The 57671-nt window shown below is 41.8% G+C and carries 47 protein-coding genes (1 of these 47 running past the window's edge); 12 read left to right on the top strand and 35 right to left on the bottom strand.

Features of this window, described 5'->3' with window-relative positions; genetic code table 11:
* Nucleotides 1-992, bottom strand: the beginning of a protein-coding gene (gene hrpA / locus A3774_RS05335) for an ATP-dependent RNA helicase HrpA (RefSeq protein WP_082792362.1). 3034 nt of this gene lie to the left of the window's left edge; only the first 992 of its 4026 coding nucleotides appear in the window; it begins with the start codon at nucleotides 990-992; its stop codon lies off the left edge, out of view.
* A gap of 192 nt (nucleotides 993-1184) precedes the next feature.
* Here hrpA and hpaR point away from each other — a divergent pair, with 192 nt between their 5' ends.
* Nucleotides 1185-1607, top strand: a complete 423-nt coding sequence (hpaR, locus tag A3774_RS05330; protein ID WP_067864276.1) for a homoprotocatechuate degradation operon regulator HpaR — start codon at nucleotides 1185-1187, stop codon at nucleotides 1605-1607.
* A gap of 87 nt (nucleotides 1608-1694) precedes the next feature.
* Nucleotides 1695-2402, top strand: a complete 708-nt coding sequence (locus tag A3774_RS05325; RefSeq protein WP_067864541.1) for a pseudouridine synthase — start codon at nucleotides 1695-1697, stop codon at nucleotides 2400-2402.
* Between the two features lie 24 nt (nucleotides 2403-2426).
* On the opposite strand, the gene A3774_RS05320 is transcribed toward A3774_RS05325, so the two are convergent.
* From A3774_RS05320 to A3774_RS05295, 6 genes are all read right to left on the bottom strand, one after another.
* A complete protein-coding gene (locus A3774_RS05320; RefSeq protein ID WP_067864273.1) occupies nucleotides 2427-3635 on the bottom strand; it encodes a multidrug effflux MFS transporter in 1209 nt (402 codons plus the stop codon).
* A 193-nt stretch (nucleotides 3636-3828) separates the two neighbouring features.
* A complete protein-coding gene (locus A3774_RS05315) occupies nucleotides 3829-5514 on the bottom strand; it encodes an AMP-binding protein (RefSeq protein WP_231867944.1) in 1686 nt (561 codons plus the stop codon).
* Between the two features lie 30 nt (nucleotides 5515-5544).
* Nucleotides 5545-6312 (bottom strand): class II glutamine amidotransferase, encoded by a 768-nt coding sequence (locus tag A3774_RS05310; protein ID WP_067864270.1) that lies wholly within the window; start codon nucleotides 6310-6312, stop codon nucleotides 5545-5547.
* 37 nt (nucleotides 6313-6349) lie between these two features.
* The gene (locus A3774_RS05305; RefSeq protein ID WP_067864535.1) at nucleotides 6350-6715 is read right to left on the bottom strand and encodes a bactofilin family protein; all 366 of its coding nucleotides are present in this window, start codon (nucleotides 6713-6715) and stop codon (nucleotides 6350-6352) included.
* 29 nt (nucleotides 6716-6744) lie between these two features.
* Nucleotides 6745-7698 (bottom strand): M23 family metallopeptidase, encoded by a 954-nt coding sequence (locus A3774_RS05300; RefSeq protein ID WP_067864267.1) that lies wholly within the window; start codon nucleotides 7696-7698, stop codon nucleotides 6745-6747.
* Nucleotides 7699-7865: 167 nt separating this feature from the next.
* Nucleotides 7866-8654, bottom strand: a complete 789-nt coding sequence (locus A3774_RS05295; RefSeq protein ID WP_067864264.1) for a TIGR00266 family protein — start codon at nucleotides 8652-8654, stop codon at nucleotides 7866-7868.
* Between the two features lie 476 nt (nucleotides 8655-9130).
* Between A3774_RS05295 and bktB the strand changes: the two genes are divergently transcribed.
* A complete protein-coding gene (gene bktB / locus A3774_RS05290; protein ID WP_067864261.1) occupies nucleotides 9131-10315 on the top strand; it encodes a beta-ketothiolase BktB in 1185 nt (394 codons plus the stop codon).
* Between the two features lie 92 nt (nucleotides 10316-10407).
* On the opposite strand, the gene ppnN is transcribed toward bktB, so the two are convergent.
* Both ppnN and cobB read right to left on the bottom strand, forming a co-directional pair.
* On the bottom strand, nucleotides 10408-11799 hold the full coding sequence (ppnN, locus tag A3774_RS05285; protein WP_067864259.1) for a nucleotide 5'-monophosphate nucleosidase PpnN: 1392 nt from the start codon (nucleotides 11797-11799) through the stop codon (nucleotides 10408-10410).
* Nucleotides 11800-12028: 229 nt separating this feature from the next.
* Entirely contained in the window at nucleotides 12029-12739 is a 711-nt protein-coding gene (cobB, locus tag A3774_RS05280; RefSeq protein WP_067864256.1) for a Sir2 family NAD+-dependent deacetylase, read from the bottom strand.
* 291 nt (nucleotides 12740-13030) lie between these two features.
* Here cobB and A3774_RS05275 point away from each other — a divergent pair, with 291 nt between their 5' ends.
* From A3774_RS05275 to A3774_RS05265, 3 genes are all read left to right on the top strand, one after another.
* Entirely contained in the window at nucleotides 13031-14425 is a 1395-nt protein-coding gene (locus tag A3774_RS05275; RefSeq protein ID WP_067864253.1) for a PhoH family protein, read from the top strand.
* Between the two features lie 168 nt (nucleotides 14426-14593).
* Nucleotides 14594-14884, top strand: a complete 291-nt coding sequence (yidD, locus tag A3774_RS05270; RefSeq protein ID WP_067864248.1) for a membrane protein insertion efficiency factor YidD — start codon at nucleotides 14594-14596, stop codon at nucleotides 14882-14884.
* 143 nt (nucleotides 14885-15027) lie between these two features.
* Nucleotides 15028-17226 carry a sodium:solute symporter family protein gene (locus A3774_RS05265; RefSeq protein WP_067864245.1) on the top strand — a complete coding sequence of 733 codons (2199 nt, stop codon included), beginning with the start codon at nucleotides 15028-15030 and terminating at the stop codon, nucleotides 17224-17226.
* An 85-nt stretch (nucleotides 17227-17311) separates the two neighbouring features.
* Here the strand turns inward: A3774_RS05265 and A3774_RS05260 are convergent, their stop codons facing one another.
* Nucleotides 17312-18118 (bottom strand): mechanosensitive ion channel family protein, encoded by an 807-nt coding sequence (locus A3774_RS05260; RefSeq protein ID WP_067864242.1) that lies wholly within the window; start codon nucleotides 18116-18118, stop codon nucleotides 17312-17314.
* A 254-nt stretch (nucleotides 18119-18372) separates the two neighbouring features.
* Between A3774_RS05260 and A3774_RS05255 the strand changes: the two genes are divergently transcribed.
* The 3 genes from A3774_RS05255 (at nucleotide 18373) to A3774_RS16580 (ending at nucleotide 20067) form a co-directional block, all read left to right on the top strand.
* Nucleotides 18373-18942, top strand: a complete 570-nt coding sequence (locus tag A3774_RS05255; RefSeq protein WP_067864532.1) for a TIGR04211 family SH3 domain-containing protein — start codon at nucleotides 18373-18375, stop codon at nucleotides 18940-18942.
* A gap of 533 nt (nucleotides 18943-19475) precedes the next feature.
* Nucleotides 19476-19718, top strand: coding sequence for a GrxA family glutaredoxin (locus A3774_RS05250; RefSeq protein WP_067864239.1), 243 nt, complete (start codon nucleotides 19476-19478; stop codon nucleotides 19716-19718).
* A gap of 199 nt (nucleotides 19719-19917) precedes the next feature.
* Nucleotides 19918-20067, top strand: coding sequence for a hypothetical protein (locus tag A3774_RS16580; protein ID WP_156473660.1), 150 nt, complete (start codon nucleotides 19918-19920; stop codon nucleotides 20065-20067).
* A 91-nt stretch (nucleotides 20068-20158) separates the two neighbouring features.
* Here A3774_RS16580 and recD read toward each other — a convergent pair whose 3' ends face one another.
* The 10 genes from recD to ttcA form a co-directional block, all read right to left on the bottom strand.
* Nucleotides 20159-22006 (bottom strand): exodeoxyribonuclease V subunit alpha, encoded by a 1848-nt coding sequence (recD, locus tag A3774_RS05245; protein WP_067864238.1) that lies wholly within the window; start codon nucleotides 22004-22006, stop codon nucleotides 20159-20161.
* Complete coding sequence (recB, locus tag A3774_RS05240) at nucleotides 22003-25563, bottom strand: exodeoxyribonuclease V subunit beta (RefSeq protein WP_067864235.1); 3561 nt, start codon at nucleotides 25561-25563, stop codon at nucleotides 22003-22005. The genes recD and recB overlap by 4 nt, the downstream gene beginning before the upstream one ends.
* The gene (recC, locus tag A3774_RS05235; protein WP_067864233.1) at nucleotides 25556-28855 is read right to left on the bottom strand and encodes an exodeoxyribonuclease V subunit gamma; all 3300 of its coding nucleotides are present in this window, start codon (nucleotides 28853-28855) and stop codon (nucleotides 25556-25558) included. The genes recB and recC overlap by 8 nt, the downstream gene beginning before the upstream one ends.
* 218 nt (nucleotides 28856-29073) lie before the next feature.
* Nucleotides 29074-29286, bottom strand: a complete 213-nt coding sequence (locus tag A3774_RS05230) for a hypothetical protein (protein ID WP_067864230.1) — start codon at nucleotides 29284-29286, stop codon at nucleotides 29074-29076.
* A gap of 47 nt (nucleotides 29287-29333) precedes the next feature.
* Complete coding sequence (locus tag A3774_RS05225; RefSeq protein WP_067864226.1) at nucleotides 29334-30374, bottom strand: sensor domain-containing diguanylate cyclase; 1041 nt, start codon at nucleotides 30372-30374, stop codon at nucleotides 29334-29336.
* A gap of 270 nt (nucleotides 30375-30644) precedes the next feature.
* Complete coding sequence (locus tag A3774_RS05220; RefSeq protein WP_067864223.1) at nucleotides 30645-31430, bottom strand: class II glutamine amidotransferase; 786 nt, start codon at nucleotides 31428-31430, stop codon at nucleotides 30645-30647.
* Between the two features lie 7 nt (nucleotides 31431-31437).
* Entirely contained in the window at nucleotides 31438-32607 is a 1170-nt protein-coding gene (locus tag A3774_RS05215) for an MFS transporter (protein WP_067864220.1), read from the bottom strand.
* Complete coding sequence (locus A3774_RS16500) at nucleotides 32607-33035, bottom strand: helix-turn-helix domain-containing protein (RefSeq protein ID WP_067864217.1); 429 nt, start codon at nucleotides 33033-33035, stop codon at nucleotides 32607-32609. Before A3774_RS16500 ends, A3774_RS05215 begins: the two co-directional genes overlap by 1 nt.
* Nucleotides 33013-33588, bottom strand: a complete 576-nt coding sequence (locus A3774_RS16495) for an AraC family transcriptional regulator (RefSeq protein ID WP_067864214.1) — start codon at nucleotides 33586-33588, stop codon at nucleotides 33013-33015. Before A3774_RS16495 ends, A3774_RS16500 begins: the two co-directional genes overlap by 23 nt.
* 131 nt (nucleotides 33589-33719) lie before the next feature.
* Nucleotides 33720-34685 (bottom strand): tRNA 2-thiocytidine(32) synthetase TtcA, encoded by a 966-nt coding sequence (gene ttcA / locus A3774_RS05200; protein WP_067864210.1) that lies wholly within the window; start codon nucleotides 34683-34685, stop codon nucleotides 33720-33722.
* Between the two features lie 173 nt (nucleotides 34686-34858).
* On the opposite strand from ttcA, the gene A3774_RS05195 reads away from it, so the two are divergent.
* Nucleotides 34859-35344, top strand: a complete 486-nt coding sequence (locus A3774_RS05195; RefSeq protein WP_067864207.1) for a DUF302 domain-containing protein — start codon at nucleotides 34859-34861, stop codon at nucleotides 35342-35344.
* A 34-nt stretch (nucleotides 35345-35378) separates the two neighbouring features.
* On the opposite strand, the gene A3774_RS05190 is transcribed toward A3774_RS05195, so the two are convergent.
* Genes A3774_RS05190 through recQ form a run of 3 tightly spaced genes read right to left on the bottom strand, consistent with a single transcriptional unit; the run spans nucleotide 35379 to nucleotide 38733 of the window.
* A complete protein-coding gene (locus tag A3774_RS05190; protein WP_067864204.1) occupies nucleotides 35379-36161 on the bottom strand; it encodes a hypothetical protein in 783 nt (260 codons plus the stop codon).
* A 32-nt stretch (nucleotides 36162-36193) separates the two neighbouring features.
* Entirely contained in the window at nucleotides 36194-36613 is a 420-nt protein-coding gene (locus A3774_RS05185; RefSeq protein ID WP_067864202.1) for a YqaA family protein, read from the bottom strand.
* Nucleotides 36610-38733 (bottom strand): DNA helicase RecQ, encoded by a 2124-nt coding sequence (gene recQ, locus A3774_RS05180; RefSeq protein ID WP_067864199.1) that lies wholly within the window; start codon nucleotides 38731-38733, stop codon nucleotides 36610-36612. The genes A3774_RS05185 and recQ overlap by 4 nt, the downstream gene beginning before the upstream one ends.
* A 126-nt stretch (nucleotides 38734-38859) precedes the next feature.
* On the opposite strand from recQ, the gene A3774_RS05175 reads away from it, so the two are divergent.
* The gene (locus A3774_RS05175) at nucleotides 38860-39444 is read left to right on the top strand and encodes a YecA/YgfB family protein (RefSeq protein ID WP_067864196.1); all 585 of its coding nucleotides are present in this window, start codon (nucleotides 38860-38862) and stop codon (nucleotides 39442-39444) included.
* Between the two features lie 49 nt (nucleotides 39445-39493).
* Here the strand turns inward: A3774_RS05175 and A3774_RS05170 are convergent, their stop codons facing one another.
* The 8 genes from A3774_RS05170 to A3774_RS05135 all read right to left on the bottom strand — a co-directional run bounded on the left by A3774_RS05170 (nucleotide 39494) and on the right by A3774_RS05135 (nucleotide 46153).
* Complete coding sequence (locus tag A3774_RS05170) at nucleotides 39494-40012, bottom strand: RNA methyltransferase (protein WP_067864193.1); 519 nt, start codon at nucleotides 40010-40012, stop codon at nucleotides 39494-39496.
* 192 nt (nucleotides 40013-40204) lie between these two features.
* On the bottom strand, nucleotides 40205-40663 hold the full coding sequence (locus A3774_RS05165) for an outer membrane lipoprotein (protein ID WP_067864190.1): 459 nt from the start codon (nucleotides 40661-40663) through the stop codon (nucleotides 40205-40207).
* A gap of 16 nt (nucleotides 40664-40679) precedes the next feature.
* Nucleotides 40680-41795: a phospholipase D-like domain-containing protein gene (locus A3774_RS05160; RefSeq protein WP_067864187.1), complete on the bottom strand. Its 1116-nt coding sequence runs from the start codon at nucleotides 41793-41795 to the stop codon at nucleotides 40680-40682.
* Nucleotides 41796-41815: 20 nt separating this feature from the next.
* Complete coding sequence (locus A3774_RS05155; RefSeq protein WP_231867943.1) at nucleotides 41816-43594, bottom strand: ABC transporter ATP-binding protein; 1779 nt, start codon at nucleotides 43592-43594, stop codon at nucleotides 41816-41818.
* A 114-nt stretch (nucleotides 43595-43708) separates the two neighbouring features.
* Nucleotides 43709-43945, bottom strand: a complete 237-nt coding sequence (locus A3774_RS05150; protein WP_067864184.1) for a YdcH family protein — start codon at nucleotides 43943-43945, stop codon at nucleotides 43709-43711.
* Nucleotides 43946-44084: 139 nt separating this feature from the next.
* Nucleotides 44085-44402 carry a BolA family protein gene (locus tag A3774_RS05145; protein ID WP_067864181.1) on the bottom strand — a complete coding sequence of 106 codons (318 nt, stop codon included), beginning with the start codon at nucleotides 44400-44402 and terminating at the stop codon, nucleotides 44085-44087.
* Nucleotides 44399-45751 (bottom strand): DUF3422 family protein, encoded by a 1353-nt coding sequence (locus A3774_RS05140; RefSeq protein ID WP_067864178.1) that lies wholly within the window; start codon nucleotides 45749-45751, stop codon nucleotides 44399-44401. Before A3774_RS05140 ends, A3774_RS05145 begins: the two co-directional genes overlap by 4 nt.
* Before the next feature lie 36 nt (nucleotides 45752-45787).
* Nucleotides 45788-46153 (bottom strand): hypothetical protein, encoded by a 366-nt coding sequence (locus A3774_RS05135; RefSeq protein ID WP_067864175.1) that lies wholly within the window; start codon nucleotides 46151-46153, stop codon nucleotides 45788-45790.
* Nucleotides 46154-46336: 183 nt separating this feature from the next.
* Between A3774_RS05135 and A3774_RS05130 the strand changes: the two genes are divergently transcribed.
* Nucleotides 46337-47008, top strand: a complete 672-nt coding sequence (locus A3774_RS05130) for a hypothetical protein (RefSeq protein WP_067864172.1) — start codon at nucleotides 46337-46339, stop codon at nucleotides 47006-47008.
* Between the two features lie 73 nt (nucleotides 47009-47081).
* On the opposite strand, the gene A3774_RS05125 is transcribed toward A3774_RS05130, so the two are convergent.
* The 4 genes from A3774_RS05125 to A3774_RS05110 form a co-directional block, all read right to left on the bottom strand.
* Nucleotides 47082-50513, bottom strand: coding sequence for an SbcC/MukB-like Walker B domain-containing protein (locus tag A3774_RS05125; protein ID WP_067864169.1), 3432 nt, complete (start codon nucleotides 50511-50513; stop codon nucleotides 47082-47084).
* The gene (locus tag A3774_RS05120; RefSeq protein WP_067864166.1) at nucleotides 50510-51256 is read right to left on the bottom strand and encodes a DUF4194 domain-containing protein; all 747 of its coding nucleotides are present in this window, start codon (nucleotides 51254-51256) and stop codon (nucleotides 50510-50512) included. Before A3774_RS05120 ends, A3774_RS05125 begins: the two co-directional genes overlap by 4 nt.
* Nucleotides 51246-52679 carry a Wadjet anti-phage system protein JetA family protein gene (locus A3774_RS05115; protein WP_067864163.1) on the bottom strand — a complete coding sequence of 478 codons (1434 nt, stop codon included), beginning with the start codon at nucleotides 52677-52679 and terminating at the stop codon, nucleotides 51246-51248. Before A3774_RS05115 ends, A3774_RS05120 begins: the two co-directional genes overlap by 11 nt.
* A 186-nt stretch (nucleotides 52680-52865) precedes the next feature.
* The coding region (locus A3774_RS05110; protein ID WP_067864160.1) for an Ig-like domain-containing protein at nucleotides 52866-57671 on the bottom strand (4806 nt) is incomplete at its 5' end.

Here is a 57671-nt window from a genome sequence, read left to right as displayed (position 1 = left end):
ATATCTCTTTCGCCAGGCAGGAAGATCAAAATATCGCCTTGTGGCCCCTTCCCCTGTTTTCTCTCCATATGTAAGAGTTCTTCAACAGCTGCCAAAATCCCCTGCTGCATATCCACTGTCTTTTCATCATCTGCAGAATAATCATGCAAAGGGCGATAAAGCATCTCAACGGGATAAGTTCGACCTGAAACTTCAATAATAGGTGCATTATTAAAGTGTTTTGAGAACCGTTCAAGGTCAATTGTTGCGGAGGTAATAATCAACTTAAGATCAGGACGTCTAGGCAATATACGTTTGATATACCCTAAAAGGAAATCAATATTTAGGCTTCGCTCATGAGCTTCATCAATTATCAGTACTTCATATTTCTCAAGAAAACGGTCATGCTTAGTTTCCGCAAGCAATATACCGTCCGTCATCAGCTTCACTTGAGTCGAGTCGTTCACCTGCTCATGAAAACGAACCTGATAGCCAACTCTCTCACCCAGCGTCGTATTCAGCTCTTCAGCTATTCGAGTCGCAACCGTTCTAGCAGCAAGCCGACGCGGCTGCGTATGACCAATCAGCCCTTTACAGCCTAAACCTAATTCAAGACATATTTTAGGGAGTTGAGTGGTTTTTCCAGAACCGGTTTCACCAGCAAGAACAATCACTTGGTTATTTAAAATCGCTTCAGCTATCTCTTCTCTACGGGCACTAATAGGCAGATCAGAGTATTGAATATCTTGGTTTAAGCCTTTTTTCAATTCAACCTGTCGACAAGACACATCTATTGCATCAGACAAAGCAAGTAAGGCTTCCTGATTCGCCCCCTCGCGTCGAGTTCGATCTAATCGTCGCTTTAAACGGTAACGATCAGCAATACGGCAATCAGGTAAGCGAGCAGATAACAGCTCAATAGAGAGGGTCAAAACACGTACATCCAAAGCATAAATTAAAGTAAGGTATTCTACCTTATGAGGGTAACAGCACCAACTGATACAGCACGGCATAACCGCTATAACCACCTAATACAAGCAATCACACCTTGGTTTACGGCCTATTTCTATCTTTAAATACCCAAAAGTGCTAAGTAAACGCCAAAGAAAATCCTCCCAATAAACTAAGTATTATGGCTAATTTTCTTGAACAGTTTCTATTAAGCCGCAAAAATACAATCCAATTATGATTAAAGAGGATAATTCATGCGTAAATTTGAAGACTCATTACCACTTCAACTCCTTAAAGCGCGTGAAGCCAGTATGCTTTTTTTCCGCCCATTGCTAAATGAGTACTCCTTGACAGAACAGCAATGGCGCGTATTACGCGCACTTCATGAATACAAAGAGATGGAATCAAAAGAACTAGCAACAAGCTGCTGCCTTTTAAGTCCCAGCCTTACAGGTATTCTCACACGCCTCCAGCAACAAGGTTATATAACCCGAAGAAAGTCAACCGAAGACCAGCGTATAACGCTTATTAGTTTAACAAGTAAAGCCAATGAATTAATTCAACATTTAAGCCCTGAGATTGAAGCTAGGTATAAAGCTTTTACTAACCGCCTAGGTGAAAAGAAGCTTGAACAATTAATGGATATCATCAAAGAACTTTCTAAAATCGAGCCATAGCGCTTAGCTTCTAGCTATAAAAGCACCAATGCAACTCTTTTGAAAATGCACGCCCCCCTATTAACTATTGATCAAAAAAAATTACAAATGGAATCAAAAAAGGCGCGATTAGATCGATTTATCTCAATCAAAACAGGCATTAACCGCCGTGATGTTAAGCAGCTGCTTGCGCAAAAGAGAGTATTTATAAATGGCCAACCAGCCACAACAGCCAATCAAGTTATCGATCAATTCACGCAAATTGAGTGTGATGGAAAGAGCCTTCAGAACAATAAACCAATTTACATAATGATGAACAAGCCTGTAGGAGTTATCAGCGCTACCAAAGATGATCAACACAAAACAGTTCTAGACCTATTGCAACCCCTGTACCCCAATGTCCATATTGCAGGCAGACTAGATCTAAATTCGTCGGGCTTACTACTACTAACCAATCATGGCGAATGGTCACGCAATCTAACATCACCTAATAAAAAAGTTAACAAAGTCTATAAAGTGACATTAGAAAAACCTTTAACTAAAGAGTACGCCGAGGTTTTTGCTAAAGGTATGTTTTTTCCTTACGAGAATATAACAACCTTACCTGCCCAGCTTGAAATCATCTCTGAGCATGTCGCTGAAGTCACTTTAAAGGAAGGCCGCTATCATCAAATCAAGCGGATGTTTGGGCGATTTAGAAATCCTGTATTGAAATTACATAGAGTATCAATAGGTGCACTAGCACTCGACGAGAGCTTAAAGCCTGGAGAGAGTCGAGAGCTAACCGTGCAAGAAGTACAATCCTTAAATCATTAGCCCCAGCACATCTCTTCAATACTCTTAAATGGCTCGCCTACTGGCCCAATAAGTAAATAACAACGACAATCCAGGCAGTAAGATAAAACCAACGATAATTGGCACCAAGGTTCCATTAAAAGCTTGACCAACAACCACACCAGCAACAACGGCTATTAATGTAGAAACCCCGCCAATCACGCCCGAAGCTAAACCCGCAATATGTCCAAAAGGCTCCATAGATAAAGCATTAAGATTACCAAACAACAAACCGATTCCCATTAAGACCACCAGAAAATACCCCATTACGAACCATAAGGGTGGTACAGGGCTTAACCAATATGTACTTATAAGCACAGCAATTGAAATAATCAATGTGGCAACTTGAGTTCCCATAACTAGCTGCCTCAATCCAAAGCGCATAACTAATTTAGAATTAATAAAACTAGCCACACCAATTCCTGTGGCCAAAACAGCAAAATAAAGAGGGAATTTAGCCCCTAAATGATATAAATCCTGCAAAATCTGCTGAATAGAACTTAAAAAGCCAAGGAACGCACCAAAACCAAGTCCAGAAGCTATAACATACGCCATCGCCACCCGATTAGTGACTACTTCACAACAACCACTCACTATACTTTTAACCGAAAATTGACTTCGTTGATCTAAAGGCAAGCTTTCAGGTAAACGGAGCGCAAACCAAATTAAAATAAAAACAGCTGCAAAAAAAAGAAAAGCAAACATCATTCGCCAATTAGATACCAATAATATACCTTGCCCTATAATCGGAGCGATAACCGGTACAAGAATAAAAACAGTCATAATCAATGACATCACACGGGCCATCTCAGAGCCATGACTTTTATCTCGAACAATAGCAATAGTTACAATGCGAGGGCCCGCAGCGCCTAAGCCTTGTAACAATCGGCCTACCAACATCATGCTCATATTGACAGCAAAAAGAGAGATAAGCGTGCCTAAAATAAAAATTGCAAAACCCAGATAAATTGATGGTTTTCGTCCAATCACATCAGCTAACGGGCCGTAGATAAGGTGCCCTATCGCCACCCCAATAAAAATCGTGCTGACTATCAATTGTGTATCATTATCTCTCTGAACACCTAGATCCTGACCTATTTGAAATAAAGCAGGCAGCATCAAATCAATGGACATAGCCACAAAGCAGGTTACAAACGCCATTAATGCAACAAATTCAGTAAAACCTATCTCTGCTCTGGTCTGCGATATTTTCATTCAACCAATACTCTCAAGCCCATGCTTAAACATAAGAAAATAATTAACATGTAAACAATTTATTGATAACGATTTTAGCATAACCCAAGCTGATTAAATTCAGTTTACTCACAACACTTGAGATTTACGTGTTCGCTACAATGTGATTTTTTTTAAAGAAAAAGAAGATGGAAACTGTACTGCCACAGTGTAACTACAAATATTTGCGGAGTTTTTGCATCCCTGCCAACTCCTCATCTAGTAACGCCCGTCGTATAACTTTGCCAACATTTGACTTAGGCAGATGGGTTCTAAACTCCACCAAACGTGGAACTTTATAAGAAGTTAACCTTTCTCGACAATAATCACGTACTTGTTTAACAGTGAGGCGTCTATTTTGAGTCACGATAAATAGCTTTATCACTTCCCCAAATTGCTCATCAGGGAGGCCTATAACCGCACATTCCACTACATCTACGTGACTAGAGATAATATTTTCCAATTCATTTGGGTAAACAGGAAAGCCGGAAATGTGAATAATATCTTTTTTACGATCGACTATCTGGAGCGACTTATCTTCCATAATACGCGCCATATCCCCCGTAGCTAACCAGCCAGCCTCATCAGGGATATTCGAACCATCTCGCCAATAACCTGACATAACCTGAGGGCCTCGAACATAAAGTTCACCGATCTCTCCTGCACACAACTCCTCCCCCTGCTCACCAACAATTCTCACCTCAGTCAGCGGTAGTGGTTGACCAACAGAACCAAACTGAGCACCTTGTACATAACTAACGGCGATTACGGGAGAGGCTTCAGTTAAGCCATAACCTTGATAGATTGGACAGCCCGTTAAGGATTCCCACTCATCGCTCACAGAACGAGTAAGTGCCATACCTCCAGATAAGGTCAATTTCAACCGAGTCATATCTAACTGTCCAAACATAGGGTGTCTGCACAGAGATATAAATAAGGTATTAAGGCCAGAAAAAATGGTGAAATCCCAGCGCCCAAGCTCATTCACAAAACCACTGGTATCTCTAGGGTTCGTAATTAGAACGACTTGAGCACCCATAAAAGGCATAACAAGACAGTTCAACGTAAAACCATAGATGTGATACACCGGCAACGGTGCAATGGCTACCTCTTCGCCTATCCTTAAACTTTCCGGAAGACGGCTTTTAAGCTGAAGTACATTCGCAATCAAGTTACGATGACTTAAGGCGACACCTTTAGGCTCTCCGGTTGTTCCCACTGTATATTGTATAGCAGCAAGGTCATCTGGCTTTTGCTCAACTGCCTCCAAAGTACTCCGTGCTCCTTTAGCCAAAGCATCCCTAAACAATATAGCTTTAGGTACTTTGTATTTAGGAACGATTTTACGAACATATTTTGCAATAAAGTTAAGTAGTACTCGTCGACTAAATGGATGCAAGTCTGCCAACTCAGTTACCAGCACCGTTTTAACTAATGTATTTGGGACAACCTCTTCAATCATATGGGCGTTATTGGCGAGAATAACAACCGCCTTAACACCTGCATGATTAAATTGCTTAATGGTTTCTGACGCAGTGTATAAGGGGTTCGTATTAACAATCACCAAGCCGGCGCGTAAAGCCGCTAAAATACAGACTGGATATTGTAAAATATTGGGTAGTTGGATCGCGATACGATCGCCTGGTTTTAGCTCAGTGTTATTTTGTAAGTAGGAGGCTAGATGTTGTGCGGCCTCATCAAGCTCGGCATAGGTCAGCGTTGACCCCATATTTGAAAAAGCAGATTTATAGGCAAAGTCTTTACAAGCTCGATCCCAAAGCACTGTCAGATTAGGATAGCTCTTAATCTCCTGCTCAATTTCTTGCTCAATACTCAGCAGAGAATCTTGCTTTTCGACCACCTAAAACCTCCTCGAAAAGTGAAGTGATTACTACTGTACTAATCCCTTAACAAAAGTCACTAATTCGCCAGGCTCCAGAGCGACCCACTCTTCATTCGCCGTTAATGGAACTGTTGCTATCACAGTAACAATATCGCCAGGTTTTGTTTCTTGCACAAAATCTACTGTCACATCACAATCAGTTAAGCTGGCTTCACCAAAAGGCGCCTTACGCGTAATCCAAGACAGTTTGCTACCGCAGAATGCAAACAGGTGTGTTGACTCGGTTAATAACATATTAAAAACCCCCAACTCACGCAATCTCTCGCAACAAGTATGAATAAACGCAGAAACCTCATTAAAATCATAAGGCTGTTTGGGAAAGCGCTTTCTTAGTTCACCAAGAAGCCAGCAAAAAGCGTATTCGCTATCCGTCATCCCTACAGGATGGTAGTAAGATAAAGGAAGCGAAAAAAGCGATTTATCAAGCTGACCATTATGAGCAAACGTCCAAGTAAACCCCCAAAGTTCGCGTTGGAAGGGATGGGTATTCTCTAAACAAATATTCCCCACATTCGCTTGACGAATATGACTAATCACCACATGGCTTTTTATAGGGTGCTCTTTAATTAAGTTAGCTATTTTTGAATCCACGCTGGGATTAGGATCATGAAAGCAACGTACGCCTTTACCTTCATAAAAAGCGATACCCCACCCATCTTTATGCGGCCCAGTACCTCCTCCCCGCTGCATCAATCCAGCAAACGAAAAGCAGATATCTGTAGGAACATTGGCGCTCATACCTAATAATTCACACATATAAAGCTATTCCAGCAAACCTATATTAAAGAACAACTCAGGAATCCGGTTTGTTATCTAAAACCACTTTATCAGGCAAGGAATCAATCGCATCCATACCCGTTTCTATTTTTTTACTGTCATCAGTTAACGCAGTTACTTCTTTAAGGCGGCGTTCTCCTAAAAAACATCCCTGCGGATGAATCGACATCTGCTTACTTTCAACCGTCGCACGCACCTGACCACTTGAATCTATATGAAGGTCATCACAGATGACTTCACCTTCAAGTAATCCACAAACATCAACTGCACGTGCCTTAATTAAACCGCGCACATGACCTGTTTTACCAATTGAAATATTATCTAACGAGCTAACATTACCTTCAAAAATGCCATCAATATGCATTTTTCCAATAATGCTCATATCGCCGCAAAACTTATTCCCTTCAGCAATTATTGTAATAGCTGACTGTGTTGATTTAGCGGATACATTTCTTTTAAGGATGCCCATTTAACGCCCTTAACCTTTGTAAACAAAGAGTCAAAATTTGTTATATTCCAAGAGAGAAAGGGTTCAGGGTCTATAGCTGTAAACAAGTGCCTTATCTCATAATGTAAATGAGGCCCAGTTGTCATACCTGTATTGCCACTATTCCCTATCAGTTGTCCCTTACTGACAAACTCTCCACTTTTTACTTTAATTGCATCCAGATGCGCAAAGTACGTTTTAAAACCAAAATTGTGTTGCAATATTATCAGTTTACCAAAACCGCTACGTTTATTATAACCAGCATATTCTACAACTCCGTCAGCGGTTGCATAAATTGGCGTGCCCCTATTCGCTTTAAAATCGATCCCTTGGTGAACAACCCGTTTATTTCTAACCGGATGCATACGCGGCCCAAACTTATCCGATATACGAATGGCCTGTATAGGCACACCGTTAGGAATACTATGCAAAAAGAATAACCGTTTATTAGCCTCTATCGTTAATTGCTCAGCTCTCAACGGGTCAATAGTCGTTTGATGCTCCACCCCTAGTAGATCCTCCAGCCCATAAAGCGAACTATCTAAAGTAGAGTTTAATTCACCTATACGAATGTTTTCTTCTTCTAGCTTATCTCTCTCATGCTTAAGAGAGCTTAACGATAAACTTAAATTCTTTAGTTCATCAATATATAACTGTTGGGAGCCCACCATAATTTCATAACTTTCACTTAGCTCTTGATGATCCTCTTCAAGATCGGCTAAGTTATCAGTTTTAACAACAAGCAAAGCATTAGAAACGAAAAAGCTGGCCGCAGACAATATAATAAAAATGAACAATAGGTATTTGGCCACTTGGCTAATCGTATATTGGCGTGACCCATAAACGGTTGTCAGCGTTATAACCAGCTTATTTCTCAAGTTAATACCTGTAACTATTCGTCTTTTTTACAAAGAACTAATCGACAATAATCAAAGCAAACAAATATACCGATTTTCATACTATTGTCATAGTATTATAGGGGATTAATCCGCTTCCCCTATTTCAATAATCACTAAACAAGCCAACTCCAAGGAATGGAAAGCGCTTATTTACCATCCAGCATTCGACCTAAACCACCTAAAACGGACCCCTCTCCTTTATCAGAACCACCCGATGATGGTGCAGATGCAATCAAGCGATCAGCCAACCGTGAGAAGGGTAAACTTTGCACCCAAACAGACCCAGTACCTCTGAGTGTAGCCAACCACAGACCCTCACCACCAAAGATCATAGATTTAAGCCCTTTCACCATCTCGATGTCATATTCAATTCCATCGGTAAAACCAACTAAACACCCCGTATCAACACGCAACACCCCGTTATTCAGTTCCTTTCTAACGACAGTGCCCCCGGCTTGGACAAACGCCATGCCATCCCCTTCGAGCTTTTGTAAAACAAACCCTTCACCACCAAAAAAGCCCGCACCAATTTTTTTAGAGAAAGCAATTTCAACCTTAGTTCCTAAGGCCGCACAGAGAAATGCATCTTTCTGGCAGGTGATTTGATCACCGTAATCCGCTAAATTAAGCGCAACAATACTACCTGGATAAGGTGCTGCAAAAGCCACTCGACGTTTACCCAAGCCTTCATTACCGAAATGAGTCATAAATACAGACTCACCCATAACCATACGTTTACCCGCTGAGAATAATTTCCCCATCAACCCTTGATCCGGTTCAGAGCCATCACCCATCTTCGTTTCGAACGTGATGTCCTCCTCCATATAATTCATCATACCCGCCTCGGCAATCACCTTTTCACCGGGATCTAGCTCCACTTCAACAACCTGAAGCGCTTCACCTATAATTTCATAATCAACTTCATGACAACGCATTTCTCGCTCCTTTCCAGGTATTCTTTTATAAATATAGTGGGCCTTGTAAATTTGATCTAAATAAAAAAACAACGCCGTTACAATCGATGGACAGTAAACCAATATTCCCACTTAAAGGGCAAGACCCATTTAACTTTTACCCTCTTCACTATTTATCCATAGGCTAAAAGTCAAAAGAGTTATTGGGCTTTTTTTCTACACCTATTTCCTAACGGAACCTTAGCAACAAAAAAATATCATTCGAGCACTCCTCCAAAAGCATTTCACTAAAAACAAAAAATCGCGCTTAGGTCTTAGACATCAGTCTAAAAAAGACTCAAATGTAAAACCAATGTCTTATGCCAAGGCTTGCTTTTGTATATCTACCCACCAGATTGCGGTGCTATGGTGAAGATAGAAAGTTTCTTGGTAGCGGTAATCTAATAATGAAGCAAGCGACTTTCTCTCCTCAACTAAAATAAATAAGGCATATAAAAATGACCCAAAGAGAGATCGTGGTACTGAGTGGTGTGCGTACAGCTATTGGTAGTTACGGCGGAAGCTTAAAAGATATCCCACCCTGCCAAATGGCCGCAGAATGTGTTGCAGAAGCCGTCAAGCGTGCCGGCATAGCGCCCGAAGATATTGGCCACAGCGTGTTTGGTAATGTGGTGCATACTGAACGTAGAGACATGTATTTAGGCCGCGTAGCGGCTGTGAATGGAGGGCTTCCACACGAAACCCCTTCACTCACGTTAAACCGTTTATGTGGCAGTGGCTTACAAGCAATTATTACGGCAGCTCAACAGATAGAATTAGGCGTTTGTGATGCTGCGGTAGCTGGCGGTTCAGAATCCATGAGTAGAGCTCAATATTGGATGCCCTCTGCGCGCTTTGGTCTTCGTATGGGTGATGGGCAAATACTTGATGCTATGGTTGGTGCACTTACCTGCCCATTTGACGATAATCACATGGGAATTACAGCTGAAAATGTTGCTGAAAAATGGGGAATCAGCCGTGAAGATCAAGATGATTTAGCGGTACTCAGTCACAATAGAGCTGAAGCTGCGATAAAAGCAGGCACCTTTAAAGAGCAAATCCTACCGATCAATGTCAAAGTTAAGCGCGAAATGGTGCCTTTCGATACAGATGAGCACACACGCCATGGCTGCACTTTAGCTGATATGCAGAAGCTTCGTCCTGCCTTCAAAAAAGAGGGGTCAGTCACGGCAGGCAATGCCTCTGGCCTTAATGATGCTGCCGCCGCCGTTACGCTTATGGCGGCTGACGTTGCTAAAGCAAAAGGGCTAAAGCCTATGGCTAAACTTGTCGGCTACGCTTTTGCTGGTGTCGAACCTAAATATATGGGCATAGGCCCAATCCCTGCGGTTAGAAAGCTACTCACAGATGCTAATCTAGATGTTTCGGATATTGATGTTTGGGAAGTCAACGAAGCCTTCGCCGCGCAAGCACTCGCCGTATGTCGCGATTTAGATTTACCAACAGATAAAGTCAATATCAATGGATCCGGTATCTCTTTGGGCCACCCTATAGGCGCCACAGGTGCAATTATTACCGTAAAAGCTCTCTATGAGCTGCAGCGTTCAGGTGGCCGTTATGCTGTAGCCACTATGTGTATCGGTGGCGGCCAAGGGATTGCTGCTTTATTTGAAAGACCTTAATGATCAACTAATTAACTAGTTATTTATACATACTAAAAGCCGGATAAATATCCGGCTTTTTTATATCTAAAATATATATCCTACCCTGACTCTCAAACCGCAACGGCTTCAGATTCTGGGCGTAAACGGTAACAGGGTTGATACTCTTGATAGTTGATTTTCATTCGTCGTTGAGCAACAAATGATTCTAGTAATTGATCCAAAGGAGCCATAATCGCTTCCTCACCACATATTTCAAACGGTCCATTTTCCTCAATAGCACGAATCCCCGGCTCTTTAACATTACCTGCAACAACACCAGACAGGGCCCGACGTAAGTTAGCTGCCAATTCAAAGTCTGGCTGATCTTTCATCAGTTTTAATCCCGCCATATTTTCATGGGTTGGCTCAAATGGCTGCTGAAAACTTTCTGGAATATATAACTGCCAGTTATAGTGGAACGACTCACTGGTTGCTTTTCTATAACGAGTCACTTGCTCCAAGCCTTCTCTCATGACCTCTGCAACATCATGGGGATCATCAATAATAATTTGATAGCGTTTACTTGCCTCATCACCTAAGGTCGCCTTAATAAAAGCATCCACTGTAGCAAAATAATCTTCACTACCTTCCGGCCCCGTTAGTACTAATGGGAAAGGCAAATTATGGTTTTTTTCATGTAATAAAATACCTAAAATATAGAGAATCTCTTCTGCCGTTCCTGCACCGCCGGGAAATACAACAATCCCATGCCCTAAACGTACAAATGCCTCTAATCGTTTCTCAATATCAGGCATGATAATAAGTTCATTAACTATAGGGTTAGGACTTTCCGCGGCAATAATACCCGGCTCAGAAATCCCCACATAACGACCATTTTTTATGCGCTGTTTAGCATGAGAGATTGTCGCGCCTTTCATTGGCCCCTTCATCGCTCCAGGGCCGCAACCTGTACAAATATTCAACCCTCGCAAGCCCATCTCATAACCAACTTTTTTTGTGTATTCATATTCAGGACGCTCTATTGAATGACCTCCCCAACACACAACTAAATCAGGCTGTATATGGGGGCGTATGGCATCCGCATGGCGAAGAATATGAAAGACTCTATTCGTAATGGTGTCTGACTCGCTTGCCCCTGGGCAGCATTCATCTACTTCAGAACCTACATACAGCAGGTCTCTTAATACAGAGAATAGATGCTCTCTGATACCTGTAATGATTTCACCATTCACAAACGCAGCCGCAGGGGCATTAAGTAGTTCAAGCTGAACACTGCGATGTTTTTGGCTAATTTTTATATCAAAGTTACTAAATTTATCTAACACCATTTTGGTGCTATCAAGTGCACTACCACTATTTAAAACGGCTAAACAGCACTGGCGAAACAAACGATAAAGCCCGCCTTGACTCACATCTTGAAGTTTAGCTATCTCATAGGGAGATAACGTATCCAGGCTCTCTAATGGAGTAATACTGGTGGTTACGTACTTTTCTGCCATCATAATGACCATCTCCTGAATCGAGAAATATCTATATCAACTCGATTTACATCAAAACATATGGATCTATCTTAGTTTTAAATTTTGCTTGTTACAGTGATATGAAAATACATAGCAATATTTACAACCTAAGTCTTGTTAAGGTTCTTAACTCATAAAATAAAAGAACCCGTTTAACTATAGAACAGAAAACAGAAACCCACAAAAAGCCATTCTAAATCAAAAGCCTAGTTTAAATCTGGCAAAGAATTTCATTAACAAATTCAGGCACTATTTCACTTGCGGGGCCATAAATCTTATGATCAAAAACCGTTCCCACTCTAGATGGTTCAAGATTAAGCTCAACCGTTAATGCACCTGCAGCATTAGCAATCTCAACAAAACCGGCAGCAGGATAAACATGCCCAGAAGTGCCAATAGAGATAAATAGATCACACTGCTCCAACGCATTATAGATCTGCGGCATATGCATAGGCAGTTCACCAAACCAGACAATATCTGGCCGTAAGTTCCCTGATGACCCACAGCATTGACAGAGATCTTCTGGCTGTGAGTCTTGATCAACCCTGTAAATAACACCTGTTTCTTTGCAGCGTAAATTTAATAACTCACCATGCATATGTAGGAGATTTCTACTTCCTGCCCGTTCATGCAAGTTATCAATATTCTGGGTAACGACTAAAACCCTGCCCGGAAATTTCTCTTCTAACTCAGCTAACGCATAATGACCTAAGTTAGGTTTTATCTCAGGTGACAATAGCTGATTACGGCGTTCATTATAAAAACGATGGACTAATCGAGGATTACGTTCAAACGCTTCAGGTGTCGCCACATCATCGACTTTATGATCTTCCCATAAGCCATCTAAGGCGCGAAAAGTCTTAATACCAGACTCTGCAGAGATACCCGCACCGGTCAATATCACTATAGATTCAATCGCCATATTAATTTCCTTGCAACAATTTGCCTCTTGTCATACTACAGTAACCTATGTATTACTAGACTATGTGGAGTTGGCTACTTAGAAATTAGCGCGATAAATCTCATCGACTAAGATAAAAGTAACCAATCAATCAGCCTACAACTGAGAAACCCTAGTGGATCAAACGGACTATAACGTTTGCAGCATAACAAGAAGAATTGTGGCACCTAATCCTAGGCTTCGTCGCACTCGCCCTGACGTGAATCAACCTCTGGTTTGCATTACTCCCCTCGGCTATAGAAGGAACCGGCTATGACCGCCTCTAAACTCTATATTCTCGACACCAACGTTTTACTTCATGACCCTAAATGCCTTTATGAATTCAAAGAACAGGACATCACTATACCGATGACTGTTTTAGAAGAGTTGGACGATATAAAGGATAGAAAGAAAAATGTTTCTCAAGAAGCACGAGCAGCGATACGTGCTATAGATGACATCATTACCCACGCTAAAGATGCGGCTCAAATCACCAAAGGCGTAGATATTATTACCCCTCTGTCTAGCGCTAACAGTGATTATAAATTAGGACAATTGAGCATTTTCCCTGATCATGAACTTACCGCACGACAAGGCTTCCTACCGCAGAACTCCAACAAAGATAACCAGATCATTAACTGCGCTTTGCACTTACAAGCAACAAACCCTCACCGTGAAACTATTCTGGTCACAAAAGATATCAATATGCGCCTCAAGGCATTGGGCGCGGGTCTAAAAAAGGTTGAAGATTATAGAACCGATCAACTCGTTTCAGATATTGATCTTTTACCGGCAGGCCACTACAACATTGAGGGTAATTTCTGGGAGCAAGTTGAAGATGTCACTAGCTATCAAGAAGACACCCACACGTACCATCAAATAAGCCAAGAGGTGTTACCCAACACCTACCCTTGCGAATACCTTTACGATGATACAGAAGAGTTTGCCGCACGCGTCACCTCGGTTCGTGATGGCCAAGTTACACTTCGCGATTTAGGCGTAGACAGGCTAATGCAGCAAAACTGTTGGGGAATTGAGCCCATCAATATTTTCCAAGCCTTTGCCATGAACGCAGTCTTAGATCCTGATTTAGATCTGGTTATTCTTAATGGTGCTGCAGGCTCAGGTAAAACATTAATGGCCCTCGCCTGTGCCCTTGAAATGGTTATCGAACAACGCCGTTATAATAAGATTATTGTGACGCGATCAACACCACCTGTGGCTGAAGATATAGGTTTCCTCCCAGGAACAGAAGAGGAAAAAATGACCCCTTGGTTGAGTGCAATCCAAGATAACCTTGAAGCTATGCATGAGAATGATGAACGCCCTCAAAGCAGTGTAAAATATGCTATCGAGAAGGCAAACATCCAATTTAAATCACTCAACTTCATTCGTGGACGAAGTATTCAGGACGCAATTGTTCTTCTGGATGAAGCCCAGAATTTAACCCCTTCACAACTTAAAACGATAGTAACCCGTTGCGGTAAAGGCTCGAAAATTATCTGCTTAGGTAATTTAGCGCAGATCGATTCCAACTATTTAACCCCACTAACTTCAGGTTTAACTTATTTAGTGGAACGCTTTAAAGATTATGAAGGCGCTGCCAACATCCATCTTGAAGGTATTTTCCGCTCACGTTTAGCTGAATATGCAGAAGAACATTTATAGTTAACATAAACCAAAGGTGTGAAAAATAGACACCTAGTACCTAGCCTCACAGCCCTAATATGTTTAATTTAGGGTTGTGAGCTAAACAGCACAATCATTACATTAACAAAATCTTATATATTGCGTTTTACGCTATATTGAATAGCTCAATTCAACTAGAATAGTGGGATGAGTACTTTTTTAAAAAATATCCTAAGCAAATTATTAATTGGCTTAGTCAACATTTATCGCTACTTGATCAGTCCCGTGATTGGGCCCCGTTGCCGTTTTTATCCAACCTGCTCAAGCTATATGATTGAAGCCATTCAAGTGCATGGACCGATTAAAGGTACATGGCTTGGCATCAAACGGCTTGGCCGCTGTCACCCCTATAATGACGGAGGCTATGATCCGGTTCCTGATAGCTGTTGTGAACAACATAAACATACAAAAGATGATAGCAATACAAAGCAAATCTAAAGATTTCCATTTATTTAAAGCGTAATCCTTCCTTTTGGACCTTTAGTGCAAGACATCTATTATTATTAAGCTCAACCTCTTTAGCCCACAAGATATAGGGTTTAATATAAGACACTTCACAGAGATAGATTGAGCTAGGTAATATGTTCACACCGCTATCCGTTATTCTTTATATTAGCTTATATGTAGGTCTGCTTTTTTCTATTGCTCAGGTAGTTGAAAAACGCATCCAAAATAAACCTAAGCCCACATCAAGTAGCCCTTGGGTTTACGCATTATCCTTAGCGGTCTACCACACATCTTGGACCTTTTATGGCAGTGTTGGTTTTGCTGCATCTTCCGGCTTACTATTTTTAGGTGTCTATGGTGGGGCCCTGATAGGGATTATTTTCTGGTGGATTACGCTTAAACGCATGATTCAAGTAAAAGAAACATTCAGAATCACCAGTATCGCTGACTTTATCTCTACCCGTTATAACCGTTCTCAAAAGATCGCTGCAACAGTTACCCTCATCGCCCTAATCGGTATTGTTCCTTATATCGCTCTACAACTTGAAGCTATCATTAGCTCATTTGAACTGATCACTAATAGTCCTAACAGCGGCTCGCAGCATGATTTAGCGGGCTGGATCGTTACACTCTTCATGATAGGTTTTACCATCATTTTTGGTGTTCGAAGGCTTGACCCAACAGAACGCCACCAAGGAATGATGGCTGCACTCGTTGCGGAATGCCTAGTGAAACTCATTGCATTTATAGCTGTAGGTATTTTTGCTACCTATTATTTATTCGATGGATTTGGCGACATCTTAAACCGTCTAAAAGACGCAGACTTAGAGCATGTTGCCAGCTTTACAGCCACTAAAGACAGCGGGCTGATGTGGGCCACACTACTGATCTTAAGCTTCTCAGCAATACATAACTTACCTCGACAGTTCCATGTATCTGTTATCGAAAACGCCAATCACCGGCATATCAAAACAGCCATGTGGGTATTCCCACTTTATATGGTTTTAATCAATTTGTTCGTTGTGCCTATCGCCGCAGCCGGCTTACTAATGGGAATGCCTTCAGAATCAGCCGACTTTTTTGTGTTACTTCTCCCTCAACAATCCGGTAGTAGTGGTCTCACACTATTAGCCTTTATTGGTGGTTTTTCAGCGGCAACAGGGATGATTATTATTACCACAATGACGCTTTCAACTATGGTGTCCAATCATCTAATTCTACCTATACTGGAAAGAATCCCTTCCCTACAGTTTATCCGAAGCTACTTATTACAACTGCGCTGGTTGGTTGTTGCCCTTATTTTAATGGGAAGCTTGTTATTTGCTAACGAGTTCTCTGATGCTTATATATTAGTAGCCATTGGGCTTATCTCGTTTACTGCTGTTCTACAATTTTCTCCCGCTTTATTTGGTGGTATTTTCTGGAAAAAGGGCAATAGTCTCGGTGCCCAATTAGGCTTACTTTCTGGCTTTTGTATATGGTTTTATAGCCTTTTGATTCCCACATTTATTAAGCAAGGATGGTTTTCAGAAGACCTATTAACCAATGGGCCTTGGCATATACAAGCACTGAGACCTGAAGCACTTTTTGGACTTGAGGGTTTACACCCGATCACCCATGCGGTTTTTTGGTCTATGGTATTTAACGTCAGCTGCTACATTATCGGCTCTCTAATCTTTAGCCCAAATAAAAGCGAAAGAAACCTTAGAACTGAATTTATCAGCTCGATGACCACAAGGAAAAAACGTAAGGCACGCCCTACAGGATTAGACGCTTACATCCCTTTACAGCTTAAAATTGAAGAAGCAAAAAGCCTCTTATCAAATTATATTGATGAAGAGAAAGCGACCAATGAAGTACTTACCATCGCCGAAGATTTACAAGTCTCTAAAAAAGAAACAATCACCATTATAGAGCTCGTCGAGTTCCATCGCATGGTGGAGCATGTGCTCGCAGGCTCTCTAGGTGCAGCCAGCGCACATAATGCTATAGAGAACACGATCCGCTACAACCAACGTGAAGAAGCTGACTTAAAGGCCTTATACAGCCATATATTCTCTGAGCTACAAACAACAGAGAAAGATAGCGACAGTGAGAGCAGTGTCAGCATGACAAGCTTTGGCTTGATCGAAGAGCTACAGACACAGCTTGATAAACTAGAAGACAAAACTGCACGTCAGCAAGAAACCATCGATCAACTCGAAGAAAAAATCGAAGCCCGTTATCAAGAGATAATGAAATACCGATTGGAATCACAAAAGATCAAGCAGGAAAATTTATTGTTAAGCAGAGAACTTAAGTTATTAAAAGGTGATGAGGAAAAGAATCCATAACTTAAAATCATTGTTGTTTTAGAATTTATGTAAAAAAAGAGCCTCAAATGAGGCCCTTTTCAATCATAAGAAAAATACTTAGAAACTAAGCTTCTTCTTGTTTATGCATATGAACGTCCATTTGAGGGAAAGGGATACTAATACCTTCCTCATCAAAACGTAGTTTAACCGCTTCAGTTGTTCCCCAAAGCACTGCCCAGTAATCAGCAGAGTTGACCCAAGGACGTACAACAAAGTTAACACTGCTGTCAGCCAATTCTGATACAGCGATAACAGGTGCAGGGTCTTTAAGAATACGATCATCTGCAGCAATGATCTCAGCTAATACTTCTTTTGCCTTGCGTAGATCATCATCATAGCCAATACCAAATACCATATCGATACGACGTGTATCACGCGCAGAGAAGTTAGTGATTACGCCGCTATAAATAGCACCATTTGGAACGATAACTTCACGGTTATCACCTGTACGCATAATCGTGTTGAAGATCTGAATATGCTCTACAACAGCAGAAACACCCGCCGCTTCAACAAAATCACCTTCACGAAAAGGCTTGAAAATCACTAACATAACGCCAGCAGCGAAGTTCTTCAGAGAATCCTGAAGAGATAGGCCAATAGCTAAACCTGCAGCACCAACTAAAGCGATAAGTGATGTAGTATCAACACCTAAATGGCTTAATGCAGCAACAATTACAAAAAGTAGCATCACAACATTAGCTATAGATGTGATGAAGTTAATCAGCATATCGTCAAGCTTAGATTTGCGCAGAACGCGTTCTAACAGTTTTATCAGCTGCTTAACAACCCAGCGACCGATAAAAAAGATAGCCAGCGCAATAAGAATATCTACGATCCATGGGAAGACGTAGGCATCAAAGAAATTTTCCATTTAGTTCCCCTGAAGATTTAATTACTATTTTTTAAACGATTAAAAAAATAAAGTGAACGAATTAAAACAATATGAATCTTAACAACAGCCAAACAGGCATACTGAGGCTGTCTCGCTTCTTGGTAATACGTAATTCTACCTCTCTGATTTGTCAGTTATGGAAGTTTTTACGTCTTTACTTACAAAACAACCTGTTAAGCAGCCAGTTTAATCCGTACAATATGACAAATTCTAGTGTTCAAACAACTGTATCAATGAAAAAGTTAATTTTAGCCACAATTCTACTCTTTTCTGCCTCCGTCCATGCTGAAAAAGGTCATATTGCTGATGATGCAATGATCTATGTTCATAACGGCCCGAGCAATCAATATCGTATTATCACACGCATCCCAAGCGGAAGTGCTGTTGATATACTAAAACGAGACCCAAAGACCAAGTATGTCCAGATACGTATGCCTAAAGGGCGCATAGGTTGGGTTGAACCAACCGCTGTAGACCCAGGCGATAGTATCTCGGTCCGATTACCGAAACTACAAAGCAGTCTTGAAGAAAGCCAAATCACTGTCGCTGAGCAAGCCGCTAAAATAGAGACACTGCAAAGTGAATCAGGTGGTATGCGCGAAAAGAACCAGCTTCTAACCAGTGAAGTAGCCGAATTAAATGCGACCATCAAAGAGCTTAATTTTAAAATTGAGTCTAGCGATGAAAGCAATCTAATGCGTTGGTTTACACATGGCGGTCTAGTAGCTTTAGGGGGTGTGATTCTAGGTTTGATTCTCCCATACTTCCCTAAACGAAGAAAACGGAAAGATGAGTGGTTTTAAGCTGTATATTTGAGTCATAAAAAAACCAGGTTTATTTGCCTAGTTTTTTTATATTTAACCCACAAAGGCATTGACATAAGTTAAAGATTAATGACGAAAACATTAATGCTCCAAAACTTAGCAATTTCCTTTTATATACATTAAAAAACAAGAATATACCTTTAAAATCAACAAGATAAACGACTGGTTATTTTTTAGCCAGATATGAGATAGAGCCATTTTATAGGGGCTTAAGTTGCTTTCCCAAGGGTTGTTTACAGGGTTATCCACAGACACTGGGGACAAAGTGGTTAAGCCCAATAACCATCCCTGATTGACCCCCTTATTGCACTGCACAAGGTTACTCACACTTATAAGTGTCCAGCAAAAGTTAGAGATTAGCGCACCAATATGGTTCTGCTTTTGCCCCAAAATTAATGACCAAATTATTTGATTTAGAAAAACAATCGAGAAGATTAATAGATCTAATTAGTCATCCCTATAAGAAGCTGTTTCAATACATTCAACTTAAATATTAGAAGGAAGATCCAGCAATGAAACGTATTACTATTTTTGGTCGTGAAGGTTGTGGTTTCTGCGTAAGAGCAAAAGAGCTATGTGAAATAAAAGGTCTGGACTATCGTTACATTGATATTCATAAAGAAAATATCAGCAAAGAAGACTTAGAAAAAACAGTAGGCAAACCTGTTGAAACTGTTCCTCAGGTATTTTGCGGCCAAGAGCATATTGGTGGTTTTACTGAGCTGGAAGCGTTTCTGACTCAAGCTGGCGTTTAAAAATAAAATATTACCCCAATATAGTAATAGAAGCCGTAAGCTGTTTTAAAAGCTTTTACGATGCTACAAAAAGAGATCTATCATTTAAGCTGAGACTTAATCATAGTTTTTTAGATCTTTCTTTTTGATAATAGTGATCTCGTTTAGGTTATACTGAAATTACGTTATAGCTGGTCCAATACCGGCTTAGGAGTAGGTTATGATGACATTTACCGTTCTTCTGGCTATTGCTGCTGGAATTATTATTCTGCAGCTTTGGGAAAATAGTAAAGCTAAAGTAAAACCGATTCGCATAGAAAGTCGTATGGATGAGTTAGAGCAACAAAGACGACACCATCGCGGCCGTTAAACGTTTGGTATTTCTTAAATAGATCTACATAAATTGCAGCTCAGATTGTATCAATCTGAGCCGTTTATTTATCACCTGTATGCCCTGTAGATTATTTCCACAATCTCAGAGCTAAACCTCCCGCTCTTTCCGTTCGCCTTTCCGTTGCTAGTAATAAAACAGATTCAGTTGCAATAATATCCAACACCTTTTTGGCACGGGTAACGCCGGTGTACAACAACTCCCTACTTAATAAGGGACTGTCATTTGGTGGTAATACCATCATCACTCGCTCAAACTCAGACCCCTGACTTTTATGGATCGTCATTGCAAATACAGTGTCATGCTCAGGTAAACGACTGGGCAATACTGATCTCAGCTCTCCACTCTCGTCAAACCAAACTTTTAGACGACCAGTATCATCAAAAGCAGCGACACCTATATCACCATTAAATAGAGAAAGAGAGGTATCATTTCGAGTGATCATAATAGGACGACCTGGATACCATCCCCCCTCTTCCTTAATCAAGCATCGCTCTCGCAGTCCGGTATAAATACGATCATTAAGACCTTCCACTCCATAGGCACCCTGACGACGTGCGCATAAAAGCTGGAAGTGCGTCATGTTAACTAATAACTGTTGTGGATTGTCTCCAGAGAAAAGGCCTTTAAAGAGTTCGGCATAAATATCGACACAAGTGTTGATCATAGCCTCATAGCTATCTTGCGAAAGGTAGTGATAATTAAGATCACTATAACCCGCTTTAATCACGGCTTTTACATCAGTACAACAACCCGCATTGACGGCCCTTGCTAAATAACCGATACCACTTTGATCATCAAAACGATAACTTTTATGTAACATTGCGAGGCTATCCGAAAATGTACTACTAGCCCCTACAGGCAAAGGTTGTGCTAACTGGCAAAGCTTATTCAGCTGAGAAGATTGCTGTGCCGAATAATAAAGCTTATCCGGCCAACTACAGATATCACCTAAAACACTACCCGCTTCAACCGATGCTAACTGATCACGATCTCCCAGCAAGACTAAACGTGCGGAAGCAGGCAAGGCTCTAAGTAAACGAGACATCATTGGTAGATCAACCATCGAGGCTTCATCTAACACTAAAAGGTCGAGGTGTAAGGGGTTTTCTGCATCATGCCGAAAACAGATACTATTAGGAATAACCCCCAACAAACGGTGCAGAGTACTCGCTTCTGATGGTATTTCAGCTTTTAATTGAGGCTCAAGATCCAATTTATGCTTAGCACTAGAAATAGATTCAGCTAAACGCGCAGCCGCTTTACCTGTAGGCGCGGCAAGTTGAATCGTAAAACTATCCCCTTTTGCTTTCTGTTGCTCAATATAAAGCGCGAGCAATTTAATAACAGTCGTTGTCTTGCCTGTACCCGGGCCACCACTGATAACAGAGAAACGTTTTTGCACGGCTAATGCAGCCGCCACCTTCTGCCAGTCAATCTCTTCCGTATTTCCGGTGGGAAAGTAACTTCTTAACCCGGCTTGCAGCAGAACCTCATCGGTTTCAATCGAGACTGCACGCTGTATCAACGCCTCTGCAACCGAACACTCGTATTGCCAATAGCGATAAAGATAAAACCTTTCTTTATCAAGAACTAGCGGGGTAACAGATTCGCCGGAACCTAGTACTAATTCATCTAGTTCAACACGTGACCAATCTATCTTTATCAACAGATCGCTGATTTCATCCGGCCAATAATCTTGGGGAGATTGAAGCCGAGAAAGAGGTAAACAAACATTACCTGTCGCCAGCTCATAACTAACCAAAGCGGATAATAAGATATTCTCTGGAGAGTAAACGATTTTATCCGATAAAAAATGGGCTAACTGATAATCAACTGAGCGGATATAACCTAAGCCAACCCATCGTTTAAGTTGAAAAAGGTAGTTATCTTTTTGGTCATTGACTGGGTTCATCATAACGCATTACCTCCCAAGCCTTCACCTGAAAATAATTGATCCAGTGCTTCAATTAAAGCCTGCTCAGGACGACAATTAAAAATCCCTGAGTTATCCGCCAAAGGGCCGATTCCTCGCAGAAATAAGTAATAAACACCTCCAAAATGGCGCTCATAATTATAATCAGGAATACGCTGTTTCAATAAGCGATGTACAGCCAAGGTATACAGTAGATATTGCAGGTCATATCTATGCTCGATCATAGCCTCGTTTAACGAGGTTTGGTTATAACAACCGCTCTCATAACCGAGATGATTCGATTTATAATCTACTATGTAATATCGCTCTCCATCACGAAAGATCAGATCAATGAAGCCTTTAAGCATGCCTCTTAAAGGCTCAAATGATAAAGGCTTAGCTTTGGCTGAAAGAGGATTGTACTTGCGAATAAGCACCTCTAAATCAGAGACTGTCACCCTATCAGCCCTGAGCATAAACTCCATCTCAACTAATCGATCAGAATCAGCAACACCGCCTAGTTTCAAACCGTTACTCGTCAAATCAGTCGTCAATATATCGATAATTAGCTGCTCAATAACCGGCAACCATTCCACTTCATAACCGGCCAATACCAATTGATCGCTTATCTGTTGAGAAAATCCCTCGTCTAACAAACCGCCAGACTGAGTCTGCGCGTGGATAAACGCGGGAAAACTAATCTCTTCAAAAATACTGTGTAAAAAGGTTCCTGCATTTGCCCCTTTAGGGAAAGTGAAAATATTACGGCCTTCAGGTATATCTACCTCGACAAGCTGAGTAGCCTCATCCACCACCTCAAGATCCAAGCCAGGCAGATCGGGTATATAAGCCGTGCTATGACGGCTAAGAGCAGAATAACTGCTGACTCGCCACTCTCGATCAATACTCCCTGTAAATGTCTGCGCTGCTAACCTTGGATTTACTACATCATCCGCCGTAAATAGATCTTTTTGAACACCATGATCCGGTGGAACAACCACCTCTATAGCGGGAGAGCATAAGGCTAACTCAGATAAAGCCTCTTCCAGTGAGCGGCCAGATTGGAGCAATAAATAACCTAACGCACTGTCTTTTAAACGAGACTTCTTGCTATTACCAATACGTATATCGCTCACACCGACATAACAACGATAAACCGAACGGGTCAAGGCAACATAGAGCAACCTTAACTCCTCAGCTAAACGCTCCTTATCTGCTTGCTCAAGCGCCGCTGCGTTTTTACCCATATCCAAAATGGATTGTCCATTTTCATCATGATAAAGGGCTGTTTTAGCTTCTCTAAAACTGCAAGCAAAAGGCAAAAATACAATGGGATATTCTAAGCCTTTTGACTTATGAACCGTCACGATGGTAACTAAGTTTCGTTCACTTTCAAGGCGTAAGATTTGATCATCATTGGCACTAGAAGGATTGCTAATCTGCTCATTAAACCAACGCAGTAATCCAAGCGTACCCTCTAACTGACTGCTAGCCTGCTGCAATAACTCAGCTAGATGCAATAGATTGGTTAATCGCCTTTCACCTGAGGCTTGTTGTAATGTTTTAGCCGCCAAATTCCGCTGATGCAAAAGCTGGGTAAGCATAGGTAATACCCCCCGCTTTAACCATAGATCACGATAGCCAGTAAATTCAGTAACAACCTGTTCCCAGAGGTTTTCATCATGGTTGAGAGCATCAAGTTGCACTATATCCAGTTGCAATAACTCGGTCGCAAGCGCAGCTTTTAAAGTACGTTCCTTTTGCGGTGTTTCAACTGCAGCTAAAATTAACGACAGCTCTAACGCTTCGATAGAAGTAAAAATAGAATCTTGGTTACTTAAATAAACAGAGGGGTGCTCATACACCGCCAGTGCACGACGCACCTCTTCTGCTTCAAAACGATCACGTACTAATACAGCAATATCTGACCCTTCAATCTGTCGCCCATCAATAGTCACGTCAGAATTAAGTAAGCGGTCAATCTCAGCAGCGGTACTTTGGGCAAATGTAGTTAGATACTGCCCTTTCTTTAAGGGAGTTTCCTCTGGATGACACCAAAACGTAAGAGCTGCCGGTTTATGCTCTTGTAGCTTAAGCTTTTTAGCCCCTTTATCCGCCGCTTTTACTGGATAAAATGGAATATCTTCATCATAAATAAATGCAGAATCCGCAAACTCAAATAACTTGTTAACCCCATCAACCATTGCTTGAGTCGAACGCCAATTAGTATCTAAGGTATAAGTTTCTTTCACTGAACGCCGTGCTTGTATATAGGTAAAAATATCCGCACCACGAAAAGCATAAATAGCCTGTTTAGGATCACCGATCATCACCAATGCTGTATTAGATTGATCGGCATATAAAGATGAAAAAATACCGTACTGAAGTGGATCGGTATCTTGAAACTCATCAATCATCGCAACAGGAAACTGCTGATTAATTGCAATAGATAGCGCACTGCCTTTTTCAGATCGAAGCGCATCACTTAAATCCGTCAGCAGATCATTAAATGTTTGTAACTGATACTGTTTCTTAGCTTGCTGTAAACGCTCACTGACCTCTTGCAGTGCTCGCCCTAATAATATCTCTCTGATAGGCAAGGGCTGAGAGAGTAAAGCATCTAATTCCACAAATAATGGGTGCTGTGGCGCCTCACCTTTATCTGTTTTTTCATTAAGCACTGTTTGGGTGAACCTCTGCATCACCTTCAACAAGCTTGAATTAGGTTCTAACTGTTCAGATGCTGCATACTGATCGATTTGCGCGAGCCATTTAGGCACACTCGCTTTGGTATAACTCCGCTTATTGACACCTGAGGCCTGAATTAAAGCGATAAGGTCATTATCATTTGCTAACCAAGACTGTTTGAAATGATTCAACGCCTCTAAACGTTCATCATAGGCCTCCTGTAAAGAGGCCCCAGACAGATCCGGTTCAACCTTTAAATCTGTATGGTTCAGCAGCCCTCGCAGCTGAGACATTAACTCATCAGGTCCTTTCCAACACTCTGATAAGACTAACTCAGTTAAATCATTATTAAGTGGATAGATGGTGTTGCGCCAAAAATCGACAACCGCACTACGAATCAAGCTCTGATCATCTTTTGTTAGTTCGTTATCAAACAATGAACCACTTTCAAAAGCATGACGTTTTAGCATCCTCTGGCAAAAACCATGGATCGTAAAAATAGCAGCCTCATCCATCTGACGAATCGCCTGCTCTAGCAATTTAATTGCTTGAGCATGATCAGCTGATTGCTGCTTTAATGCGATTAGAAAGGGATCGGATATATCTTTATTTGCCTGCAAAAAAGCGGAACGCGCATCCACAATTCGACTACGAATACGGTCTCTTAACTCTTCGGTGGCGGCTTCAGTAAAAGTTACAACCAGAATTTGATCTGGACCTAAAGGCTTATCATTAATATTGCCTAAGCCTAAAAGGAGCCGTAAGTACAAGGCCGTAATAGTATAAGTTTTTCCCGTTCCTGCACTTGCTTCAATAAGCTGTTGCCCTTGAAGCGGGAAAGTTAATGGATCTAAAGGTAAAATATTACTCATCTTTACCCTCCTCCATGTAGTCGAGCATCGGGGCATAGATGGCCTCTGCTAAAGGCACAAAATGCTCCAAAAACTGCGCATAGTCAGGATAAGCTCGACGTATATAGGGATCATCTTGCAAACCTGCTTTGTGACTACCCCCGTAAAACAGGGTTTCTATAGATGCTAAAGCTATATCAGGGTCTTTTTGATATTGCTTAAAGTACTCACGTGCGCTGTTAGCATCAAATGCTTGGGGTGCATTCATACCTTGTTGGTAAAACTCAACGATGGTTTTTAAATATATATACGCTTGTTCTTTTTCTACAGCGCGGTAGTGAACTTTACCAGACAACCCTCGATATACGGTATTACGACACTGATCTGAAGATAAACACAACGCTAAATGCTCAACCCAGCTACCCAGACGATCACGAGCATTGATCTCAGCGGGCCGATAACGTAATAAGTGGGCTGGATAACAATGGTCTAGCCAGCCCTGTAAAAGTAAATTAGGAAAGGCTATCTTGACCTCTAAGCGTTGTGGTTCACCCTCACATAGAGGCAATAACTTGTGCGCTAATTCAGTACAGTCATGACGAATCCGAGCAAGCTTTAATTGGCCATTGGTTGCAACAGGCAAGGCGCCTTCTGCAAGTATGGTCTGATCTAACTGGTTAAGATCACCATCCGACAGTGCCGTTTCAAGATAGCGTTGTTTAATTAAATAAGCTTGTAAACCATCCAGCGCAAAAGGCTCTTCATCTTGAGCTTTAACTTCATGATTAGCAAAAAATACTTTTAAACGTTGATTGAAAAAGCTGCGACAGGGATTCTTTAAAAAACTAATAATAGCATTAAGTTCAATCTGCTCTTGAGGCTCTTCAACTAAGGCATCGACATAAAAAGCAGAAGGCGCTTCGCTCTCTGCACTTGCCGCGGGTAACCACTCACGGGCATAACTAAATAACGACGATGACGAATTTTGTGGCAAAAAGTACACGGGGCTGAAGGGTACCATCGGATGCTGTTGAATCAAATGGGCTCTTAATTTCTCACCTGACTCACTCGTAGAAAGCGCTTGATCTCCCTCTAAAACATAGCTTTGTGTCACATAGTCTAATAATTCACTCACTAATACCGATGGAATTTTCTCATTATTATCTTTGATAGAGCGCCCCACAAAACTGATATATAAACAGGCTTGCGCAGATAAGAGCGCCTCTAAAAAAAGATACCGATCATCATCTCGACGTGAACGATCTCCCCGTCGAGGGTAATCAGTCATTAAATCAAAGCCGACAGGTGGGATACTCCGTGGATAGGCTGAGTCATTCATCCCTAATAAACAAACCACAGAGAACGGAATAGAGCGCATAGGCATTAACGTACAGAAGTTAACAGCCCCCACCATAAAACGCTGAGACGAGCGCTGTTGATTAATTCCATTTATCAAATAATCAGCCATCACGGTAGAAGACAAGGGCAAAACATAGTTCGCATCGCTAAGCTGCTCTTGTAATGCTTGCAAGGTTTGTCTAATTCCATTCAGAGGTATTTCATCGGCTTCATCAGCACTATAAATGGCATCTAATAAACCATTAATAATATCAACCCACTCCGTAAGCTCATGTTCACCACTAAAGCTGTCTTTTACCTCGTCGAGAAGATCTATAAAATCAGCTAGCTTGCCTAAAAGTTCAGCTTCAAGACCTTCAATCTCCATATAAGGTGCAATATCTTGCCAATAACTAACCTCTTCCCCTAGCGCATAGCCTGCTAACATTCGACGCAAACCAAAACGCCAACTATTTTGTTCAAACAAGGGCAATTGCCATAAGCTTCGCTGTTCAGAATCCATCCCCCAACGGATATTAACCTGATCGACCCAGTACCTTAATCGCTGAAAGCTCGGCTCATCCAGATCAAAACGTCGCATAATTGCAGGCACTTCCAGTAATTCAAGAACATCCGATACAGTAAAGCGGCTACTATCGAGTTTTACGAGCTTCTCAAAGCTTAGTAATAAAGGGTTTTCTTGGCGACTACTCCGATCAGATATGGAATAAGGGATATAGCGTTCAAAAGGTACGCTAGAAAAAACAGCATCAATATAAGGAGCATATTGAGCTACATCAGGCATCATAATGATTACATCGCGGGGTTTAAGATTAGGATCATTCTCAAACATAGCGAGTAATTGATCATGCAAGACTTCAACCTCTCGTAAAGCACTATGGCAGCTATGTACAATCAATGATTGGTCATCGTTTGTAATAGCGTGTTTATAGGCACTTGTGGAAGGGTCTTCTGGAAACTGAGCAGGATTGTCTAAATCTAGGATGTCTTGTTGAATACTGCTAAGTAAACAATGTCTTTCAAGATCCGCAAAAGCATCAATCTCATCACCAACACTTTCACCAAGGCAGTCTTGTAATTGATAAAGATAATCACGTCCAAGCTTACCCATAGAGGCAAGTAATGGATTACCTTCAGCATAGTCACTGTAATCAAGTTCAGGCTTACTGAACCAGCGTCGATTCATTCTAGCGATCTGTTTTTGATCAACAATATCCCCCCAGTAATAACGACAAGGATTGGTCACCATGAGGTGTACATCAATACGTTCGCCTAAGACTTGCAAAGCTTGAACATAATTCTGGGGCAGTGCAGAGATACCAAAGACAAATAAACGCTTAGGGAGTTTGTCTATATCACCAATGTTTCGTACCGACTCAACAAACGCACTGAACATATTTGCTCGGTGCCAATGAGGTTGACTTAACGCTTTAGTCTGCTGGGTTAATGCACGCCAAAGAATCGGTTGCCAAGGGTGACGCTCTGCGGCCAAAGAACCGCCTTGCTCCCAATCAGCAACCCACTCGGGTCTATAGACGAGATATTGGTCAAAAATATCTGCAATTTTATTACATAACTGATAGAGCCTAAACCTAGACTCATCATCAGCTAGGTAGCTCCTAAGAGCAGAAAATTCATCTGTCTCCAATAGATCCGGTAGCAGTAACATCAACTTCCAACTCATCGCTTCCTTATTAAAAGCAGAGCGGGCGGGTACCCCTTCTAACACTTCGGAAAAACAGTGCCATAAAAAAGAGGCAGGCAGTGGAAAGTCCACAGATGCGGCAATACCAGATGATGCAGCCAGTTCCAATTTAAGCCACTGCGCCATGCCAGGGCTTTGCACTAAAATCTGTTCTGCACGAAAAGGGTCGGAAAGAGGGTCTCGTCGAATAAGTTCAACAAGTAGATCTTTCAATACAAGTAATGAGTTGGAATGATAAACCTGAAACATCCGTTTCCTGATTTAGTAATCGTTATGAGGAGTAATAGCTGTACTTTACTCAACTCAGATTTCTTTGTCAGGAAAAATCTCTATAAAGTCAGCGCATTAACCTTATAGACTTGAATCACAGAGAATTGAAAACCTAACACTATTTACTTTTAACTCAGAACCGCTAACGAAGTTAACCTGAATATTAAAAGGCGCTTAATAGCCGTTAAAGTAGGTAATTAGGGGGCCGAAGTGGGGTCTTTTGAGTCTACCTCTAATGCAGGCAAGCTAGCAAAGCCCTCTTTTTCCGACCAATAGTCGCGCCCCTGCTCAACTCGAACAACCCCTTTAAAACGCTGTTTGAGGTACTCTACTGCGTCAGGCAGCGTATCAATATCACAGAGGATAACTCCTCCGCGTTCATTGTCTGTAGAAAAAAGATAACTTTTCATCGTGCCTCCATGTAGGTAAGCGAATCATTACACAGAGCCAAGAAAGGTTAAACCGTTATAATGCAGTTTTTTCCTTGGCTTTTCGCTTTATATAAGCCCTCATCCGCTCGAGTCATTATGCTTTGTACGCTATCCCCTACTGTATAGGCAGTTAGCCCAATACTAACACTCACGTGTAGATTGCCATCATCCGGCAGCATAAATTGATAGCTTTCTAGACTTTCTCTGATACGATTTGCTACTTTCAGTGCTCCTTCAGTATCTGTAGAAGGCAGCAATACAGCAAACTCTTCACCACCATAACGATAGCCACTATCTAAACCGCGAAGCGACGATTGAATTAGGGAACCAAACGTTTCTAGCACCATATCTCCCATTAAATGACCATAAGCGTCATTCAACTTTTTAAAATCATCAAGATCGAAAAAACAGAGTGTAAATTCATGACGATATCGTCGAGCCTCATCCAAGTTTACTTCTAATTTAGTGTAAAAGTGTCGATTGTTATACAAACCTGTCAAGCTATCAGTAACACTTAACTCTTTATAAGTTCGTTCTCGTTCAAGTAGCTCAAGCTCAGCAATTTTTCGCGCACTAATATTCTCTAACGTTTCGATCGCACCTATTAAATTCCCCTCAGGATCCATGATCCCTGCTGCGGTAAAGTGTAGCCACTCACCATCAGCCCCACATTCAGGAAAGAAATCTTCCGCTTCATAAGCCTCATCGATAAGCTCAGAACGTTTACATTTATTTGTGTAGTAATACTCAACGTCTTCATATCGCCCACCATTAAGTATTAAATCAGCTAGGCAAGGACGCGGAGTTGAATAGAAGGGTTTCCAATGATTCTTAGTTCCAATCATATCTTCGCGACAAAGGCCACTTAGCTTTTCTAGCGCGGAATTCCAATGAAGAACAACATGATTTGTATCTAGGACAAATGTCGGCAGTGCAATTCGATCGAATACCTGCACAAGTAAAGATGGGTCTACTTGATCACAAACAAAGAGATTCGTTTGTGTAGAAGATTGATCATTCAGCGCTGATTCTGCAGAATGAGAGATAGATCTAACCTTGGAATCCATAGGAATTAAAAGCACCTGCACAAAAACATTTAAGAGAAATATTAAGACAAGCGAAACAAGGTACTAATACAAGCTAAGAACCGCTTTAACCTTTACAACAACGCCACAACATCACTAATTGAAGTCCATTATCATGATTAAGGCAAGGTTAATCATTAACCTTGGTCAAGTATTATAGCAATTGATCAATAATCAATCTCTTAGACTTATTACGCACCTGCAGCATAGAAAGGTAGTATAAGAAAATAGCTATAAGTGTAGACTTTGATCTCAATCGTTCCAAAAAACCACTGGATCACAACGCTCTAAATAATCCCCGCTCGAAAAGCAAAGAACAGAACCCGCAACCATAGGTGTTGACTGTGGTAAAAGTGAATGGCTAGCGACAATTGCTATATCCGCATTGGTTTCAGCCATAATCGTCAAAGGGAATGCACCGTTCAACTTAACGGTATCACCCGAAAACTGCTGATAAGCCAAAGGCTCAATATCTGAACTCAGGGAGGTGTAAGAAAACATCATTTCACCGTCCCAATACATAAAATTATGTGGCGCTAACTTCTCTAATCGACCCGCATAATCAGCCAACAGCGCCAACCTCATTTCATGATCAGGTCGCCCCTCTTTCCATAGCTTTCGCATTCGCTCCTGTAACAAACAAAATGCCCTTTCCTGATCAGTACAACTGATCGGCCATTGATCACCAATAGGAAAGCACTCGTTATTCACAATCCCCGGGAGGTCGCCGACCATAGAAAACAGATGCGCACTGCCCCGCTGTGGCCGAATAAAAGGCTGAATATCAACGGTTTCAATAGGGCTATCAGGATAAAGTACCGCCGACCAAAGATCAGAATAAGTATGCCCTAAACCACCCCCAAGCTTAAAAAGTTGTTCTAATCGTTGAACATCACCGTTTCCTGAAGCCACCAGCCGGCTGGGGTTCAGATCAGCTATAGAACCAACCCCTAAACCTTCAAATCCAACAGATCCATGTAGCTGGACATTGATAGGCGATGAACTTAATACCGTCAGCAAAAGCGGGGAAAAACTCATTTTTACCTCAATTATTTACGACTTTACGCTGTTGACCAATATAGAAAATAACCCCTATAGACCATAACACTAGCGGCAATACGATCCAATTCATCGCTTGCCAACCTAACGTCATCTCTAACCAGCCAGAAGACAATGCAGTAACAGCCACCATACCAAAAACAATAAACTCATTACTTGCTTGAGATTTAGCCTTCTCAGCGGGTTTATAGACGGTCGTAAACAACTGAGTCGCGCTAATAAACATAAAATTCCAACCAATGCCTAAACAGAGTAACGCAGTCCAAAAATGCCATTCACTAACACCGGTAAGGTTTATTCCTATACACGCCAGCATAAATACAGCCCCTAAATGCATAATAGGGTAGATACCAAAACGATTAATTAATCCCCCCGTAAAAAATGATGGCGCAAACATCCCAAGCACATGCCATTGAATAACGTGAGCCGCTTGAGGAAAGGTGAAACCACACCGAACCATGGCTAAGGGCGTTGCTGTCATTAATAAATTCATCACTACGTAACTAACCATCGCAACAATCACTGCAACGATAAATACAGGCTGAGAGGCAATCTCTTTTAACGGCCGCTGGGGCGCATAAGTATTTTTTTCTTGCTCACATGGAAGCTCGGTAAAAAAGAGCATCAATAACGCTATAGTATAAAGTACGAGCAGACCAATAAACGCTCCAATAAATTCAAACTCACCGAAATAGGTCTGGCTATAAATCGCTAACTGAGGGCCTACAATCGCAGCAAGTACACCACCAGCCATAACAAAAGATATCGCATTACTTTTCTGTTCATCCGCGCAGACTTCCACAGCAGCGAAGCGATATAAGGTACCAAACCCTATGCCAATACCGAGCAAAAACGTGCCTAATGAAAACAAGTAAAACAGGTCCGCGGTTAATGCAAAGATACATACAATAGAGCCTGAAATACCAACACAATTACCTAAATAGAATCCATTTTTACGCCCTATGCGCTTCATAATTAAGGACGCTGGAATTGTCGCTGCCATCAAGCCTAAAAACTGAGTGGCGACGGGGAACGTTGCTAAACTGGGATTAACCGTTAGACTTTGACCAATCAACGCAACGACAGACACCAATAAAACATTGCCCGTTGTCAGCAGCGCTTGGCATACGGAGAGTAAAAAAACATTCTTGTTCATTAATCTATCCCTACTTCGTTACTCAACGAGTATGTCCCAAAACGTGCTTTGTATTCCCGAGGGTTAACACCTAAGCGCCTCAAAAAAACACGTCTTAAATTATCAGCAGAGACAAAGCCACAACGCTCAGCAACTTGTTGAAAACTGAGCCTCCCTTCACACACTAACTGTTGTGCTAAGTTCAAGCGACTACTCTCTATATAAGCCGCGGGCGAGCTCTCACAACTTTCTTTAAAAAGCCGAAAGAGATGTCGCTCACTAACGCAGCAGTACTCAGCTAACAGAGCCAATCCAAGGGATTTATCTAAGTTTTTTTGTATATAAGCCTGTGCTTTAGCCACAACCCCTGTGGCCTTATTCTGGGCATTTAATTGGGTACTAAATTGCGCCTGCCCGCCCGGACGTTTAACAAAAAACCACCAGCTCACGAGCAACATCCATAGTAATCCCATGGCCAAAATCCTCTTCAACAAGCGCCAACGCTAAATCAATCCCCGATGTAACACCTGCCGATGTATAAAGATTCCCTTGTTTAAGCCAGATAGCATCGTTCTCAACCTCGATACCCTCATAGTTTTTATCGAGTAAAGAGCAAGACTTCCAATGTGTGACCGCTTTCTTACCTTTGAGCAATCCAGCTTCCGCTAATAGAAAAGCGCCACTACAAACCGAAGCAATTCGATTAACCCGCTTAGCACTCTGCTTTACCCAGTCAATAAGTTCATCATTATGGAGAAGGGCTTTAACCCCTCGCCCCCCTGATAACAATAAGGTATCCGCGTCCATCAGATCAGAAAACGCTAAATCGGGTAAAATTTTCATACCAGAATTGGTACAAATGGGATGCGTATCTACACCAACAATTTTAAGTTGATACGCTTCATAACCTAGTGCCTGATTAGCCGAAGCAAACACTTGCAACGGCCCGGTCAGATCAAGAATCTGGCAATCCTGATAACCTAAAGCAGCGATGATCTTCATAAGATACCTCCAATAAGATGGAGCCAGTATCTCTTAGAGGTGAAATGTCCTCAATGACTAATAACCGTCAATTTAGGACATTTACAAAGGCCCGTCACTTAGATAAGCAACGCGAAACGCTAAAAATAGAGCTACAACGACAGAAGATCAATCTTCTGTGGATTGTAAGATTGTACTGCTTCACTCGCATCTACCGGCACCTCAGGTTTAAAGGTTGGGGTTTCAGTTCCAGGTACTATACCGTGAGGGTAGCCCTGCTGAAGACCTTTAAAATCGAATAGTTCAGTGTCAGCCAAATGCGAAGGCACAACATGCTGTAAAGAGCGAAACATTGTTTCAATACGACCTGGGAAGTTTTTATCCCACGTTTGCAACATCTCTTTGATAACCTGACGCTGAAGGTTTTCCTGCGAACCGCAAAGGTTACACGGAATAATAGGGAAACCTTTTAGTTCAGCGTAAGCTTCTATATCTTTCTCTCGAGCATAAGCGAGAGGACGGATCACTGTATTTTTACCATCATCCGACACTAATTTTGGCGGCATCGTTTTTAATTTACCACCATAAAACATATTCAGGAAAAGGGTTTCCAAAATATCATCACGGTGATGGCCTAACGCAATTTTTGTCGCACCAATCTCTTCAGCAAAGCCATACAACGAACCTCGACGTAAACGAGAGCAAAGCGCACAGGTTGTTTTTCCTTCAGGTACAACCTCTTTCACAATTGAGTAGGTATCCCGCTCTAATATATGAAACGGCACGCCTATAGTTTCTAAATAGGCAGGTAAGATCTCTTCGGGAAAGCCCGGTTGTTTTTGGTCCAAGTTCACAGCGACCAACTCAAAATTAATCGGCGCACTACGTTGCAAGTTCATTAGGATATCAAGCATAGCGTATGAATCTTTACCTCCTGAGAGGCAGACCATCACTTTATCCCCTTCCTCAATCATATTAAAATCTTCAATAGCTTTACCCATCTCACGACGTAGTCGCTTCTGCAGCTTATTTTGACGGACTTTTAGCTTTTTCTGTTCGGCAAAATCAAGCTCAGCAGATGTAAGATTATATATTTCAGGCGTACTATTTGAGTTCATTACTGACACGGCCATGGAACTGATTCAGTTCGGTTAGATTCAATTGAGATGAGCATCAATACTTTGATGGTCGCGAATTATACATCAACATTTTAAGTGATACACTTTCAAGGAATCCCTGCTATAAAGAAATATAAATAAACCTGTATCAGACATCTTAAGGCAAATTAATCATGAACCGTTTAGCCAGAAAAGTTATCCTCATCTGTTTTGCATTTACAATCACGACCTTAAGCCCAATTTCCATAGCTTCGCCGGTTTTTAAGTTAGAGATGGAAGGTGATTTTGAGGGAAATTACGATAAAATCAGTCAATCACTTGATGCCAATAAATTTTTTGTGATTTTTGAACCTAATATAGGTAGCTCTCTTAATCACTTTAAAGAACGCTGGGGTGATCAATATAACCAAAATGGCTATGAAGAGATTCAAAGCTTAGTATTTTGCAATCCTTGGTATGTTAATCAAATCCTTAATAAAGACCCTGAGATGGCTGCATTATGCCCTCTATCAGTAACCTTGCTACATAAAAACAGTAAAACCACAGTGCTTTTTCTAAGACCTAGTCAACAGAAGCCAAGCAGCCCCGCCCAAGCTCTATTAATTGAACTTGAAAATGACATAGTCAACGCGCTCGAACAGGCACAATCAGCGGAATAAACGGTTATCGCTAAGCTAAGTAAAAAAAGGGGGGCTATTTTATCCAATTTATCTCTTTTGCTGTCTCATCACCCACTACAACATCCTCTAAGCTACTAGGAATAACCGAGAACCTTTTTTCAACAGGGATGCGCCCTCCCATAACTTCAGCTTGAAGTTGTGGCAGCAAAGGCGACAGGTTTGGATCAGCATAACCTTCAGGCCAAATGGGCTGGTTATTATGTAGATCATATTTATCCGTTGCACCAAGAGTATGTAATAGCTCATGGACGATAATAAAATCATTTTGCCTTTGATAATCCTCACTGGCAAAACCATTAACGACACCCACCATCCCCTTTTGTAGACCAAGAGAATGCTCTAAAACCTGATGGTTGCGAGGAGAAAAGAGACGCAGATACACTTGCACATCAGCACTAGGTCCTTGCCAACTGTTATTATTCCAAGCCCAATAGCGAAGATGAAGACTCCATATTACGCTCTCTAAAATACTGGATTGTTCAGGTGGTTTTGGTGGGTCTTCAGGTAAAGGGGGAGCTAGATAAACCTCAACGGGCTGATCTAAAACTATACCGTAGCGTTTTGCTTCACGGCTAACAAATTGTTCAATATCATCAAAATCTTTATCACTCAATCCGTTAATAAATTGCTGAGTATCTGCCCGTTGATCTGAATTAATAGGATAAATAACCACCCATAATGACTCCTGCCAATCCGTAGAACGAACCCGAGAGAGCCAAGTATTTAACGCCACAACCAATAGCACTAAGATTAAAATCGTTAATCTCAATTTACCCCATAGCGTTCGCTGTGACATTACTTAAGATCCTACTTTTTATCTAAACCGCTTTAAAACAAGCCAACAATAATCAGATAACGTACTGCTTTCCCTAGTGTAAGCATTAGTACACTTAAAATAAAAGCTGTTTTCAACCATCCGGCCATGAAACAGATAGGGTCTCCAATGATAGGTAACCAAGATAAAAGCAAAGAGAAGGCGCCGTACTTTTTTATCCAACTCTGGGCCTTCTGCTGACGCGGCTTATCAAAAACACGTAGCGGAAAATAGTGCGCTATCCCTTGCCCCATCAAGAAAGTAACAACACCACCTAATACATTTCCCGCCGTTACAGCTAGCCATAAACTGGTAGCACTATGTATGTTTTCATTTAGCTGCCAAGCTAACAAAACCTCAGAACCACCAGGTAATAAAGTAGCTGAAATAAAACCACTGATAAACAGTGCCGTTAAACTAAGCTCCTCACTCACAAGGCATCCATACTTGCTTTAATACAACGCAATACACCCATCTCATAAGCTCCGGCCAAAGCATCATAGACCGGCTTTAAAGCATGGCCATACTCGTGCTGACACTCTAAGATGACCTGTTCAATATTTTTGAATTCATTACTCGGTAATTCAATAACATCATCTACAGCCAACTCCTTTTTCAAAATAGACTGCGCTAGATGAGCATAAATAGCATTGGCAGATAGATGCTGCTGGCGTGCAACTTGATCAACGGTCATACCACTTTTATAAAGCAAAACCGATTCTTGAGCTTGGCTTGCAACCTCATCCTTACCACTACCCTCATGTTGCTCAATCACACTAATAAAATCAGCGCCATACAGATCTAACTTCCGTTCACCTACGCCATTTAAACGTCTAAACTGATCGGAGGTTTGTGGGCGATACATCACCATCTCCATCAACGTTGCATCATGGAAGATCACATAGGGCGGTACATCTTGTTCATCCGATAAACGCTTACGTGTAGCTTTAAGGTCATTCCATAAAGCATAATCGGCCGCTTCTAATTTACTTTGCGGTACTTGATTCTTACGATAAGGCGTATGCTGACGCTGATCTTTACGTAGCTGTATCCTCTCCTCACCTTTCAACAGGGGACGGCAACGATCCGTTAAGTGCAGTACTCCATGCTGATCAACATTCACACCTAAAAAACCACGCGCTACCAGTTGACGAAAAACAGAACGCCACTGGTTTCTATCTAAATCTTTACCTATACCCCAAGTAGATAGTTTCTGATGCTGGAAACGTTCAGTTTTATCATTAGGCTTACCTAATAATGTATCCACAACATGGTTTACACCAAAGCTCTGACCTGAACGATAAACCGCAGATATAGCTTTACGCGCCGCGTCAGTACCATCCCACATTGGGACAGGTTCTAAACAGGTATCACAATTACCACAAGGCTTATGATCATCTTCACCAAAATAGCTCAATAGGACTTGCCGACGGCAGGAGGTTATTTCACACAACCCCAGCATAGCTTCCAACTTTTGTTGTTCGACTATTTTCTGTTCCAGCGGTGCTTGTGAGCCTTCAAGCATTTGGCGTAGAAACATTACATCCTGCAAACCATAAACCATCCAGGCATCAGCGGGTAAACCATCACGTCCCGCACGGCCAGTTTCTTGATAATAAGCTTCGATACTTTTTGGTAGATCTAAATGAGCAACAAAACGAACATTAGGTTTATCTATCCCCATACCAAAGGCAATGGTTGCAACCATAATGATATTTTCTTCGGTCAAGAAACGGTGCTGATTATGGCTACGCAGATCAGTTCTCAACCCCGCATGGTAAGGCAGTGCATTAAACCCCTGCTCACTCAACCACTCAGCGGTATCTTCTACCCGTTTACGGGAAAGGCAATAAACGATGCCGGAATCTTTAGGGTGCTCATTCTTTAAAAACTTAAGGAGTTGTTGCTTCGCTTTATCTTTCTGACCAATTCGATAACGAATATTTGGCCGGTCAAAACCTTGAATAAATTCAGCAGGTTCATGTAGCGCCAAACGGTGAACAATCTCTTGCTGAGTACGTTGATCCGCGGTTGCCGTTAATGCGATACGCGGCACGCCAGAAAATAATTCAGCTAAGCGGCTGAGTTGCAAATATTCAGGTCTAAAGTCATGCCCCCATTGAGATACACAATGCGCTTCATCAATCGCAAACAAGGCGATAGGGCATTCTTGTAATAAAGCCAACGTTCGCGGTTGTAATAGACGTTCTGGCGCTATATAGAGAAGATCAAAACCACCCGCTCTTAACTGATGCTCTATTTCATTAATTAATGAAAAATCTAAGCTAGAATTTAAACAACCTGCTCTGATCCCCCATTGGGAGAGCGCGGTAACTTGATCTTGCATCAACGCAATCAAGGGCGAAACAACCACTGCGGTGCCGGGACGAATCAATGCTGGGAGCTGATAACAAAGGGATTTACCGCCGCCTGTAGGCATAATAACCAGCGCATCGCTGCCATTAACCAGTGTCTCAACTATCTCAGCTTGAGGCTCACGGAACTGTTCGTAACCAAATACGTCTTTTAAGATCTGAAGGGCGCTAGAAATCATGCACGGATTATCCAGAAAGCTAGACAGCTTGTCACTCCAATTAGGTCATCTAGGACAAACAAAAAAGCTGCTAATTATTACTTAGCAGGCTAAAATCAATTCCATTATCTTTTATGGAATAGTTTAATGTCTCTCAACACTGCAAATACCTTGACCGACGCTGAGTTGGATCAATTGGATGATTTTCTTTATTCAGATCACGTATCGGAAGACTGTCTTGACCTTATTGGTGTTCACGGCCTTTTCTGTGCTTTAAATATTAGCCCAACACCGCTGCCAGAAGATACATGGCTTGAATTAGTATTTGATGAAACACCTAAGTGGGAATCAGACGCTCAACAAAAAGAGATTATGTCCCTGCTAAAACGTCTCTACGCCAGCATCGGTGCCAACTTTTACAGTGATGGAGAGATTGAGCTTCCTTGTGAACTATCTTTAGATCCAGAGGAAGATGAAGATATTGCGCCACTTGCTTGGTGGTCTCAGGCGTTCATGGAGGGTGTATTTACTCAGGAAGACAACTGGTTTTCCAATAAAACCGACGATGATGTAGCCCAAATGCTGCTACCGATTATGGTTGCGTCTGAACTGTTTGACGAAGATGACATCAACAAAATACGTGATGACGAAAACCTTTGTGCGGAGATGTGCTCTCAAATTCCAGAGCTGTTAGTGGATCTTTACTTACACTTCCACGCACCTGAGAAGTAACAATAAAGGCGCGGGCCACTCATTACTTTAGATACCGCCTGCGCCAACTTTATACTTTTAATTGATTATTACGATCCCTCGAGCGCCGAATCAATTCATCCCCATCAGCTTTGGGACCTAACTTTGCGATCCGATCATATAAGACTACATTAACCGTCGCCGCCAAGTTCATACATCCAACAGTAGGTATGTAGATTACATCTTCACACCAAGCCACAATATCTTTATCTATAGATCGATCTTCAGGGCCAAAAATATAGAACGCATTTTCAGGGTGCTGATAATCAATTAATGATATTGCCCCTTCCACCAATTCAATAGCGACCGGCCGTGCTCCTTTAGGTATAGCCTGCTTAAAAGATTCAACATGCTCTAAAGGGATACGCTCAACAGCATTACGTGTATCAGTTTGTAAACGGCGCCCCTGCTCTTGAGCTTTATTAAAACGGTTACCGGTATAACTCACGGATGCCGCGTTATAGCACCCCGCAGCACGCATTATAGCGCCTACATTTTCTGGGCTTTTAGGGTCAGTTAATCCGATGTGAGCTTGGTGATTACAGGGCATATACAAAGAAGCCTTATTAAAAAACACGCATCTTATAGCAATCTATATGAGAGGAAAATACACAGCAACAATTAAGAAAAACTAATTTAAACAGCCAATCATCACGCACAAGCTTTCAACAAACTGTGTCTATTAGGGATCGATACAAGGTAATAGCAAAGCCAACCACCCTTGTATCGATTCTTTAGACGATTAATAAGTTACGCGAGCACTGCCACTTCCAGTCAATACACGTACTCGATCGCCCGATCTAAACATTGGGCCATCAGCAACTTCCTGAACAACAGAAATAATATTGCCATTATCAAGGCGGACAGTGACCTCTTGACCTTGCGTCTGTGTTAATGATTCTTCCGCTGATTTTCCGGCTAAACCACCAGCAACTGCACCTAAAACAGTTGCTATGGTCTTCCCTTTACCGCCACCTACATTAGAACCTACTACGCCACCCACGACAGCTCCAGCACCTGCGCCTACAACTGAATTTGTTCCTTCAATAACCACAGGCTGTGCAGACTGCACAACGCCATACTGAACTTGCTGTACTTGACGTGCTTCACTACGAGAATACGTATCTCCACTTAAACTATTCACACAGCCAGTAAGTGCCAGTGAACAAGCTAAAGCCGCTGCAATTGTAAATTTATTCATAATTCCACTTCCTTCTCTATCTTATTTTAAGCACCAAATGGCTGATCCATGCCCATAAGGTCTCTTTTAATCGGCGGTGCCATGGCCTTTTTGACCAGTTTTCATATGTTATTTCCTGGCAATGAAGCAAATCATCATTGAATAACTGAGTCATCTGTTCTAAACACTGCTCATCATGCAGTTCAATATTCGCTTCTAAGTTCCAACGTAAATTCCAATGATCCAAATTACATGAACCTATACTTGCCCAGCTATCAACTACCGACATTTTTGCATGAAGGAATCTCGGTTGATATTCAAAAATCCGTACACCTGCTTTTAATAAACGACTGTAATATCGTTTAGAAGCATGGAATACCCAAGGTTGATCGGTATGGGGCCCAGCAATAATTAATCTCACATCTATTCCCCTTTTTGCAGCTCGCCGTAAAGCGTGCCGCATAGAAAAAGAGGGTAAAAAATAAGCGGTCATTAACCATACATTATTATTTGCACTGTTCACTCTTTTCAAAAAACTTGCTTTTATATCCTGCTGATAGAGTCCCTGAACAGTACATACTCTGACCTTCGAATAACCTTTTTGTTCCACGCTACCGCCGGGAGACAAAACCTGAGCTGTACAACGTTGCCATAATTCATTAAACATACTGACAAGGTCTGTTACAACCGGCCCTTCAATTTGAGCCATGAGGTCATGCCAAGGACAACCCGCTTCATCTGCTAACCAGTATACATCGCTCAACCCTGTACCGCCGATGAACGCGACTCGCTGATCAGCAACAAGTAGTTTACGATGATCACGGGCAAAATTTCGAGTAAATTTGCTCACATGCAGTGGGTTATAGACAACGATTTCAACACCTACTGCCTTCAACACATCACGGTCTGCATTGGAGAAGCGATAAGATCCAAAATCATCAATGATCAATTTAACCATAACACCGCGTTGTGCAGCTCTAATCAGTGCTTGAACAAAACGGCTCGTAATCACACCAGAAGAGACAAAATAAAACTCCAGTAACAAGCTATATCGCGCTTTTTCGATCTCAGCCAACATTACAGGGAAGAAATTTTCACCATCGACTAGTAGTTCAACTTTATTATCTTCTCGCCACTCAAACTGCTTACGCATTATACAACCTTAAGACCGCTTTATTGATAATCACCATAAAGCCGTGCATACAAGCCATTATTGTTTATTAACTCTTCATGCTGCCCTTGTTCACATATTTTTCCATCTTCAAATACGTAAACATGATCAGCTTGTTTCACAGCACTTAACCTGTGAGCAATAATGATAGTTGTTCTACCTTTCAGGAATGTTTCTAAAGCTTGATGTAATGAAGTTTCTGTTTCTGAATCTAAAGCTGAGGTCGCTTCATCTAACACAACAACTTTAGGATCACTAAGCACCATACGTGCCACGGCAAGGCGCTGGCGTTGCCCTCCCGATAAACGTATGCCTTGGCGCCCCACTCGTTCATCCAAGCCGCTCTCAAGGTTTTCCACAAAACCTTTTAGTTGAGACACCTCTAATGCCTGCCATAGCTGAGCTTCACTAAAGTCTTGCCCCATCATTAAATTGCTGCGAATCGTGCCATTAAATAACGCGGGTTGCTGTAAAACAGTGGCTACATTATCTCTAACACAGGCTAAGCCAATCTCTTTTACAGAGATACCATCAAAATATACCTCACCCTCATTTGCCGGATATAACCCCAACAGCACTTGTACCAATGTTGATTTACCGCCTCCACTTGCACCAACTAAAGCAATTTTTTGTCCCGCTTCTATATTAAGTGAGACACCTTTAAGTATGGGTTGATCATCCATGTAACTGAAATGGATGTTTTGTAGACTGACAGAAACAGTTCGCTTACCTTCAAACGGGTTATGCTGTAACAAATATTCAGGTTCTTGAGCTAAACCCAAAAGGCTATTAATTCGCTGCAAAGCGGCTTGAGCACTGTAGAAGCTGTACTGGATACCTAATATCTCTTGCACTGGCGACATCATAAACCATAGATAACCGAAAACAGCCATCATTTCACCAATAGACAGATCTGAGAACACCACCATTAACATCGATAATGCTCTAAATAGATCCACCCCCACCATAAAAATAGCGAAGCCAAAACGATTAGCAGCATCGCTCTTCCATTCAAAAGCACTAGAGCGATCTCTGACAACGCGAGCATCATCAATTAAACGTGATAAATAATGTTGCTCACGATTACAGGCTCGAATTTGCTGAATATTATCTAACGTATCAGTCAATGCCGCCTGAAATAATTCATAGGCTTTATTTTCACGCCTTTTTAGGTGTTTAACTTTCTTAGCTATAGATGTAGTGAAATAGATAACCACGGGATTCAAAAAGAGAATAAAGAGGGCCAGCTGCCAATGCATCCATAATAAAATGGCAGCGGTTCCTATGATTGATAATGTGGCAATTAACAAACGGCTTAAGGAGCTACCTAAAAAGCGGTCAATCGTATCTAAATCGGTTACAAAATAAGAGGTAACAGTCCCACTCCCTAGAGTTTCGTACTCAGCCATAGATATGCGTTTTAAGCGTTGTAAAAGTCCCTCACGAATGCGGTAGGTCACATCTTTAGAGATAATAGTGAATTGCCTCGCCTGCCAAACATTAAACATTAAGGCGATAAAACGAAGACATAAGGTAACTATTAAAATCACGCTGATATAGAGCACAGGTCCTAACCAATCATCCGGAAAGAGCGGATTGATAGTTTCAACGATAAAACCAGGTTTATTTAATAAGACCTCATCGACTAACAGAGGTAAGAAAAGAGGCAAAGGCACAGAGGCAATAGCCGCGAATAGAGCAATAATATTTGCCTTTATTAACTCTCGTCGATGCTCCATAGCGACATCGAGTATATACCGCCAATCATAAAAATTTTTCACATTAGCTCCCTATCGTCTAGATAGGCTCAGTATAACGGAGCTTATGCATTTCATATAAACAAAAAAGCCCACATTATTAAATGCAGGCTTTTATCATTTTAAACGATTACAAGGTTAGGCTTGTAACATGGCGAATAACTCATCTTTCAATTTCAGACGTTTTATTTTCGCCTCCTCTTCAACCTGAGTGCTAACAGCTTCAATTTCCGCTTCCATATGCTCTACATGCTTTGTTAGTTCATGGTATTCACCCAAAAGACTAGCAAACCGATCATCTTTCATTTTTAAGTCATGAATACGTTCACGGTATTCTGGAAAATCATTAATTAAAGCATGGTGTTCAATAGGCATTAGGTTCCCCTTATATTTATTCTGCTTCTTTATGTCTTCAGTCTCCTCCTCTACCTAACTGAAAACATTGACAAGCATCAACACTCTGATTCAAACAACTTTGCCTTAAGCTTAACCAACTTCACCTTGCTTTCTAAGCTTAATGATCTGCTTTTGACCCCCCTAAACATTTAGGGGAAGGCATAACAGTCTCTCCCTTTTTATGCCACTCAGACTGGGTAAACAAATGCATTGATAAAGCATGTATTGGTTGCTTCATCTCTTCTGCAAGCAAGCCATATATTAGTTGATGACGCTGAACTAAGCGCTTACCTGCAAAATCCTCAGAGACGATCGTCACTTTAAAATGGGAATCGGTTGCCGGCCCTGAATGCATATGACTTTCATTTTCAATCTCTAGATGGGCAATAGATAATCCCGCTTCCAACTTAGTTTTAATAATTGCTTCAATGCTCATTTTTTAACCTTCTTGTCACTCTCGGCTTTGGCTACTTGGTCTATTGCCATTTTTAAGAAATGTTTATGTATTTTTCGTGTAGTAAACGCAACCAAACCAATTACCACCGGCACAGATATACCCATAATCAGATCTTTATTTAACTCTATACCTGAATTATATAGTGCCTCTAATAAATATTTCAGCAAGCCTATAGTGTAGTAACTGATCGCTGCAACCGATAAACCTTCTACCGTATGCTGCATCATCAATTGCACTTTCGAACGCTGATCCATTGACGCTAACAGTTCTTGGTTTTGCGACTGTATCGAAAGTTCAACACGCGTTCTCATCATTTCAGCAACACGATCAATACGTCGTGAAAGGTCTTCCAAACGATTACTTGTTGCTCGACAAGTTTTAACGGCGGGCGTTAGTCGACGAGTCATAAATTCCGTGATTGTTAAATGTCCAGAGACCTCATCCTCACGTAGTTCTTCTAAACGTTTAATGACAAGATCATGGTAGGCATAAGTGGCACTGAACCTAAACGTGGCTCTCGCACGACAATCTTCGACCCAAGCAGCCATATCGGTTAACCGTGATAATAGCTCCTGTTCATCAATATCCTTACTATGGGCTAAATTATAAGTTACATCGGCTAATTTCTGGTCCATAGCCCCTAATGTAGGATTAATATCTCGCGCAGTAGGCAAAGAGAGTAGACACATCAATCGATAGACTTCAATCTCCATAATTCGCTGCGCTAATCGTCCTAATTGGCTATCACTCATCTGTTTGTTATAGATAAGAAAACGGCCAAAGCCATCTCCATGAGTCTGAAATGTTGTCCAAACACGGGCATCCCCATCTTGAGGGCTACTACCTACTAAGCGCATACCCTCAAAAAAGCGCTTTACTAATGGCAGATTCAGCTCTTGTGTTTGACGTGCATCCTCAACTGACAAATGAAAAGCACACATCACAGTACCGGGAATATCTGCTAACCAGCCTTCAGGCAGAGGGGTTAAGCCGGTAATTTCAAAAGGATTCCCGCCCTGCTCTATATCTGTATTGATAAAGGTATAGGTCGTGAACTCCATATGTTTTTCACGACGTATCCGTAATTTATCAAAATCACAGTGATAACAAAGTTCATCAACCTGCGGTGGAGTCACTCCAAAGTGATGATACAGTTCCTTAAGGTGCTCAAATTGCTGCTGACTTTCCTCAGAATCACACATAACAGCCAAGTGGGTAATTCGAGAAGGACTCTGAATTACCTGAAAGGGACGAGAGTGTAACTCACTGTATAAGGACTCTCGCATAGGATGCATATGCAACCCATAAGGCTTTACTGGTTGTTCCATCTATGTACTCCAAAAAGATCAAACAAACGTTAACGCTTAAAGTTCGTCTAAATTAGCCATCATTAATGGCAGGGAACTTAAATCTATCGCCATAATTTGCGGATAAACATCAAACCACTGTTTAAACGATTCATAAGTCAGTTCATGGGGCCAATAATCCCCTAATTCATCCCACGCAGAAAGTTCATTTTGAAAAATCTGTAACCACTGGGCTTCTAACGCTTTACTAAAATCAGCTTCGGAGCTTACCTCTGCGATAAGATATACAGTACCTTCCCGCCTTTGCTCCTCTAGAGATAAACACTGATGTAAACCATCAGCATCCACATCAAGGCTATTAGTCCAATTTGCAAAGGGTTCTCGTGGTAGCACAACAAACGCTGAACGATTCAGCAACTTCATGGTTCTTATCCTTTGCTTTCGTTATACTCGCAGTAACAAACGGTTGTGGTTTTATACCCATCATAACAGCTCATAAATTTCCCTCTAGGGGCAAAGAGACGGAGTTTACACCCAGTCGATGTGGATTTTTAGCCTACTACTCTTGACCCGTATAGAAAACAACATTCGTTTTAGGCTTTAACAGTGATTATCCCAGTACTTCAACAACTTAACACGCGTGATGAATGGATGGCTTTCTGTCGTAGGGAAACGCCCTACTGTTTTATTGAAACGCCTGAATGTTTATTAGATTTCCAATCCAGCTTTTTAATAATCACTCTTTTATCTAATACGACCTTAGATCACGATGCTATCAAATATAGTTTAGGCTCAAGAACGAGTATGGAGCCTGTATGGCGGTTAATTAAAGGCTGTAATTGGAGCCTCAATACGATTATTTTGGGCCTTGAAGAGATGGATTTTAGTAGTAATGTTCGCGATAATTCTTTATTGAAAGTCCACACAGACCTAAGCGTCCGTAAATATTTCAGTCGAGAGCGCGGCATAATACCCCCCACACGTTTAGGACTGCTGGAGCCTTTAATGGCTTTACCGGATATTTGGGATCCGATGACACTTAATCAACTGATCAGTAACCAACAATTTTCCGATTTGAAGAACGAACAAAAGCCACTTTCAAATCTATCGCCCCTAGCAATCAATGAACTTAAGCTTATACTTTTAGATCCCGCTGAACGGTGTGTAGGGAAAATGCATGCTGGACGTTTACATATTTTCCGAGGAAAGCGACCATTTATTAGTTTAATCCCTCAACTACATTGGCCATCACCTCGCCTGAAACGAAAAACTAATTAACAGCCCACCTCCAATAATAGAAAAGGCGCTAAAAAGCGCCTTGTTTATCTACGTTAGTTAACTATTTCAGTGTCTAAGATTCAACCAAATCTATTGCAGCATCAGGCTCTAAGTCAGCAATCATTTTCAAAGGGTTATCTGAATTTAGAAGCTCTCGTCCCCGTTGAGTTGGGAACTCTACATCTAAATCTACCACTCGCCCATCACGACAAACGTTGATAATGGTATCCATACATGAACTTAGTAATGAATACTTTTCATCCGGCGCTGCGATAATAGTCTGTAGACCTAAATCACTCATAAAGCCAAGTGAGGTTACTGTATTTTCTGAATCCAATTTATTAAAGGCTTCATCAAAGACAGAAAGACTCATACCACCTAAAGGTTGACCATCACTACCTTCTCTAAGACGGTAAGTAGCCCCTTGTGCAGCTGCAATCGCCACATAAAAAGGAACCTGGTGCTCACCACCCGAGCCGGTTTTTATACGCTGAGTTAATGTTGTCTTACGATTACCATCAAGGTCTTTAACGACTAATTCAAAGTTATAGAAGTTACGGTAGTCTTGTAACAAACTACTCTCCCCTTCATCTTTTAACACTTCATGGATTTTCGCTAAAGCATCTTTATGGGGCTTATCACTGTCAAATTTAAGATCAAATAATGACCCTACATTCGCCGAATCCATCTGTGTGTACGCTTCAACCAGCTCTAAAATATCCTTCAACTCAGGGTTCGGCATCATCTCAAAGCTATACATCTCTTTATGGAAAGGACGGCCTTTAAGATGTTGATTTAATTCACGAATAAGATCTTTTATCTTGTTAATTTGATCATTCAGGTGCGCGACAAAATCTGAACGGAAAGCTGTTTCAGCTTCTAAACGAGCCCGCTCCGCTTTTTGGCTGTAGTTAGCCAGTTCAGAATCCTTAAGTGCCTGAACGGTTTCATCCACAAACGCGGCCAATTCTTCATGGCTCGAATCTGCTGTCACCTTGTCCAGCTGCTGATGGCTTAAACCGCCACCATGGTATTTAGCTTTATATTGTGCAACACCATCACGAACGGCATTTTTCTTCTTCTCATGCAAAGAGAGCTCAGACTGAGCCTTTTTCGCCGCTTCAAAGATAATACGCTCTAATTCACCAGAACAACTTTCATCGAGATAATCACGTTTTTCTTGGGCTGACTGAGCATCATAGTCTGCACTCGCTTCACACTTGGTACGAGCTACGGCATGCTCTTCCAACTCGGTATCAAGGACTTCTAGCGCTGCGTTATCTTTGATAATGGAGGTACGCACTTTTTGCAGTTTATCCATCAAGGAACGTTGCATCTGTTCCGTTTCTTTCTGCTCCGCCACATAGTCAGCAATGCGCTGTTGGATCCCTGTATCATCATGATTGCGTAGGTCGGTAATTGCTTGGCGCTGCCCCTCAATCTCTGTTGTTAACTGCTCGCGCTGATTAACAAGGTCAAAGACACGTTCGTTAACATTATCTAATCCGTTATTTAGTGTAATTAACGCATCACGTAATTTTTCTAGCGCATCATGATTTTTACCCAATTCAGAGAATTCAGTAATCAATTGATCCACTTGCTTACCTTGTAAAGCGGCTTGGTCTGAACGACGACGTATACCCATTATAGGTTGTTGTTCATTAATCGCTGTTGTCGACCCTTCTGTTTGCAACATGCAATCATAAGTTAAGGCACGTTCATGGCGAAGTAGCTCGGTTTCCGTCTCAACTGCCATAACACCACCTAATGCACGGTTCATATAAGCGCGGGCATGGTCATTCTCGGTATCAATAAAATGAGCTAAAGAACCGGCTTTATAACGGCTGAGCCATTCACCGGATTTAGTCGTATTCACAATACGACAGCCTTTAAGGTGACGACCTTTACGACGATAAAGAGTAATGGCTTCTTTGACTCGATCAGGATCGACAATCAATGCTTCTCGACGTGCCCCGAGGAAGGACTCAATAGCAATACGCCACTTATCATCATTAATATCGGCTAATTCACAGATAGGCGTTGATTCAATACCGTACTCCTGCAATAGCTCCATTAACTCTCGGGTATTACGACGTACAGGCGCATGACCTTGGCGCAGAGACTCAACCGCATTTTTCTGATTTTGAATATCTGAACGTAACTCATTAATCCGAATAACAGAGTGTTCATATCGTCTTGATACTTCACGACGAACACCTTCTATCTGTTGTTTCAGATTATCCAAAACATTATCGACCTCCACCGGCGATTGTGGCCATAAATCCGCTATAATATCCTGCCCGGAGCGCCATTGAGCAACACACTGTTCCACAACAGGGACGAACTTCTTTGGTAATAGTTCTGAGTTTTCAGCAAACCCAACGGTTGTTCGCATCAAGCTGTAGACCGCCTGAATCCGTTCTTTAACAACATTCACTTCATGGGTTTTTGCGGTGATAGAGGATTCGAGAGCTTTCACTTTATGCGCAGAATCTGAGGTATTTAATTCAGCCCGTGCATCAGCCAAATGCTGCATAATCTTATTAAGTTTATCGCTCTTATTTTCGAGTTCTTTTTGCAGTTCGATCTCTTTTTCGTGATTGTCCTCTAAACGCTCAGCTGCATCCTCTTTTTTAAGGTCTGCATTTTCAAAACGCGTTTCATGTACTACCCACTCATATTCGAGAGCATTTTTCACGTTACGCTGAATGCCATTACAAAGCTCTTGAACTTTTTCAAGTTCACCAATACGGTTAGCCACTTCGCGAGTTTTCGTTTCCATCGCACGGTATTCGTCGAGCGATTTACGGAAAGCGCCCACATGTACGATGTTTTCATCCAGTACAAACTCACGGATAAAACGTGTCGGGCTATCAATAGGGACGAACTTTAGTGCATTCTTAAAGTTTTTAACGAATTTATCATCATCATTCGGCATCTCAGGGTCATAACTTAAATGTGTTACTAACTCCCTGACAAAGCGACTAGAACGTTTCTCTAAGATCATATCTGGACATTGCTTTAACAGATGCCCACGTACATGCTCCCACGATTTAGGCAAACGGCCTTCGCCTGTTTTTTCAGTGAAATCATCCAGTGATACAGCACAGTCCGGCAAGATAAAACGCCCTAAGATATCTTCATCCGCTGCAGCCGTTGAGGCACTAATTGCTAAGCCTACGGTTGTTTCTTTAGCGGTTTCTGTATCGAAAAAGCTCAACGCCAGATAGCAGAGGGAATCTTGACGAGCGGTATTTTTCTTACCATCATCATCCAAAAAACCTAGGCAGTATGTGCGAAGACTACGTTCACTCTTTTCACCGGCTGAGGCGTTAAAACTTAGGTGACGTTTATTACCACCCATAAGCACCGTTTGGATCGCATCTAAAAGCGATGATTTACCGGAGCCGTTTGGCCCCACAACAGCAACATTACCCTTAATCGGTATTTCAACGGCACCTAGGACATACCAGTTAACCATAATAATACGGTTTAGCTGCTTCATGGTGTTGTTACCTCATCATCCGTGCTGCTATGTTCTGTCATGGTTTCTTCCGGTTCAGTCGAGGCTGCTGATGCTTCAACCTCTTCAACCTCACTAAGCCCATCACTTAGCTCTGTATTTTCATCCGCGGTTGTATCTACAACAAGCTCTGCATCCTGCTCATCTTGATCACAAAGGCCTTCTAATTGACGGATAAAATCTTCTACCACTACTTGGCGAATAACAGGGTTAATTTTTAATGGGATATTTTTAGGATCCATCTCATCCGGCTTGCCACGCTCAATGACCCCATGACGAGAGAATAAAGACAATATTTCTTTTAATCGTGTTTCGTTTGGAATCTCTTTACGCGTCAGGTTCTCATACAGCGTCAATAACTCATCTGTGCTGGTATAAGCTTGTCCACCTTCGACCTCGAAATTCTCTAAACGTTGTTCATATTGCTGACGAATACATAACAGTAATAAAGATTCATCAAGACGTAACCGCATAAAGCGCTCTTCGCCTTTAGGTAAAATCCCCATATAGGCTTCGTCCGGTTGATGGATAAAGCTCCAACCAATCGCTTCAAAAAGATTGGTAAAGTAATCCACATGTGAAGAGACTAAGAAATAGCTTTCTCTATGCCCTGGACGTTCCGCATAAAGGAACTGATTTGTCAGCAGTTGATTCGCCGCACGGCTGAAATCACTCGCTTGGTATTGATCGCTACGACCAATAATTTTCTGCAGATCACCTAGCATTTAAAACGTCCTTTGAATGCTCTTTTCTTGTTATGCAAAAGTCCCGACACTCAACCATATCGGCAACGTTAACGTAGTTTTCGTTAAAACTAATATTGTAACGGTCGCTGGTTTTTCTCGCTTTTTTGCCCATGGACTTCATATGTCTGATGTAACTAAAACAGATGTAATCTTCTATGGAATCAATTTCAAAATCTTTCGCAGCAGCCTTATCTCGTCCAATCAGATGACGTTCAAGATAAGCTTCGACGCGATCAATTTTAACTTCTCGACGCTCCTTATATTCTTTAAAGAGCTGACGTAAATATAAAACTTTAGGATCAATCTCTTGCTTTGTAATCACCCGTGGTTCAGCAGCGATCCGACGTTTAATCGGCGCACGTACACTGCCAGGGGCCAGAAAACCAACCGTTTCTAAACTCTTGACCCTAGGTATCTCACGACCAGCTTTTTGCGCAATATCTGCAATCACACGGGACAACCGCGAAGCCATCCCAGGCGTCGTTTTATCCATATAACGCACGGTATCCGAAACCCGTTTTTCCAGACGGTAACGAAAATCATCAATTGTGGCCAAGCGTTGATCAACCGAATCAAAAATGCGAATAATACGATTAATATGTTGATGCACACGCGCTTCAGCGTCATGAATATCCACTTCAAACTGCTGCTGATAGTGCATAATCAGTTGTTGTAATTTAATGGTATCGAACTGTAGCTCTCTCAACAGAGATAAAATTTGCTGACGGAAGCGGAACGGATTGTTTTTTGTCTTTAAAGTTTTGTAGTCAGAAACCAGTATATGCTCTACAAATCGATCAAAAAAGTTACGCACAATCTCTTGCGGGTTATTAGTGAGCGACAAATTAATCTTCAGTTCGCGCAACCCAAGCATCATATCCGTTAAATGAGCACTAAAATCAGCAGCAGTTTGCGCAGCCTCAGATAGAGTAATACCACGCCCAACAGGGTCATTAACCGCAGACTCTAAAGAGCTCAAGACGTTCAGTACGGCCCCGCCATAGCTTCTTTTCTCTAAGTTAGCGATAGACACTAAAGTACGCAGTAAAAAGCTATTTGCTGGAGAGAGTAGGACATACACACGGTAGATACGCTGCTCCTCTTCCAACCATCCGGTGGACACTAGCCTGCGATAAATACGGCTAGTATATTCCGCCGTTGAGCGAGGTACTTCTTGCTGTTCCTCTTCTGTATCCCCTTCTTCAGGCTCCCAACGTCTAACACCGAGCCTGACTACAGCAGCTTCAATAGTCGAACGTACTAAATCTTTAGGAACAAACGGGTCTACAAGGTCTTCATCGAAGAACAGATCAGCCAATGAGGTGAGTACAGCCTGATATACCTGCCGATTTTGACCCGACAAAGGTAAGAACAGATCATCAGGAAGTTTATTAAAAAGCATTCAGCGTTAATCCGCAGCGTTATTTTTTTGAATAATAACCACCGATTCTAACGGAAAAATCGCATAGGGATAAGGGGTAAAAGGGGTTCAAAAATGAAGAAACCCTATCCTATTGATTAATATTATTTTTAGATAAAAAAAAGCACCCGATTCGGGTGCTTTTTATTTCACTTGATTAGCACTGAATTAAACAATGCCATCATCAATATTGTTACTGGTTAACAAGGTCGTTAGTAGATTCTGAGCTTCTGCATCATTACTTACGGATAAGTTATTCACATCCACCCGTTGCACAACCTCATTTGAGGAGGAGTCAGTAATGGTCAGCTGTAAATGACCAGAATTCATAACGGCATCTAGTGTATGCGATCCATCAGATAGAACATCAGACAGGTCGATTACATCATTCTCTGCAGTATTAAAATCAGTAATCTGATCAACTGTTGGGTTAGTGCCTGTACCTAAATCAGATTTAGACCAAACAAACAGATCTTCACCTGCTCCACCCGTTAGAATGTCATTACCTTCGCCACCAATAAGCACATCATCTCCATCACCAGCAGACAAGCTGTCATCGCCTGTACCTGCTAATAAGATATCATCGAACTCTGTTCCAACCAGTGAGTTACCTGACACTGTAGTGATATCAACAATCGTAGAATCTGTATTCGCAGATCCTGATGAGCCTAATGTGTATTCGAATGAGGCAGCGGTATAGTCCGCATCAGATGTATCAATAGCCATATACAACTCATAGGAACCAACACCATTATTTGGACTATCAACTTTGACAAAATAATTGCCATCAGCATCAGCAGTGTAATCATCGTAAGCACTACCATTATTTTCCCCAATGGTTGTTACAAAGTTACCCTGTGCATCATAAACACTAACACTAGTATTTATAGAAGCATTATCAATATCGAAGTGGATGCTTTCCCCTTCAGCCAAGGTAATCTCAAACCAATCCTCATCGTTTGAAGAACTTAGCTGACCGATAAAGGCTGCTGCATAGCCCGACTGATTTAATCCGGACAAGTTAGAGTTATTCGAACTAAACAAGCTCCGATCCGTCATATCAACCGCATTCGCCATTGTATTATTAGGACTGGCTGATTCATCCTCAGTAATAATGGCTGCTGCAGTAGAGGTAGAGAAGTCACTTTCAGACAGTCCGCCACCTCGAGTGAAAATAATATCACCCGCATCATTAACAATCCCACCAAGAGCATTATCAACACTCGTAATAACTCCGCCATCTTCCTGATCATTATGCAAAATTGCAATCTCAGGAATAACGACTGGAGAGCCGTCTGCTATATTCGTAATCACATTGTCACGATTAGCATCGAGCTGAGCTGTGAAATCAAGATCCAACTTCATAGCTAAGATAGCTGTATCTCCATCATTATCTACGGCTTGAATATCGAACAACTCTTGCGAGCCTAACAAGCTGGTAGTAACAGTAATGTTGTAGCTATATTCACCCGTAATGAAGTTCAACATCATATCCCCACCTATATCTGTCTCAACGGTAAGGATTTCATTATTAGCACCCGAAACTAAGCCTGCGAGGCTAACAGTAGACGGATCTGCACTCATAACCTGAGTATCAGGATCATAGCTATATACAACACCATTAATTGTAATCGAGGTAACCTGACCTCCATCGGCACCTAGAACGAAACCACTATCGCCTGCCGCACCCAGCGTACTTTCAACAGTACCGCTAATAGAATCATTACTAAACGCTTCAAGAAGCGCATTTGCTAGATCATTAGGGTCAGAAAGCAAAATAGTGTTTTCTTCTGCTGTATTGCTATTATTAGCATCTACATAAGCTGTATCAGCCGAATAGGCAACATCGTTTAGATGGTTAATAGCACTGCTACTATTACTTAAAACGTTACCGATTCCTATTGCATAAGATTCAGTAATTCCATTGTCATCAAGGAAAGCTTCCCAAGCATCTGTGCCGCTCAACGATGAAGAACTTCCTTCCGGCGTATACCTGACACTACTGTCAACGCCATGACTACTGTTAGGCACACCATCCGTTACAAAATAAGTGAACGTCTGGTCAGCTGGCGGTGGTGTAGTTAATTCGTATTCAGACATTACCGCATTTAACGCGGTATCGTACTCAGTACCACCACTTGCAATAAGATTATCTAAATACTCATAAGCGGCAGCAACATCATCAACAACCCAGCCGCTACTATCCGTACCACTCGAGAAATCAACAATCATTACGTTGACATTACCGGCCCCATCGGCAGAATCAATAAGCTGTTTTAAGGCGTCACGAGCTATCTCTAAGTAATATAAATCATCATTATAATAGTCATCGGCCATACTACCTGAGCGGTCTAAGACAAGAAGTAAGTTAGTGGTAATTATCTCTTGTTCACCGACTAAGCTTTGGTTGATATCAAATGCATTAACGGTGTCATCTTCCACATTAACAACTAAGTCGACAGATTCCGGCGCAGATAAGCCATCAGATACCGTTGCCGCAAATGTTAGTGTTTCATTATTTTCACCATTCGCTTCCTCATGATCGATCCCTGCTAATAAATTAACATCATACTGGGCACTATAGTTCCCATTTCCATTATCTACTGTGTCGTTCAGAGTTATAGTGGCTACATCTACGCCAGCATTACTAGTACCTGTTAAAACACCTTGTATTGAGTTGGACTCATCTGTATCAGCAACCCATGTCCAAGTCACAGGACTTCCATCAGAAGTAACCCCAGCAGGGCCTGACAAACTAATAGCGAACTCAGAATTATCCGGATCGACAATTGTAATTACACCAGAAGCGCTAGCTGTATCCCCACTATCATCAGCTTCAAGTGCACCTAAAGACGGTATAGCTTCTTCAGAGATACTCAAAGGTCCTTGAACAGATAGCTGAGGGATATCATTTATAGGATTCACAGCAACTGTCACTGTTGCGACATTGGACTCATGACCTGCCAAATCCTTAATAGTGTATGTAAAGGTATCTACACCATAAAAGTTAGCGTTCGGCGTATAAGTAACCGTCCCATCACCATGAACAACCACAGAGCCATTAGCAGGATCAGTTTGAATTACAATTGAAGAAGGATCTAAATCACCATCCACATCGGAGTCATTATCATCTAAGTCAATGAGAATTGGCGTCTCTTCATCGGTCGTGATCGGTGAGCTAATTGGAGTCGAAAGATTTTCTGTTACCCAGATATTATTATCACTTGAATCAAGTAACTGAACATCAAATACATAATCACCTCCTTGATCCCAATAGAATACTTCGACAGTATGTTGGCCACCCGTTAAATCGACACTTTTAACCGATTCAGTCGGCGAAGTAATCGCGTCATATTCAAAAATATCAACGCCATCAATATAAATTACAAACCCATCATCATGCTGAACATCAAATGTATATGAACCATCAGCAGGGATATCAATCAACCCTGACATATGAATCACACCATCTGTCGCCTCTTGTGTACTCGTTCCTTGAATTGAAGCGGCATCTTGTTTCAAGAACCATTCAAGATTCGACGGAGCACTACCGGATGAGGTGACATCATCAGCAAGATCTCCGGTACCCACAACTTCACCGGAGTCATAACGGTTATTAGCATTGGTATCGGTATACCCGTAATTAATTTGCGTTGAGATAAATGTAATCTCAGCTTCATTTGCAGCCACATAGTCTTTAACCTGCTGAAGACTAATTAAATTGCCGCCATCAACACCTTCACGGTAACCATAGTACTCAGAAGCAAGTCCCCCAGAGATTGAACCTCCATCAGGATCATCAACCGCTACAGGCGCATGATCATTATCGGTAATTTCAGTCTCAACACTGTTGTTGGTCGCATCTTCAGCGATGTGCTCGAAGTTCGTATCGGTAATGCTATCGATTGCGATGGTGAAGCTCTCGGCACCTTCCGCTAACACATCATCTAAGGTGTCGATAGTGAAGGTATTTGAGTTGCTGCCCGCTGGGATATCAACACTGCCCACACCGGTAAAGTCTGTACCGTCCGCTGCAACACCGCTGTAGGTGAAGGTTACTGTGATCGGTGTGGCAACATCGGCTGCAGGTTGATCCACAGCTACGGTATATGGCGTTGTAGTATCGCCTTCGATAACCGACGCAGGGCCGGTTAGGGAGATATACGCGGTTTCCGTATCCGGCTCTGTCGTACCTGGATCGGTATCATCAGTGATCTGCGTTTCAACGCTGTTGTTAGTGCTATCTGCACCGATCGCAGGATAGTTACTATCCGTAATGCTATCGATTGCAATGGTGAAGCTCTCTGCACCTTCGGCCAACACATCATCTAAGGTATCGATGGTAAACGTATTCGAGTTGCTTCCCGCTGGGATATCAACACTCGCAACACCCGTGAAGTCTGTTCCATCCACCGCAACACCGCTGTAGGTAAAGGTCACGGTAATCGGGGTCGTTACGCTGGCCGCTGGCTGATCAACAGCTACGGTATACGGCGTAGTGGTATCCCCTTCGATAACAGACGATGGGCCGGTTAACGACACGGTTGCGCCATCATTATCAATAATGGTGGTCTCAACACTGTTATTAGTCGTATCTTCAGCAATATGTTCGAAGTTCGTATCAGTGATGCTATCGATTTCGATGGTGAAGCTCTCAGCACCTTCGGCCAACACATCATCTAAGGTGTCGATGGTGAAGGTATTTGAGTTGCTGCCCGCTGGGATATCAACACTCGCAACACCCGTGAAGTCTGTGCCATCGGCGGCAACACCGCTGTAGGTGAAGGTTACTGTGATCGGTGTGGCAACATCGGCTGCAGGTTGATCCACAGCTACGGTATATGGCGTTGTAGTATCGCCTTCGATAACCGACGCAGGGCCGGTTAGGGAGATATACGCGGTTTCTGTATCCGGCTCTGTCGTACCTGGATCCGTGTCATCAGTGATCTGCGTATCCACACTGTTGTTGGTCGC

Origin of the sequence: Neptuniibacter marinus, assembly GCF_001597725.1 — a bacterium.
In the GTDB taxonomy this organism is placed as follows: Bacteria; Pseudomonadota; Gammaproteobacteria; order Pseudomonadales; family Balneatricaceae; genus Neptuniibacter; species Neptuniibacter marinus.
This window is presented reverse-complemented; position numbering and strand designations above follow the sequence as displayed.

Bases quoted from the DNA above. Each gene is read 5' to 3' on its own strand.
- hpaR (WP_067864276.1), top strand. From the start codon at position 1,185: ATGCGTAAATTTGAAGACTCATTACCACTTCAACTCCTTAAAGCGCGT.
- A3774_RS05325 (WP_067864541.1), top strand. From the start codon at position 1,695: ATGGAATCAAAAAAGGCGCGATTAGATCGATTTATCTCAATCAAAACA.
- A3774_RS05320 (WP_067864273.1), bottom strand. From the start codon at position 3,635: ATGAAAATATCGCAGACCAGAGCAGAGATAGGTTTTACTGAATTTGTT.
- A3774_RS05310 (WP_067864270.1), bottom strand. From the start codon at position 6,312: ATGTGTGAATTATTAGGTATGAGCGCCAATGTTCCTACAGATATCTGC.
- A3774_RS05305 (WP_067864535.1), bottom strand. From the start codon at position 6,715: ATGAGCATTATTGGAAAAATGCATATTGATGGCATTTTTGAAGGTAAT.
- A3774_RS05295 (WP_067864264.1), bottom strand. From the start codon at position 8,654: ATGCGTTGTCATGAAGTTGATTATGAAATTATAGGTGAAGCGCTTCAG.
- bktB (WP_067864261.1), top strand. From the start codon at position 9,131: ATGACCCAAAGAGAGATCGTGGTACTGAGTGGTGTGCGTACAGCTATT.
- ppnN (WP_067864259.1), bottom strand. From the start codon at position 11,799: ATGATGGCAGAAAAGTACGTAACCACCAGTATTACTCCATTAGAGAGC.
- cobB (WP_067864256.1), bottom strand. From the start codon at position 12,739: ATGGCGATTGAATCTATAGTGATATTGACCGGTGCGGGTATCTCTGCA.
- A3774_RS05275 (WP_067864253.1), top strand. From the start codon at position 13,031: ATGACCGCCTCTAAACTCTATATTCTCGACACCAACGTTTTACTTCAT.
- yidD (WP_067864248.1), top strand. From the start codon at position 14,594: ATGAGTACTTTTTTAAAAAATATCCTAAGCAAATTATTAATTGGCTTA.
- A3774_RS05265 (WP_067864245.1), top strand. From the start codon at position 15,028: ATGTTCACACCGCTATCCGTTATTCTTTATATTAGCTTATATGTAGGT.
- A3774_RS05260 (WP_067864242.1), bottom strand. From the start codon at position 18,118: ATGGAAAATTTCTTTGATGCCTACGTCTTCCCATGGATCGTAGATATT.
- A3774_RS05255 (WP_067864532.1), top strand. From the start codon at position 18,373: ATGAAAAAGTTAATTTTAGCCACAATTCTACTCTTTTCTGCCTCCGTC.
- A3774_RS05250 (WP_067864239.1), top strand. From the start codon at position 19,476: ATGAAACGTATTACTATTTTTGGTCGTGAAGGTTGTGGTTTCTGCGTA.
- A3774_RS16580 (WP_156473660.1), top strand. From the start codon at position 19,918: ATGATGACATTTACCGTTCTTCTGGCTATTGCTGCTGGAATTATTATT.
- recD (WP_067864238.1), bottom strand. From the start codon at position 22,006: ATGATGAACCCAGTCAATGACCAAAAAGATAACTACCTTTTTCAACTT.
- recB (WP_067864235.1), bottom strand. From the start codon at position 25,563: ATGAGTAATATTTTACCTTTAGATCCATTAACTTTCCCGCTTCAAGGG.
- recC (WP_067864233.1), bottom strand. From the start codon at position 28,855: ATGTTTCAGGTTTATCATTCCAACTCATTACTTGTATTGAAAGATCTA.
- A3774_RS05230 (WP_067864230.1), bottom strand. From the start codon at position 29,286: ATGAAAAGTTATCTTTTTTCTACAGACAATGAACGCGGAGGAGTTATC.
- A3774_RS05225 (WP_067864226.1), bottom strand. From the start codon at position 30,374: ATGGATTCCAAGGTTAGATCTATCTCTCATTCTGCAGAATCAGCGCTG.
- A3774_RS05220 (WP_067864223.1), bottom strand. From the start codon at position 31,430: ATGAGTTTTTCCCCGCTTTTGCTGACGGTATTAAGTTCATCGCCTATC.
- A3774_RS05215 (WP_067864220.1), bottom strand. From the start codon at position 32,607: ATGAACAAGAATGTTTTTTTACTCTCCGTATGCCAAGCGCTGCTGACA.
- A3774_RS16495 (WP_067864214.1), bottom strand. From the start codon at position 33,588: ATGAAGATCATCGCTGCTTTAGGTTATCAGGATTGCCAGATTCTTGAT.
- ttcA (WP_067864210.1), bottom strand. From the start codon at position 34,685: ATGAACTCAAATAGTACGCCTGAAATATATAATCTTACATCTGCTGAG.
- A3774_RS05195 (WP_067864207.1), top strand. From the start codon at position 34,859: ATGAACCGTTTAGCCAGAAAAGTTATCCTCATCTGTTTTGCATTTACA.
- A3774_RS05190 (WP_067864204.1), bottom strand. From the start codon at position 36,161: ATGTCACAGCGAACGCTATGGGGTAAATTGAGATTAACGATTTTAATC.
- recQ (WP_067864199.1), bottom strand. From the start codon at position 38,733: ATGATTTCTAGCGCCCTTCAGATCTTAAAAGACGTATTTGGTTACGAA.
- A3774_RS05175 (WP_067864196.1), top strand. From the start codon at position 38,860: ATGTCTCTCAACACTGCAAATACCTTGACCGACGCTGAGTTGGATCAA.
- A3774_RS05170 (WP_067864193.1), bottom strand. From the start codon at position 40,012: ATGCCCTGTAATCACCAAGCTCACATCGGATTAACTGACCCTAAAAGC.
- A3774_RS05165 (WP_067864190.1), bottom strand. From the start codon at position 40,663: ATGAATAAATTTACAATTGCAGCGGCTTTAGCTTGTTCACTGGCACTT.
- A3774_RS05160 (WP_067864187.1), bottom strand. From the start codon at position 41,795: ATGCGTAAGCAGTTTGAGTGGCGAGAAGATAATAAAGTTGAACTACTA.
- A3774_RS05150 (WP_067864184.1), bottom strand. From the start codon at position 43,945: ATGCCTATTGAACACCATGCTTTAATTAATGATTTTCCAGAATACCGT.
- A3774_RS05145 (WP_067864181.1), bottom strand. From the start codon at position 44,402: ATGAGCATTGAAGCAATTATTAAAACTAAGTTGGAAGCGGGATTATCT.
- A3774_RS05140 (WP_067864178.1), bottom strand. From the start codon at position 45,751: ATGGAACAACCAGTAAAGCCTTATGGGTTGCATATGCATCCTATGCGA.
- A3774_RS05135 (WP_067864175.1), bottom strand. From the start codon at position 46,153: ATGAAGTTGCTGAATCGTTCAGCGTTTGTTGTGCTACCACGAGAACCC.
- A3774_RS05125 (WP_067864169.1), bottom strand. From the start codon at position 50,513: ATGAAGCAGCTAAACCGTATTATTATGGTTAACTGGTATGTCCTAGGT.
- A3774_RS05120 (WP_067864166.1), bottom strand. From the start codon at position 51,256: ATGCTAGGTGATCTGCAGAAAATTATTGGTCGTAGCGATCAATACCAA.
- A3774_RS05115 (WP_067864163.1), bottom strand. From the start codon at position 52,679: ATGCTTTTTAATAAACTTCCTGATGATCTGTTCTTACCTTTGTCGGGT.